This is a genomic window from Bacillus sp. RB3 (assembly GCF_030164735.1).
Taxonomy (GTDB): domain Bacteria; phylum Bacillota; class Bacilli; order Bacillales; family Bacillaceae_G; genus Bacillus_A; species Bacillus_A cereus.
The window spans coordinates 229,129-272,993 of record NZ_JASNGE010000004.1 but is presented as its reverse complement, the minus strand read 5'-3'; the positions used below and the strand labels follow the sequence as shown (position 1 = coordinate 272,993).

Sequence of the window (43,865 nt, the reverse complement as noted above, 5' to 3'; positions counted from 1 at the left end):
GTACAATACCGGGCTCATACCCTAGAGGCTGCCTAATGAAACGACCTGTCTAACTTTCGGGGGTCACTTCAATTTCTGTTAATGACTTTTTTGTTTGCCTTTAAGCGGTTTTATGGTACTATAATTATAGTATCAGGTACTAATAACAAGTATAAGTATTTCTGGGAGGATATATCATGGAACTATTACAAGGGAAAACATTTGTTGTTATGGGCGTTGCGAACCAAAGAAGTATTGCATGGGGAATAGCTCGCTCTTTGCATAATGCAGGTGCAAAATTAATATTCACATATGCAGGAGAACGTTTAGAAAGAAACGTTCGTGAATTAGCGGACACATTAGAAGGACAAGAATCACTTGTATTACCTTGTGATGTAACGAATGATGAGGAACTTACAGCTTGCTTTGAAACAATTAAACAAGAAGTAGGTACTATTCACGGTGTAGCACATTGTATTGCTTTTGCAAATCGCGATGACTTAAAAGGTGAATTTGTAGATACTTCTCGCGATGGATTTTTACTTGCACAAAATATTAGCGCATTCTCTTTAACAGCTGTAGCAAGAGAAGCGAAGAAAGTAATGACAGAAGGCGGAAATATTTTAACATTAACATACCTTGGCGGCGAGCGCGTTGTGAAAAATTATAACGTTATGGGTGTTGCGAAAGCTTCATTAGAAGCGAGCGTGAAATATTTAGCGAACGATTTAGGTCAACACGGTATTCGTGTTAACGCTATTTCTGCAGGACCAATTCGTACGTTATCTGCAAAAGGTGTAGGCGATTTCAACTCAATCTTAAGAGAAATTGAGGAGCGCGCACCACTTCGTCGTACAACAACGCAAGAAGAAGTTGGCGATACAGCAGTATTCCTATTCAGTGATTTAGCACGCGGTGTAACAGGAGAAAACATTCATGTTGATTCAGGGTATCATATCCTAGGATAAATATAATATTAATTTTTAAAGGACAATCTCTAAATGCTGAGATTGTCCTTTTTATTTGTTCTTAGAAAGAACGATTTTTAACGAAAGTTCTTACCACGTGATGAATATAACTATAATAGTACACGATTTATTTAGCTACGTATGGAAGTGGGAGGGACGAGTGTGAAGAATAAAAATAAAAGTTCAACAGTTGGAAAACCGTTGTTATATATCACGCAAGTAAGTTTAGAACTTGCTGCACCGAAAATAAAAAGGATTATCCTGACAAACTTTGAAAATGAAGATCAAAAAGAGAAAAGTAATAGGCAGGAAAATATTGTAAGAAGTGCTGTGGAAGAGGTAATAGAACAAGAACAACAAGAAGAGCAGCAAGTGGAAGAAAAAATAGAAGAAGAAAAAGAAGAACACATAGAACAAGAAGAGCAAGAACCAGAACCAGTAAGAACTGTCCCGTATAATAAATCATTTAAGGATATGAATAATGATGAAAAAATTCATTTTTTACTAAACCGCCCTCATTACATTCCGAAAGTAAGATGCAGAATAAAAACAGCTACAGTCTCATATGTTGGATCGATCATATCGTATCGTCATGGCATTGTATCTATTATGCCGCAAAATAGTATGAGAGATATTAGGTTGTCTATAGATGATATCCAATCGATTAGTATGGCCGGTTTTTAAATATGTAAAGGTGGTAGAAAGCTTCTACCACCCCAATAGTTTTTTAGTTTACTTTACGATAGAAACGTCGCGTAAGCATTGAATCGCACAGAAACAGCTTAAATCAACAGTAATGCAAGTAGTTGTAGATATTAATCTTGCATTTGGTACAGCTAAAAACGTACAAATTGGATCGTCACCAGGTGGTACCGGAGTACCGTCACCTAATACTACAGTTAATACACGTAGCACAGCACAGCTATCATCATCTACACTTTCCACACGGAAAATTGGAGATCGGCAGCTAGTAAGGCTTGAAGATGGTGCAAATGCTTCAAAAGGTTCTCCAGTTTTTGTGTATAAAATAAAAGGGCGTGTATTTGCTACTGATGCAGTATTGTGTGCACCTAAAAATGGGATTTCACAACCAGATCCACATGTTGTTGTAGAACAATCTTGTAATTCATTGATGAATTTTACAACGTCAACTACACAATGAGAAGAGCCATGGTGTTTATTTTCGTTACAACTCATTAATGTCACTCCTTATCTTCTTGTTTGTATTTACATTAATAAGATATTGGAGTCGAGGAGATTTGGTCACAATCTCAAGACCTTTTTTTTTAAATAGGCGAAAGAGGATAAGGGTAGGTGGAATTATGCTGTTTACAAGCTGGCTTTTATTTTTTATTTTTGCGTTAGCTGCTTTTAGGCTCACTCGTTTAATTGTTTATGATAAAATTACAGCCTTTTTGCGAAGACCATTTATTGATGAATTAGAGATTACGGAGCCGGATGGAAGTGTATCAACGTTTACAAAAGTGAAAGGTAATGGATTAAGAAAGTGGATTGGCGAATTATTAAGCTGTTATTGGTGTACAGGTGTATGGGTTAGTGCTTTTTTATTAGTCTTATATAATTGGATCCCTATCGTTGCGGAACCGTTACTTGCATTATTAGCTATTGCAGGAGCGGCAGCAATCATTGAAACAATTACAGGATATTTTATGGGAGAATAATATATTTTCATAATACGAGAAAAAGCGGAGTTTAAAAGAATGAGGGAACGGAAATAAAGAGTTGTTCATATAGTAAATAGACAGAATTGACAGTAGAGGAGATGTTTGCTGTGAGCAATAATCTAAGGCAGAATTCATATGACCTGCAGCAGTGGTATCATATACAGCAACAACACCAAGCACAACAACAGGCATATCAAGAACAATTACAACAACAAGGATTTGTGAAGAAAAAGGGATGCAATTGCGGGAAAAAGAAGAACACAATAAAACAATATGAAGAATGAAACACTCATGCTACTGTGAGTGTTTTTTATTATATATAAAAAGCGGTATTTCTGTATAAGAAATACCGCTTTTTACTAGCTAATTTGTGCAACTGTTAATGCTGCAGCACGAATGTCTACAGTTCCAATTAACTGAACTGGCACAATTTGAATTAAGTCACCAGGATTTAAGTTAATAAGAATAACACCGCTGGATACGTCTACTTCACCAGTACCAATAACGTTAGAACGAACTGCTGTACCTGATCCAGGAATAATGTTAGCTGGTGTATTTAATGATAAGAAGAAACGACCAGCTTCTGGTGCAGTAGGTACGTTATCAAGACTAATTGTTAATGTATAACTAATTTGATAAATACCAGCTCGTAGAATTCGAATGCCATCTCCGACACTTACTGTATCATTTATTACAGGAACAGTAATATTTGGGTTTGGACTTACGCTAGGTAATAATAGTGGTGTAAATAGTGAAGCAAACTGAGGTGCAGACGCGTTGAAAGCAAAACCAAAGGCAGGTAGTGTACTAGCTGGCTTCGCCTCACAATCGATTTTAGTAAATTCGCAATCAGAAGAGAACATGTTTTTCACTCCTTTATCTGTTTCTACTTTCAGTTAATGAAAAGGACAGGTTCTATGTTCTAGACAAGTTCCCAATTTTAAGAAATTTACATAAGAATACTCTTTAAGCATGGATTGGGTGGCAGAATATTCTGCCACCCAATCCATGCTTAACTCATTATTTAGTTTTAAATAGAAACATCACGTAAGCATTGAATAGCGCAGAAGCAACTTAAATCAACAGTAATGCAAGTGGAGGTTGATATTAGTCTTGCATTTGGTACAGCTAAAAACGTACAGATTGGGTCGTCACCAGGTGGTACAGCGGTACCATCACCTAAAACTACAGTTAATACACGCAATACAGCACAGTCATCATCATCTATACTTTCTACGCGGAAAATAGGAGATCGGCAGCTAGTAAGGCTTGAAGATGGTGCAAATGCTTCAAAAGGTTCTCCAGTTTTTGTGTATAAAATAAAAGGACGTGTATTCGCTACTGATGCATTGTTATGTGCACCTAAAAATGGAACTTCGCAACCAGATCCACATGTTGTCGTTGCACATTCTTGTAGTTCATGTATAAAACGAACGACATTCGATACACAGTTGAAATCACACTCATGTTGATGATCTTCATTACAATTGCAGCTCATTATGTTCACTCCTTCTCGTGAGTTCTGACATACACTATTACAATATGAGTGGGATATGGCTGATATTACGTTAATTCTCACGATAAAAACAAGGAATTTATATAGGAGGGATGTACATAACGTGATATAAAAAAAGACATCCTTATTTAGTGGATGTCTTTTCAGGTAAATCTTTTCGCACAGTATATAAAAAACGAGATATATCTAATTTCTTTCCTCTGAAAAATTGCGGAGAAGAAATGTAAAGTTCTTCTTTCGCACGTGTAATGGCAACATAAAGTAATCGGCGTTCTTCTTCTAACGCTTCAGAAGTTTCCGTAACACGATCATTTGCATCTTTTAAAGAAGAAGTATGAGGCAGGATTCCATCACTCGCTCCAAGTAAAAAGACACATGGAAATTCAAGGCCTTTTGCGTTATGAATTGACATAAGTGAAACGGCATCTTTTTGCGGCATTGTTTTTAATGCTTCCATTTCTTTTTGACCTTGAATCGCCTCGTCGATAAATTGTAAATAAGCTGGAATATCGGTGAAACGAGTTGCAGACTCCATTAATTCTTCCAACATTTCTTCTTGTATGTCTTTATGCATTGTAAAGGAAGAACGATCGTTACTTTGTAAGTACTCTAAATATTTTCCTTTACCATGAATGATTTCTTTTAATGCTTTTTTCGGTTCTAATTCTTTAATAAACTTAATAAAATCGATGCGCTCATTTACCTTTTTCACTTGAAAAGGTTTTAAGCTTGGATTTAATAGTAAGAAATGAAGAAGAGAAGGGAAGCGCCCCTCACCATATTTCCATTGTTCACGTTCAATAAATGAAATACAATCATCACGTCCGATATACATCGTCGGCAATATGTTTGAAAGTGATTCTAGTCGAAACGGCTCAATCACGAGTCTTAAATGATCTAATACAGGCTTAATTAAAGAATGTTCATAAAATGATTGGCTCGCTCCGTGTTTAATAAACGGGATTTTATGAATGGTAAGCTGATCAAGTAACGAACGACTTACAGAATGTGTGCGATACAGTAAACAAAAATCTTTAAAGTTACGTTCACCACTCTCTACTTTTTCTTGAATAAGCTGCAAAATTTGATTTGCTTCATCAAGAGTCGTAGCAGGTCTTGCATAAAAAGGTTGTACACCTTCCTCACGAACAGAGTATAGCTCTTTATCAAAACGTTCTTGATTTAATTTTATAACTTCATTTCCAAGCCCGACGATAAAGGGATTGGATCGATAATTCGTATTTAGTGCAATGATTGTTGTGTTATCAAATTCTTTGGGAAAAGATAAAATAATTTGGTGACTTGCTCCTCGCCAGCCGTATATCGCCTGGTCGTCATCACCTGCGATAAATAAATTATTTCTTGGCGTGGCTAACAATTTTACGATTTCATATTGTGCATACGATGTATCTTGAAACTCATCTACTTCAATGTAGTGAAAACGTTGTTGTAATTGAGTTAGTAAAGGAGCATTATTTTCTAACATATAATATGTTTCCAATAAGATGTCATCGAAATCAATATAATTGTATCTTTGTTTTACCTCTTCAAAACGTTCGTATACTTCTTTAAATTCTTGTTCGACTGGTGTTTTCGCTTTTACATCTTTCGGACGATTTAATTTGTTTTTCTCAAGTGAAATCATCGCGAGCATCGTTTCAGCATCATAATCGTCTTTTAAACGCAATTCTTTTAAGATTTTCTTTATCATAATTTGTTTATGTTTTTCATTTGCTAAAATTTGCTGATTATACCCTTGGCTACGAAGCAATTTTAAGAAAACAGAGTGGAATGTACCAGCAACTACGTAGCTACTTGCTGCATGATTCATGCCTGGTAACTTCGCAACACGACTTCGTATTTCTTCAGCTGCTTTTTGTGTAAATGTAAGTAATAAAATATTTCGTGGATGAACTTGTTTTACATTTACTAAATAACCAACGCGAGTTGTTAAAACAGATGTTTTCCCGCTTCCGGCACCAGCTAGTGTAAGAACAGGACCTTCTGTTGTGCGCACGGCTTCTAATTGTTTTTCGTTTAAAAAAACATTTTGTTGTTCAAGAGCGCGGAAATAAGCCGCATCTACATCTTCTTCCATAATTAAATGGGTAGATGTTTTCGGAATATGATATGTCGCACGCGGAATATCAGCGTGTGTTAACGATTTTTGTGAAAATTTTTCTTGTGTCATATGTTCACCTTCAAAACTATAGCATCAACATTTAACTTTAGCGGAAGAAAAAGAAAATAGCAATGTAAAAAAACAGGAGGGATCACCTCCTGCTTTCAAATTACAATTCTTTTATCATTACGACGTGCGGGATATTCGCTTCCATAAATACATCAGAACTTGTTACATATCCAAGTTTTTTATAGAAATCTTCGGCATGTGTTTGAGCGTGAAGTTTCAATTTCGGTAGCGAATTTTCTTTTGCATACGCTTCAAGAGAATCCATAACAATTTTTCCAATCCCTTTTTTGCGATGGGAATTTAGCACGCAAATGCGTTCCATTTTTCCTATACCATCAAGGGTGCGAAAACGTCCAGCACCAACTGGAACATCATTGTCATATATAACAACGTGTGTTGAAGTTTCTTCAAACTCATCGTACTCTTCTTCAGCAGAGACACGTTGTTCATTTACAAACACTTGTTTACGTACAGAGAATGCATCTCTTAGTTGTTCGTCCGTTTGTACAATCTGTGCGTGCAAATTAGTTGTTCCCCTTTCCAAGACGGAATGTTTCGTGTACAGTCCATGTTCCATTTTCTAATTGATATAGAAGATGGAAACGATCAATTGGTTGTTCGTAATAGAAATCTTTCATACGTAATCGGCCCAACACATCAGCATGCTCTGCATCTGATAAGCCTTGTCCGATTGTTAAATGAGGTACGAAAGCATATTCGCGTTCTTGCGTGAATAACCCGCTATGCATTTCTTCATTTAAGAAAGTAAGTTCAGGTGTTTTTTCTACTTTAAAGTAAAGGACGTTATTAACAGGTGCGAATGAACCAACTTTCCCAACATGAAGGGTGAAAGGGTTCGTTTTACTTGCGATTGTATGTAACTCGTTTACAATCGACTCTAATTGTTCATCTTGCGCCTCAAAGGGTGTTTTCAATGTAATATGTGGCGGAACTAATGCGTAGTGCGGGTCATAACGTTTACGCAATCCGTTCGCTTTATCTTGAATCATTTTAGATGGAAAAATTACAATGCCTAATTTCATGTTCCAATTCCTCCCTTTGTAAGTCTAGTTAGATTTTGAGATAAATAAATCTCTTTATCTATTATATCAAATTATTCTGAATACTGCTCTCTATTATTTCATTGATAGAATATGAGAGAAGGCTTTCGGTAAATCAGTCTGCCAATATTTCCAAGTATGATTGCCTTCAAATTCCTCATAATGCGTGATGAAGTTTCTATCTGTAAGAAGCGTATTTAACTCACGGTTCGGCCCTACGAAATCAGATACTTGTCCATCAGTACGCTTTACAGCCGTTTCTTCTGTACCGATGACGTGATACAGTTCTAACGCCTGTGGATCTTTGAATTCTTTTGCTAAGTTCATCACTGTCTCATCCACAAATGGTGATTGCATAACGACTTTACCGAATGTATGCGGATACATAAGTGCAGTCATAAAGGAAACTGTTCCGCCAAGAGAATCACCAATTAAAACACGACCTTTTCCCATTTGGTACGTTGGATAATTTTCATCAATATATGGTGCAAGTTCATGAGCAAGGAAACGAATATATGCAGCATTTTTTACTTCATTTGGGAAATATTTTTCTTTACGATCATGTACATTTTTATATGGAATACCGACAATAATTGTACGGTCAATTTCTTCGGTTTCACGAAGGCGCTCAATTACACGGTGCGCTTTACCAAGCTGAAAATAATCTCTACCATCTTGTGCAATTACAACTGTATGTTTGTGCAGTGGTGTGTAATTTACTGGTAAATAAACGAGAAGTGTAACATCTTCTTGAAGTGATGCGCTATAAAATGAAATTTCTTCAATTCTCCCTATTGTTTGACTCATGTAGATCCCCCTAAATAAAAATTTACTGTAACGATTGTAAGAGCGACGCTTGTAGTGAAAAGGAAAGAAATATTCACTAATTGGTGCCTTAATTTCTATTTTACCATAATGGTACGAAGAATCTAAAAAATTAGTATTTAAGTTGCGAAAGAAAACGGATATAATGAAGTGGGATTTTTGACAGGTGAGAGGGGAGACAGGATTTGAAACAAGAAAAATCAATCGCACTACCATTAGCAATTTCTATAATTGCCATTTCCTTTGCAGCAGTTTTTGTAAAGATGTCCTCAGCACCATCTTCAATATTAAGTATGTACCGCTTATGGATTATCGTACTTATTATGCTGCCTATCGTATGGAAAAAAAGAGAGGAATTTAATAGGATTCAAATGAAAGATTGGGGCTTTTTAATTGGATCTGGTTTCTTTTTAGCACTGCATTTTCTTTTATGGTTTGAATCTTTAAAGCATACAACAGTTGCTAGTTCAACAATTATTTTGGCACTTCAACCAATCGTATCTTTAGTTGGAGGTTTTTTTCTATTTAAAGAAAGAACAACATATTCAGCCATTGCAACGATGGGAATCGCTATTTTAGGAGTAATGTGCATTGGTTGGGGAGATTTAGGTTTAAGTAAGCAAGCAATTTATGGTGACATATTATCCTTTCTAAGTGTAATAGCGGTTGTCGGTTATTTATTTATCGGGCAAACGACAGTGAAGAAAGTATCGCACTGGATTTATAGCTTTACAGTCTTTGCGTTCGCAGGTCTTTTTATGGGGATTTATAATGTTATATTACAAGTACCCTTTACAGGTTATACGAAGTGGGATTGGACTGTTTTTCTTTTACTTGCGGTTGTGCCGACAGTGTCACATGTAATTAATAACTGGCTATTAAATTATGTAAATGCAACGACAATTTCAATGAGTATTTTAGGAGAACCTGTTGGAGCATCTATACTTGCGTTCTTCTTACTTGGAGAAAAATTAAATGCAATGCAAATGATCGGTAGCATGCTCGTATTGTTTGGTGTATCTGTTTTCTTAATGCAGCAACAAAAGCGAACAGCAAAAAATGTCGTAAACGAGCCAGTGTATACACAGGAATTATAGTGTTAGGGGAGAAAAGAGAAGTTATGATACTTCTCTTTTTGTTTTATAGAAATGTGGGCGTAGAAGGGGGAGGAAAATGGAAGAGATATTAAAGAAGTATATGAATAGATTTACAACACTAAGTGAAGAAGAGCAGCAAATGATCCTCAGGGAATTACAAATTGAAGAATATAAAAAAGGAACAGTGCTCCTAAGACAAGGAAATGTTCCGTTAAAATGTTATTTTGTATTAAAAGGATGCGTTAGGCAACATAGTATAGATGAAGCAGGGAAAGAAGTTACATCAAATTTTTATACAGAAGAACAGGCAATTTCGAATTTCAACCATCATAAACAAGATAAATCTTCATCATATACGTTAACGTGTTTAGAAGATTGTACTGTAGTTGTTGGTGATCTACATAGTAAAAAGGACATGTATAATAAGTATTCACAATTAGAAGAAATGACGCGTAAAATGATCGAGTACAATTTCGGTGAAGTACAAGATGAACTTGCTGTATTTATCTCATCGACACCAGAAGAGCGATATAAAACATTGTTACGAAAACGCCCGTATTTAATTCATCGCGTTCCACAATATCAGCTAGCAAGCTATCTTGGCATGACACCAGAATCATTAAGTAGAATTAAGAAACGGCTTAATTAGAGTGTTTACCACCTTTCAATAGTAGCCATATCGCAAGTCCTAATTCACCTGCAATCATAGGTAATTGGAATAGTGATTGTATGAGTGAAATCATTGTATCGTATTGTGTAAACATTGTATTCATGACGTGAATTAGCATATAACCGGTAGCAGCAATGAACAGCAGTATACTAATAAACTTTGGTATCTGTTTAGAGAGAAAAGCTACATAGCCTAAAACGAAAAGATGCAATCCAAAAATGATCAATCCTATAGACCAAATGTATTCGAATGCACTGAGAAACAACATTGTATATGTTTCTGGATTTGCAATTGTATTTTTTGAAAGCAATAATGCCAATATTAGATTGAATATAGCAATCCCAAGTATAGCTGTATACATAAGACGAAGCAAAGCGGCTAGTAATGAGAGGCTAGTATGAATTGGTTTTAGAAAGAAATAAAGAGCCCACGCAGCGACAATATCAGTGATAAAAATGATAATCCACCCAAAAACTTCTGCTTTGAAAAGTGAATTTGAAGTTTGGATATTATGGAATGTTGTACTCGCATCTCCTTGTATAACGAGGTTTCCATGAACAAAACCGTAAGAGAAAAATGCAATGAATGCCATAACAAGAAGAGATGTGCTAGCAAATAAGGCGTACTTTCGTTCAGTCATAATATGTCCTCCTTTTCTAATATTGTTTTCATTGTAATAGGGAAGAGGAGGAGATTCATTGACTTAAATCAAGACGGGGAAAGTTTAGTAGAATTTCCATCAAAAAAAATGTATGGTTATATCCAATTTTTTATTAACCTTGTAAAAAGTAAAAACTAAAATATTGAAATCAAGTAAAAGAGTGGCTACGAAGCCACTCTTTTACTTTGGATTTGTCATATAAGGTTGTACATGAATGACACATAGGTCACGAAATTTGCCTTCAGCAGTTGTGACAATTACGACTGCTTTACCTGCACTTTTTCCAGTAATCGTCACGGTGTCACCTTTTGGATATATGGTGATGATATCAGAATTCATATTTGACCAAATAAGCTCTTTATTCGTTGCTTGTATTGGTAAAATGGAAGCTGATAACACAATGTTTTGTCCCGTTTTTATTTTTAATTTATGTTTTTCCATATGAACACCGATGACTGAAATAACAGAAGGAGCAATTGAAATTTTAGGCGGGTTAGGTTGCATGTTTAAACAAGACGCAGAAGTATTTGTGATAGGTGAAAATTTTCGTGTTTGTTGTTGCTGGAAAGCTGCTAACATGTTGGAGTCCCCTTTCTGTATAAGTGCTGATACTCATACTATAAAGGAGTAGTGTTATGTTAAATTTAACGAAACATAAAGAATTTGTTAAATTTGATAAAAAGATTGTCGAACTGTAAAAAATCTCTGCTGTTATGATAACAGCAGAGATTTTTTTATAAATTATGACGATGTTGTTTTTCGAAATCCTCAAATTGCTCTTTAACTTCTTTTGAAGGTTGTGTTAGTAAACTAACAATTACGATTACTAGTAAACTAATAGTAAAACCAGGAATCATTTCATATAAGAATTCTTTTAAGAATTTGAATTGAGTCCAAATAATGACTGTAGCGGCACCAGAAATCATACCAGCAAGTGCGCCCCACTTCGTCATGCGTTTCCAATATAAGCTTAATAAAATAGCAGGTCCGAATGAAGAACCAAATCCAGCCCAAGCGTACCCAACAAGAGCTAAAATCGTATCATTTTGTTTAAACGCTAATGCGCACCCAACTAAGGCAATAACAAGTACAGCCATACGACCGACAAATACAAGTTCTTTATCAGAAGCAGAACGTTTAAAGAATGTACGATATAAATCTTCTGTTATAGCGCTAGAAGTAACGAGTAATTGAGATGAAATTGTACTCATAATCGCTGCTAAAATAGCTGCTAATAAAAATCCAGTAATAAGTGGATGGAATAAAATTTTTCCGAGTTCAAGGAAAATTGTTTCTGGGTTAGATAATGTTAACTCTTGTTGTGAGTAGTAAGCAATACCGATAAGGCCAGTAAACATAGCTCCGACAACAGAGAAAATCATCCAGCTCATACCAATTCTTCGTGCGCTTTTAATTTCTTTTACAGAGGAAATCGCCATAAAGCGTACGATAATATGAGGTTGTCCAACATAACCAAGGCCCCATGCAAATAAAGAAATAATCCCTAAAGTAGAGGCACCTTTAAAAATATCTAAACGTGTTGGATCTACAGAACGAATTGTATCAAATGCAGGTCCCAGTCCGTTCGAATTCATAATTGTTACGATAGGAACAAGAATAAGAGCAACTACCATAATGATTCCTTGCACGAAGTCTGTCCAACTCACTGCTAAGAAACCACCAAATAATGTGTAAGCGACAACAACACCAGCTACAATGAATAATCCAACGTGGTAGTTCATACCAAATGAATTTTCAAATAATACAGCGCCTGAAACTAATCCTGAAGCTACATAGAAAGTAAAGAAAATCATAATAACAAGTCCAGATACTAAACGTAGCATATGAGATTTGTCGTGGAAACGGTGTTCCAAAAATTCTGGAATAGTAATAGAGTTATTTGCAATTTCTGAGTAGGTACGTAAGCGAGGAGCAACATAAAGCCAGTTTGCGTATGCGCCTAGTGTTAGGCCGATCGCAATCCAACTACTACTTAATCCAACGCTAAACATTGCACCTGGTAATCCCATTAAAAGCCAACCACTCATATCGGATGCTCCAGCACTTAATGCCGTTACTGCGGGGCCTAGTGTACGCCCGCCAAGCATATAATCTGTTAAGTTGGACGTTCGTTTATAGGCGAAATAGCCGATTACTAACATCCCGAGCATGTAAATAGAGATTGAAGTTAAAGTTAACATCTGCGTACTCATGAAGTTCCCCTTCCTTTTGTCATGTCTTTTGATGCGTTATGCATATTTATCCCGCATAAACGGGCAGTAAAACTCCCACCTTAAAATTGGCTGGGCAAGGAAGTTAGGTGGGAGAGCAACTGCCCGTAAATGCCCGATTGATTTAACTAATAATCAGTGGGATGAACAAACCCCTACTGATTAAAGTTTCACTTTATAATCTATCATGATTATTCTGAAAAATCCATATAGAAATACGAATTTTCAGAAATGTAAGCGTTTTTTGATGTCATTTTACTTTTTTAATATATAATATTCATACAAAAAACCTTATTTTTAATAGAGTATTTATTATATTTACATAAAAAGAGGTTGTTTTGTCAATATAATATTGAAAGGAAAGAAAAATAAAATTTTTGAAAAAGTATTGACTTGTGAAAAAAGTCAGGTCTATAATGAGTGCAACTTAAAAAAATGCAAGCGTTGATGAAGAAGAGTACACATGATGAACATGTCAGAGAGCTGATGGTTGGTGCGAATCAGTATGGAATTGATGTGGAATGGGCTTCGGAGCTTCCAAACCGAAACGAAAGAAGTAGGCTTTGGCGACATGATCTCATCGATACAAGAGACACGTATTGTTTTTGATACGGTAAAGTGCGTTACATTTGTAACGAATTAAGGTGGCACCACGGGAGTACCCGTCCTTTCTATAGGATGAGTACTCCCTTTTTGTGTATAAAAAATTAAATAAATGAAATCGTTTAAGTAAGAAGAGTACGTATATTGGAGACGTTACAGAGAGCCGGGAATAGGTGGGAGCCCGGTACGGTGCCATATACGGAATGGGCTTACGAGAGGTATGCTGAACAATTATTTTCAGTAGGCAACCCGGGTTCCGCCGTTACAAGGATAAGGTATAAATTTTGTACCTGAACAAAGCGGGATGCTTTTGCATCCAACACGAGGTGGTACCGCGGTATATTTATCGTCCTCTACATATTTTCGATATGTAGAGGGCTTTTTTATTTTTCAGGGCGAGGTGAAGGACATGATGACGAAAGAAGAATTTATAAAACAAAAAAGAGAGAGAAAGACATTTTTAGTAATCACTGAAGAAGAAGGAGATAGCATTACGCCAATTTCTTTATATAGACGTATGAAAGGGAAGAAGAAATTCTTATTAGAAAGTTCACAGCTTCATCAAGATAAAGGACGTTATTCTTACTTGGGATGTAATCCTTATGGAGAAGTGAAAAGCGTTGGTACGGAAGTGGAACGAACGATTTTCGGTCAAACAGAAAAGGTGCAAGGTAATGTACTACAAGTGTTAGAAGAAGTAATTGCACCATCACAAGTAGACAGTCCATTTCCATTTTGCGGAGGAGCAGTTGGTTATATTGGATATGATGTCATTCGGCAGTATGAAAACATTGGAGCGGATTTACACGACCCATTAAATATTCCAGAAGTACACCTTTTACTATATCGTGAGTTTATCGTTTACGATCATTTACGCCAAAAGTTGTCGTTTGTATATGTATGCAGGGAAGATGATTCAGCAGATTACGAAGAAGTATATGAAAGGTTGCAAATATACAAAGAGGAAGTGCTACAGGGAGAAGAAGCTGAAGTAACTGAAATAAGATCAACATTATCATTCACTTCTTCTATAACGGAAAAAGAATTTTGCGCGATGGTAGAAACGGCGAAAGAACACATTCGAGCAGGGGACATATTTCAAGTTGTATTATCTCAGCGTTTGCAAAGTGAATGTATTGGAGATCCATTTGCATTATATCGAAAACTTCGAATTGCCAATCCATCACCATATATGTTCTATATCGATTTTCAAGATTATGTTGTACTCGGTTCTTCACCAGAAAGTTTACTATCAGTAAGGGAGGATAAAGTGATGACGAATCCAATTGCTGGTACGAGACCAAGAGGGAAAACGAAGAGGAAAGATGAGGAAATCGCAAAAGAACTGTTAGGCAATGAGAAAGAGCGAGCAGAGCATATGATGCTTGTAGATCTTGGGCGAAACGATATTGGTAGAGTGAGCGAAATCGGCTCGGTTACGATAGATAAATATATGAAAGTAGAAAAATACTCTCACGTTATGCACATTGTATCTGAAGTTTACGGAACATTGCGAAAACAAATGGGCGGATTTGATGCGTTAGCGTATTGCTTACCAGCAGGGACGGTTTCTGGAGCTCCGAAAATTAGAGCGATGGAAATTATAAATGAACTAGAGAATGAAAAAAGAAATGTATACGCTGGTGCAGTTGGATACGTTAGTTTTTCAGGAAATCTTGATATGGCGCTCGCCATTCGAACGATGGTTGTAAAGGATGAAAAAGCATACGTTCAGGCAGGAGCAGGAGTCGTTTACGATTCAGATCCAGTAGCTGAATATGAAGAAACATTAAATAAAGCGAGAGCGCTTTTGGAGGTAATGAAATGATTGTACTTATTGATAATTACGATTCGTTCACATATAACTTGTATCAACTGTTAGGCGAACATGAAGAAGAAATTGTAGTTGTAAGAAATGATGAAATAACGATAGAACAGTTAGAAGAGATGAATCCAAGAGGAATTGTACTTTCACCAGGACCAGGAAAACCAGAGGATGCTGGCATTTGTATCGACGTCATCCGTCATTTTTATAAGAACGTTCCCATATTAGGGATTTGTCTTGGCCACCAAGCGATCATATCTGCATTTGGAGGAGACATTGTTAGAGCAGAGCGTATTAAACACGGAAAAACATCGCGTGTGAAACATAACGGAACGTCAATCTTTTCATATGTTACACAGCCCCTAACGGCGATGCGCTATCATTCCCTTGTTGCAGAGCAAACGAGCTTGCCAAAGTGCTTTGACATATTAGCGACAGCGATGGACGACGGAGAAATAATGGCAGTCCGTCACAATTATTATCCGCTCTTCGGATTACAGTTTCATCCGGAATCAATCGCAACAGAAGAAGGCGGAAAGTTAATCCGTGCCTTTTTAACAGAAGTAAAAGAGGAGGAAAAAGTATGAACAACTATCTTCGTAAATTAGTGGAGGGTCAACATTTAACAGAAGAGGAAATGTATAAAGCAGGACTACTTTTATTAAGTGAAAACATATTAGAAAGTGAAATTGCAGCTTTCTTAGTCTTACTGAAAGCGAAAGGTGAAACTGCAGAAGAAATATACGGTCTCGTTCGAGCTCTCCGCGAAAAGGCATTGCCGTTTTCGAACCATATACAAGGAGCAATGGACAATTGCGGGACGGGTGGTGATGGTGCTCAAACGTTTAATATTAGCACAACATCAGCATTCGTACTGGCAGGAGCAGGTGTAAAGGTTGCAAAACATGGTAATCGTGCTGTTTCTAGTAAAACAGGAAGTGCAGACTTATTAGAAGAACTAGGTGTAAATATTAGTAGTACGCCAAACGAAATTGATTATTTACTAGAGCATGTAGGTATTGCATTTTTATTTGCACCAGCGATGCATCCAGCACTAAGGCGCATTATGAAAATAAGAAAAGAGTTAAACGTGCCGACGATCTTTAACTTAATTGGCCCTTTAACAAATCCAGTGAATTTAGAAACACAATTTGTCGGTATTTATAAACGAGATATGTTATTACCAGTTGCACAAGTATTACAAAAGTTAGGCCGGAAACAAGCGCTTGTCGTAAATGGAAGTGGTTTTTTAGATGAAGCGTCATTACAAGGGGAAAATCACGTAGTCCTTTTAAAAGATAATGAAATAGTAGAAAAGAGTATTAATCCAGAAAAGTATGGTTTTTCAAGAGTGAAAAATGAAGAAATTAGAGGGGGGAATTCAAAAGAAAATGCAAAGATTACGCTTGAAGTATTGAGCGGAGAAAAGAGTGTTTATCGTGATACAGTTTTATTAAATGCAGGTCTAGCTCTTTTCGCAAATGGAAAAACGGAAACGATTGAAGAAGGAATTAAACTCGCGGCACATAGCATTGACTCTGGAAAAGCATTAGCCAAATTAAACTTATTAATTGTAGCAAGCAACGAAAAATTAGAAAGGGTGAACTAAAGTGGGGACGATTTTAGATAAAATTGTAGAACAGAAGAAAAAGGAAGTTGCGGAGTTATATGAAATATATACACCAGTAAAAACAAAAAGAAAGACACATTCACTTGTAGAAGCGTTACAGCAGTTTACTGTCATTGCAGAAGTAAAGCGAGCATCACCATCAAAAGGAGATATCAATTTACACGTTGACGTACGAAAACAAGTGGGAACATATGAGAAATGTGGTGCAGGAGCAGTATCTGTTTTAACAGATGGTCAATTTTTTAAAGGATCGTTTCACGATTTACAAACAGCAAGAGAAGAAAGTAACATTCCGCTTTTATGTAAAGATTTCATAATCGATAAGATTCAAATCGATAGAGCGTATGAAGCGGGAGCAGATATTATTTTACTAATCGTAGCAGCGTTAACGAAAGAGAAGTTAAAAGAGTTGTATAGCTACGTGTTAGAAAAAGGATTGGAAGCGATTGTTGAAGTTCATGATGAACAGGAATTAGAAACTGCGATTGTATTAAATCCGCACGTTATTGGCATTAATAATCGTAATTTAAAAACGTTCGAAGTAGATTTAAGCCAAACTGAAAAGCTTGGAAAAAGATTGAATGAGGAGAAATTACTTTGGATTAGTGAAAGTGGCATTCATTCAAAAGAAGATATTATTCGTGTTAAAAGAGCTGGAGCCAAAGGTGTATTAGTTGGAGAGGCGCTTATGACATCATCTTCTATTAGTAGTTTTTTTGAAGATTGTAAGGTGAATATATGAAAGTAAAAATTTGCGGCATCACTGATGTGGAAACAGCGAAAAGTGCGTGTGAATATGGCGCAGATGCACTCGGATTTGTTTTTGCGGAAAGTAAACGGAAAATCACTCCAAAGAGAGCGAAAGAAATCATTCAGGAGCTTCCAGCCAACGTGTTAAAAATCGGTGTTTTCGTAAATGAATCAGTAGAAGTGATCCAGAAAATTGCAGATGAGTGTGGGTTAACACATGTACAACTACATGGAGATGAAGATAATTATCAAATTAGAAGATTGAATATTCCGTCTATAAAATCACTAGGAGTAACTTCAGAAAGTGATATGAAAAATGCTCAAACATATGAAACGGATTATATATTGTTTGATAGCCCGAAAGAAAAGTTTCACGGAGGAAATGGGAAGAAATTTTCATGGGAACTACTTGTGCATATGCCAGAAGAGTTGCGAGAGAAAACGATATTAGCTGGTGGATTAAACGCTCTTAATATAGAAGAAGCGATTCGAACTGTTCGGCCTTATATGGTCGATGTGAGCAGCGGAGTAGAGACAGAAGGAAAGAAAGATGTAGAGAAAATAAAACAATTTATTATAAAAGCGAAGGAGTGTTCCAAATGAACTACGCATATCCAGATGAAAAAGGACATTACGGTATATACGGAGGACGATACGTTCCAGAAACGTTAATGCAATCTGTACTAGAACTAGAAGAAGCATATAAAGAAGCGATGCAAGATGAGGCATTTCAAAAGGAATTAAATCATTATTTAAAAACGTACGTCGGAAGAGAAACACCGCTTTATTTCGCTGAAAATCTGACGAAGTATTGCGGAGGTGCAAAGATTTATTTAAAACGTGAAGATTTGAATCATACAGGAGCTCATAAAATTAACAATACAATCGGTCAGGCACTACTTGCAGTGCGAATGGGCAAGAAAAAAGTTGTCGCTGAAACAGGAGCTGGACAACACGGAGTTGCAACAGCTACTGTATGTGCTCTTCTCGGATTAGAATGCGTCATTTTTATGGGAGAAGAAGATGTAAGACGTCAAAAATTAAATGTGTTCCGAATGGAATTACTCGGAGCGAAAGTAGAAAGTGTAGCGGCAGGTAGTGGTACATTAAAAGATGCGGTAAACGAGGCGCTTCGTTACTGGGTTTCACATGTGCATGATACGCACTACATTATGGGATCTGTTCTCGGACCACATCCATTCCCGCAAATTGTACGTGATTTCCAAAGTGTAATTGGAAATGAAACGAAAAAACAATATGAGGCGTTAGAAGGAAAGTTACCAGAAGCAGTCGTTGCTTGTATTGGAGGTGGTAGTAATGCAATGGGGATGTTTTATCCGTTCGTACACGATGAAGAAGTTGCTCTTTACGGCGTAGAAGCAGCTGGAAAAGGCGTTCATACAGAAAAGCATGCAGCAACTTTAACGAAAGGAAGCGTCGGTGTTTTACATGGATCAATGATGTATCTTCTGCAAAACGAAGAAGGACAAATTCAAGAAGCACACTCTATTTCAGCAGGACTTGATTATCCAGGTGTTGGTCCAGAACATAGCTTGCTAAAAGATATTGGCCGCGTTTCTTATCATTCGATAACAGACGAAGAAGCATTAGAAGCATTTCAATTATTAACGAAAAAAGAAGGCATTATCCCGGCGCTAGAAAGTTCACATGCTGTCGCATATGCATTAAAATTAGCTCCGAAAATGAAGGAAGATGAAGGACTTGTTATTTGTTTATCTGGCCGTGGTGATAAAGATGTAGAGAGTATAAAACGTTATATGGAAGAGGTGTAAAAAATGGGAGTAGAAAAAATTAAAGCAGCGTTTGAAAATGGCAAGAAAGCATTTATTCCGTACGTAATGGGCGGAGATGGCGGCTTTGAAAAATTAAAAGAAAGAATTCGTTTTTTAGATGAAGCAGGAGCGAGCATCGTTGAAATCGGCATTCCTTTTTCGGATCCAGTCGCAGACGGTCCAACGATTCAAAGAGCAGGGAAACGAGCGCTAGATAGCGGTGTAACAGTAAAAGGTATTTTTCAAGCATTAATAGAGGTAAGGAAAGAAGTGCAAATTCCGTTTGTACTCATGACATATTTAAATCCAGTACTTGCATTCGGAAAAGAACGATTCATCGAAAACTGTATAGAAGCAGGGGTAGACGGCATCATCGTTCCAGACCTACCATATGAAGAACAAGACATTATTGCACCGCTCCTTCGAGAGGCAAACGTTGCGCTAATTCCACTCGTTGCCATCACGAGCCCAATTGAGCGAATCGAAAAAATTACGAGTGAATCAAAAGGATTTGTTTACGCAGTTACAGTAGCGGGCGTAACAGGAGTACGTCAAAACTTTAAAGGTGAGATTCATAGTTACTTAGAAAAAGTAAAATCACATACGCATTTACCGGTAGTGGCAGGGTTCGGTATTTCAACAAAAGAACATGTAGAAGAAATGGTTACAATATGCGACGGAGTTGTCGTTGGAAGTAAGATCATTGAGCTTTTAGAAAATGAAAAGCAAGAAGAAATATGTGAATTAATATATGCAACAAAACAAAAAGAAGAGGCGTAGTCTCTTCTTTTTGTTTTGCGTAATAAATGTTAAAATATACAGAAAATACATATAATTTAGAGGGTGAGAAGGCATGCTAAGACGTAAACTACTATATCTATTCTTAACTGTACCGCTATACGCTTGGCTCATTAGCATGACGAAAATAGAGTTAATGGCTCTATTTTTAGGGTATGTATTCATCTTTTCCAACTTAAATCGCATTCAAGAACAGTCTATTTTAGAAATATGTCTATTTTCGATTAGTATAGAATTATTTAGTATCGTTTCGATTGTATTATTAAACGAATTATTTCTACGGATTCATTCATTTACATTAATGAAATTTTGGAATATTATATTGCAAGCAATATGTACTTACATTGTGTTTGTTGTGTTGAAAGAAATAGTCGGAAAGCAGACAGTTTTTCAGGATAATAGAAAATGGGAGTGAATGAAAAGGAGCCGTTTGGTTCCTTTTTTGAATCTGTTGTAAAAATAATTGAAAATTATAGTATCTGTTATATAATAGTTAAAAATTGTATTTTAAACGAAATGAGATGATAACATGGCCATATTGTTGGCACTTATCCCAATTATGATGATTTTCATTTGTTTATTTTTATTTAAACAAACGTCATTAAGGTCCTCGTTAATTTCTTATGCTGTGTCTGTTGGAATCGTTTTACTCTCGCCAATGTTTCAATTAGGGATAAGTGAAACTGTGCACGCAACGATTAAAGGATGGTTAATTTGTTTTATTGTCGGGTACGTTTTATTTTTCGGTATTTTTTTATTTCACCTCATGAACAAAATGGGGTACATCGACCAAGTAGCACGTTTTCTAGAAGCAGTTACTCAGGATCGTTTATTACAAATGCTGCTTATGTGTTTTGGCATTTGCCCGCTTATTGAATCAGTAAGTGGATTCGGTATTGGCTTTATGGTTGCAGCACCTATTTTTCTTTCATTAGGTTATAAACCGTTCCAAGCTGTACTGCTCTCGTTTATCGGCTTACTAGCTAGTTCATGGGGGGCAATGGCAACTGGTACGATTATCGGTTCGCAGCTTATCAATATGCCTCTTACAACACTTGGTACCAATACAGCGCTATTAAGTATCCCGATGTTTGCTTATTTCGTCATTCTTTCTTTACATGTTGTTGGTGGCAGGCAGGCTGTTATTGAAAAGTGGAAAGAAGGATTCGGTTTCTTTCTATTATTTTCTCTCGGAATCTATCTTTCTAACGCATACGTTAGTGTTGAGCTAGCAGGTATATTAAGTTCCATCGTTACCATTACATTTGGCTTTCTTATCATTAAAGTAAAAGGAAAAAGTGAGCAAAATCTTATAACAGAACATGCTGCGGCAACGGAAAGAGAAGTATCTATTCTAAAAATTATTAGCCCTTATATATTTCTAACAGTTTGTATTTTACTTTCTCGCCTCGTTCCTGCATTACATGACTTGTTCAGATCATATGCAGTCCTTGATTTAAAATCATACTCTTACAAATTAGAAATGCTGTATTCACCAGGATTTTGGCTCGGTATGACTTGCTTATTTACTATTATTTTCTTCCGGATACCATCTCATATTATTAAACAATCACTCTCGCAAACGATAAAACAATGGATTCCATTTGCGATTACGACGACAATGTTTATCGCCATTTCAGAACTAATGGGTGCATCTGGCATGCATTTATTACTTGCAAAAACCGCTGGTGAAACGTTTGGAAATTTTTTCGTTTTCGTTGCTCCGTTTATTGGCGCTATTGGTGGATTTTTAACAGGTAGTAACGCAGGATCAAATGCAATGTTTATAAAACTACAAATGCAAACCGCACAAAACGTAGCACTCCCGTGGCAATATGTCACAACACTTCAAAACACTGCATCATCAGTAGCGACAATCGCTTGTCCATCACGGATTACACTAGGTGCTTACTTATGCAATATTCCTTACCGTGAAAATGAACTATTAAAGAAGACGACGTTAATGATCTTTGGTGCGGTTTTGCTTGTAGTGGTAGAAGTTATTGTTTGGTATATGTTGAGAAATTAAAAATCCTCCTAACATAGGAGGATTTTTTTTATGAGTGGATAATGATTTAAATATGAATAGCTTCTACTAAATGAATAGGAGATGAAATGTATGCCCCTAAAAAACTACGGTGTGTTAAAAGGTACAGTTATACAATCAAAGATTGGAAAAGGGAAAACACCTCATTATCAAGTTCATTTACAGGGCGAGACAGGAGTAAATTATCGTATTGCAATTAACGTAAAATCGCAAAGCTATCCGTCAGAAGTTTTATATTTTGCGAGTAACAATATTAAGTCAGAGGCGATTCATATTTTACCGACATTACCATTCGGTTTTACAGAAATAAAAAACAATGAACCGAAAGTAGCTTTAGATTATGTAAGAGGAAATCTATTTGACTCAAATCAAATGATTCCTTTGCCTCCCGAAAAAGCAGGAGCAGATAATGATTTAAATGAAAAAATAGAACGTTATATAAAACGAGCAATAGAAGAAAAAGCAATTATTTACGCGTTTGGTGAAAGATGGGGACCAGAAGAAAATACACCAGATTCCTATTTTCATTTCAAACCAGGAAACGGTATACATGATATTCATATGAATCAAGGGAATGTAGAAAAATGGCAAGGTGATGATGGCATATGGCAAGACGGAGGAATACTCATTCACTTTGAAAAGGAAGAAGAATGGATTGGTATCTTTCTTGCATTCCAATCACAGTCATGGTGTACCGATGAAGAAGGGCATGCTCGTGTGCCTGTTGAGCATTGTGATTATAAGGGGAATAATTAATAAGAAGAGGGCGTTCAAAAAGAACGCCCTCTTCTTATTTTATAAAACGAAAAACTAACGAGTGTAGAAAGACAAGAGAACAGCAGTGCCACACTAGAAAACGCAATGAGATACATATTATATTTCATAACCTGTCCAATTAGCTGATTACTGTCGTATTGAAACAGTCCTGCTATTATGTTGAATAAAAATAACACGATAAACATGACGATAACACCGTCTATTGATCCTTTAATATCTGGTTTACTTAAAGCGATATGTGCGGAAATGCAAATGGCGATAAATAAAAATAACCAAAAGGAAGGATTCAATAAATTGCCGATTGTAAATAAGCTTTTCAATAATACAAACGTCGACAAGAGCATGTTTTGAATCATTTCTACATTAATAGAAGTAGAAGCAATCGTTTTTTCGAGAGTTGTATTAAATAAAAAATATGATTCTGGTACGAAATAGCGCATTAAAAGGATTAATGCAGTAATACCAGAAATAATAGGCCCAATGCCGATGAAGAAATTCCCAATCCGTTGATACACACTTTTTTGATTGTATTGATGTTGTACGTAACCTAAAGCCCCTTGACTTGTATCTGTCGGGAAGAACTGCGTTGCTACAATCTTATGACGGAACAGCACGCACATAATGGCATGTCCAAGTTCGTGAATAGGAACACCGATCCAAGCCGTTAATAGGAATCCTTTTCGTCCAAAAGCTCTCGACCAATACATCCGTGTGAGAGATTCTAAATAGCCTAATAGAAATCCAATTACAATGATAACGCCAATTAAAGATAATAATTGGATTACGCTTGTAAGGAGTATTTGAAAAATTGAGTTTACCAATTCCATTGCCAGTCATCCAATCTGTTAAAAATATTATTTATTCTGTTTCATAATAGCATTTTTTTTCAAGATTACTAGCACATATATTTTCTTTCGGAAGAAGGATTTCAGAATCTTTTTCTTGTAGTCATGTTTTATGTACAAATTCATATATTGAATTTGTAACACCCTATACGGTATATCCTTAAGGAGGGATAAGAGAATGAAATGTCCGTCATGTCATACAGAAAATGCAGCGGAGGCAAAATTTTGCGGGAATTGTGGACATTCGTTAACGGAAGAAGTAGTGGCAAGTAGTGGCCAAGAAGAAGGGCCGGAACAAGCACGTGCGGCACAAGCAAAGGAAGCTCGGCAAAATGAAACGGTAGAGCAAGCGAAGCGGTTTGCGAGCGGCTATTTTCAATTTTTTAAACATGCATTACAAGCACCGACAGCGATTATGCAAAGCGGCGCTATTGAAGTACGAAATGGAATTGTAAGTCTTGTTCTTATTTGTTTTTTAGGAGCATGTATTTTTTATAGAATGATGAGTGCAGCATCAGCAGTTACGAGAACATTTGCACCAGATATATCTACTCCCACGTTTTTTGTAGAATCTATAACGGTCTTTTTCTTTTTATTAATTTTAACTTTATTTGTCGGATTTATTATTTTTGTAAGTGGTAAGATGATGAAATCATCTTTTTCGTTTCTTGAAGTATTCGGTATATGGGGAACGATAGCGACGCCGGCTATTGTCATATTAGTCCTTTCTTTTCTTTTTAGTTTCTTATTAATCTTTTTCTTACCGATATTATTATCCGTAGCTGCAACTTATATAGGGATTAGTATAACTGTAGCCGTATTAAAGCTAGACAATGGCGGATTAGATCTCGTTTACACACTTATTATTGCAAATGTTTTAATTGGAATTGCAACATTCATTGTACTTTGGTCTTACATTAGCACGATAATTCAAGCCTTAACACAGGGAATAACTGGCTTCTAATGAAAAGGTGGTTGACTGGATGAATGTATGTACAAAGTGCGGAGTTCAGTTTGAAGATGGTGTGCAGTTTTGTCAAAACTGCGGGACGAAGAGGGGACGTTCTGTAGTAAAGAAGAACATGAGCGGTGGTGTAAAAGTTGGCATTACACTGTTAGCGCTATTTGTTATAGCGATTATTGGATTGTATTTGTACGGATTGTCGTATTATACGCAGGTGGCACAAGTAGACCGGATGATTACGATTTTACAAGAGAGGGACGGAGAGAAATTAGCTGAGATCGTTACGGCAGATGATCCATCGGTTATGATAACGAGAGAGAGCGTAACGCCTCTATTTTCATATATAAAAGAAAATCCATCTTACGTGAATGAATTAAAAGAATATTTGAGACAAGGTGAAAAACAACGGGACGGAATAGAAAGAGCTGATTTTTCATTAACGAAAGACGGAAAGTATTTCTTTATATTTGATCGATATAAATTGAAAGCGAAGACGTACTATGCAACTTTGCTTTCAAATGAAAAAGACGTATCGTTAAAAATGAACGGAAAAGAAATTGATAAGACAGATGAAAAAAAGTTTGAGAAGCAATATGGGCCATTTCTTCCGGGAAATCAAGTGTTTCAATCAGAATATAAAAATGACTACGTAAAACTATCGCGTGAGGAAAAGGTTGTACTTATGAAACAAAGCCAAAATAACGTAACGGTAGATTTAACGTTGCAAGGTCAATATATTACAGTTCAAACGAACGCGCCTGGTGCAACATTGTACGTAAATCAAAAACCAGTTACAGCGCTCGCAGGAGAAGAAATTACATGGGGGCCTGTAGCGACTGATGGAAGCGCGAAAATTTATTTAGAACGAAATGGAGAAAATGGACGGGAAACGACAAAAGTAGAGACGGTAACGGCACTTTCGTCTTATAATCTTCCATTTCAAAAGAAAAGTACAGAAAAACCAGTTGTTTATAATGTTACTCCAACGCCCGCGACTGAGTATGTATATAATGGTTTCATCTTTCCTGATAGTGATATTCGAAAATTAACGAGCACAGATTTAACATATTTATCGAAAGAACAGTTGAAAATTGCTAGAAATGAAATATATGCAAGGCATGGACATATTTTTCAAACGAAAGATATGCAAGCGTATTTTGCAAAACAGTCTTGGTATAGAGAAAATCCTTATTTTACAGGAAAGTTAACAGATATCGAAACTTATAATATTGAACTAATTAAATCAAGAGAATAGAGCGCGGGAAAAAGGTACAGTGTATATTACTGTACCTTTTCTATCGTTATTTGGCTGGACGAGGTTCCCTAGAGAAAAAGATATGAAAGAGAAATGTGACTTTACTTGCCCCTCCTGATGTACTGGCTTGCACATGAGATAAAGAACTAGACGTTAAAGCAGCTTCGGAATGAGGAGGGACGATTATTTTAAGCGTATCATCTGATTCTGATGATGCAGTAACTGTTATTGTATCGTCAGAAAAATTTATAATTTTAACAGTACCGACTGGAAAGATGGCCTTGCGAGTGTGTGATGTAGAAGCGAAGCGGGTAGCTTTCCAAATAGTTTGTGAGAAAGTGTCATTGTCAGATAACCAAGCACGAGCACTGTATAAAGTTACACTAACGGTAAACTCCTGTTCAAGCGGGAGGGCGGGTTTCGGTTCTATCGGTTCCTCTGGAAGCTGGACGAGAAGGCCGGCGCACATGTATGTTTCACCTACTTTCAATAGCTACTGTTATAGCATATTAAACATGTTGTATATAAGACACGACGGTTACCTATTCAAGCATAGGTTTGTGCACCAAATTTGAAGATGAAATTCTCTTTCTTTACAATGGAAGTAGGTGTTATTTCTATAAAATATGGAAAACGTAAAGAGTATGTAAAAAAGAAGGAGTGGTAAAGTGAACTATGTCATTATTGGCGGAGATGCAGCTGGTATGAGTGCAGCTATGCAAATTGTTAGAAACGATGAAAATGCAAATGTTGTAACTTTAGAAAAAGGTGAAATTTATTCATACGCTCAGTGTGGATTACCGTATGTCATTAGTGGTGCTATCGCTTCAACTGAAAAGTTAATCGCGCGCAGCGTAAAGACGTTTCGTGAGAAATATGGAATTGATGCGAAAGTGCGTCATGAAGTAACGAAAGTAGATACGGAAAAGAAAATGGTGTACGCAGAGCATACGAAGACGAAGGATGTCTTTGAATTTCCATATGATCGATTATTAATTGCGACTGGAGTGCGTCCTGTTATGCCAGAATGGGAAGGACGGGAATTACAAGGCGTTCATCTTTTAAAAACAATTCCTGATGCTGAGCGCATATTAAAAACGTTAGAAACGAATAAAGTTGAAGATGTAACGATTATTGGCGGTGGTGCAATCGGACTAGAGATGGCAGAAACATTCGTCGAACTTGGTAAGAAAGTAAGAATGATTGAGCGAAATGATCATATCGGTACGATTTATGATGCAGATATGGCTGAATATATACATAAAGAAGCAGATAAACACAATATTGAAATTTTAACGAATGAAAATGTAAAAGCATTTAAAGGAAATGAACGAGTAGAAGCAATCGAAACGGATAAAGGTACGTATAAAGCAGATCTTGTTTTAGTGTCGGTTGGAGTGAAGCCGAATACTGATTTTCTTGAAGGGACAAATATACGTAAGAATCATAAAGGAGCAATCGAAGTAAATGCATATATGCAAACGAATGTGCAAGACGTATATGCAGCCGGTGATTGCGCAACACATTACCACGTTATAAAGGAAATTCATGATCATATCCCGCTCGGAACGACAGCCAATAAGCAAGGGCGACTTGCTGGACTGAATATGCTTGATAAACGAAGAGCTTTTAAAGGTACGTTAGGCACAGGCATTATTAAATTTATGGATTTGACACTCGCAAGAACAGGCTTAAATGAAAAAGAAGCGAAAGGGCTACACATTCCGTATAAAACGGTCAAAGTAGATTCTACAAATATGGCGGGCTATTATCCAAATGCAAAACCACTTTACTTGAAATTACTATATCGCTCCGATACGAAACAATTATTGGGCGGGCAAGTAATTGGAGAAGAAGGCGTAGATAAACGTATTGATGTGATTGCGATGGCGCTTTTCAATAAAATGAGCATTCATGATTTAGAAGACGTCGACTTAAGTTATGCACCACCATATAACAGCGTGTGGGACCCAATTCAACAAGCGGCAAGGAGAGCAGAATAGCACTTTTTAAAGTGCTATTTTTTTGTTAAAGGGGAATTATCATTTTTGTCGAATGAAGAGGATCAGGAAATAGTTACATATGAGGAAGGGGAGTTTTTTTATGATTGTAGCACTTCAAAAAGTTCAAGAATCAGAAAAAGAAATATTACGTAATTTGTACGCATTATATCTTCATGATCTTTCTAAGTTCACTATGAATATAACTATCGGAGCCAATGGTTTTTTTGGATACAAAGATTTGCATATGTTTTGGAAAAATGACGGAATCACGCCGTATTTTATAAAAGTTGATCATAGTATTGTAGGATTCTTATTACTACTGGAACGTCCGTTTTTGAAGAAGGAAAATGATTTTGGTATTAATGATATTTTCATATTGAATCAATATAAAGGAAAAGGAATAGGTAAACAAGCTGTTGAGAATTTACTAGAAGAGAAAAGAGGACAATATTTCGTTATCGAACTTCTAAAAAATGTACCAGCAGTGTCGTTTTGGAAGAAAGTATATAAAAAACTGAACATAGAATTTGATGAGAGAGAGCAGTTAATTGATGATGAAGAATGTCTCGTTCAAACGTTTAAAATTTAATGAAATTGGTTTTCCTTTTATATTACTTTGAAATTTAACTTTATCCCGCTATTTGCGGACAGTAAGACCCCACTGATTAAAGTTTCACTTTATTTTGAATATACCGTTTCCCCTTGAAAACATATTACGTATCGCTTATATTTTCATATAGTATTTATTTTTTAAACGAAGCAATGAACGAACCAGGGGGCGCAGTATGGCAATTAACATGAAAACAATCGAAGAATGGATTGCTGAATCAAATGCAAGACATGAAGAAGACTTTGGACACGTTGTGGAAGAAATGAAAGAAGTATGTGTCGGACTTGATAACGCGACATTAATTTATACGAAAAATGTATTTTGTTTCGGTAAAAAAGTAGAAGTCTTTTTCTTCTTCCAAGACCATGTCGTGATTGGACAAGAAAAAGACGAATATGTTGAGATTGAAAAATTAAAGTATGATGCCATTACAAATAGTAACTTAAAAACAAATGACAAAAATACTACGTTAGAATTAAAGTTTGCTAACGGACAATCTATCAATTTAGATAGTTTAAATGATAACTACGGTACGAAAAATTGGTTATTTGCTAGACAAATTAAGAGTATTTTTAAGTTAATCTAGTGAAAAAGCAGACCCTTTGAGGTCTGCTTTTTATTTAATTCCTATTACGCAAAGACAACCTCTTTCTTCGTAACATTGTACACTTGTAAATCCTGTTTTATAAAAGAGATTTATTAGTTCTTCGGTCGTGTTAAAATTCTTCATATGATATTGAATTTTGAAAGTTTCAGCCACTAATAAAAAGGAGCCGTCCGGTTTTAAGACGCGAAATACTTCTTTTATATCTTGTTCAACATCAGGCCAAAAATAATGAGTTTGAAAGGCGGTAATGAGATCGAAGAAGTTCGTATGATGTGGAATAGAAGAAACGCTTGCTTGTTGAACAATTACTTTTTGTTTTTGAACATCTTTTGCATTCGTCTGTATAGAATTTTTCACAGCTTGATCGGAGTAATCAATTCCATATATTTCCCCAAGTGGAGTTCGTTTTGAAAGAGTGTGTATGGTTTTGCCTCCACCACAGCCGATGTCTAATACGACTGCATCTGTCTTTATATGTACTTTCTGCAATGCCCAATTTATTAATCTCGTATGTGCAGCGTTCATAATACAAAGCATGGAGGAACCAATTGTTCCGCTAGGATTTTTTGCTTGCTGAATTAACCGTTGTAAAATGCTCAAGTTAAATTCTCCTTTTATGTAAGAATATATACTCATTTCGCTTTTTATAAATTAAATCCTTTAAAAAAAGCACGCCGATAGACGGCGTACTTCTAACAATGCAAAGCCCCTTTTAACCAATTCCGCGCCCGATATGCCCCAACTGGAACTTGAATAAGAGATGTTTCATTCCCAGCATCTATTCCGTACAATTGATCACATGCATTTGTATCAAAACTAAGTAAAGGATGCCCGCCCATCCCCATAGCAGTTGCAGCAAAAACGAGTTTATGAACGAGTATACCTGCTTCCATTTGGTGAATACGGTATCCTCTATAGCCTAATGCACGTGTATAGTAATCTTTCTGTCCGACTACATGTAAGCAAAGTGGTACTTGAAAAAGGTTTACGTTATCCATCGTCATACTAGACTGAAGTGGGTAGCGAAGGTCTCCATATCGAATTGGTTGTATGGAATGTGTTTTACTGTTATAAGCGTAAGCTCCGTTTTCAATATTTTTCACGCTATAAAAACATCCGTATAAGGAGACGCGTGTATTTTCATTTGTATACTTACCGTCAAGGTCGTTGTAATAGGGGAAGGAAAGGCTCGCTTCTTGTAGTAAAGTAGCGAGCTCAGCTGCATCCCATTTCGTTAAAATAAAATCCGCATCAGGAGAATATCGTTTTTTACAAAGTTGTAGGAAATCATACGATAACCGTTCTACTTTTGGTAGCTGTACAGCGTACGGATTATGTTGATAGTGCTCTTCATGATGTAGTGTTTGGAAGTGTGCTGTTGATTCGATCATAGAAGCTTCATTTATTTTTGTTATCATCGGATATTCACCTACATGTTTTGAGCGAATGAAATGTTCATGTGCGAGCGGCGGAATTTGTTGCAACAACTCATGAGAAGTAACTGTTTTATTTTCACGGTAATCATTGTGAAACCAATTAGTTTCTGGCTCTGTACTTAAAGGAATAACGGCATACACACTTTCTTCACCTTCTGACAATCCGAGTAAATGGTTCAGTGCACGGTCTAGAAATTGAAAGTATACGCCGTTTGTATAACCGAATTGCTTTGCACATTCTAGCAATTGTCCAATGAGGACCCCGCTATCTAATCCTTGAAGACGATATGAAAAATTATTGTATTTAAAGAAATTTTTCCAAAACATAGTGGATACGAATGCAGCACCGAAACAATCATCTATATTACAGCGATTACCGAGTGTGTCTGCCAAATAAGAATCGAAATTTCCTTCGCGAAGTAAAATAAGTCGGTGATGCGCGGCGTCATAATGGTAAATGCCGTCTGGGTAATCGTCAATCTTTAAATAGATATACAATTCATTCGGATATAAAGCACCACCTGAAGGAATAGATCTTCGTAATACATTTCTCTCGCTATTTAGCTGACATAATTGTGTTACACCAAATGAATACCAAAGGTAGTGACCAATCTCATCTAAAGTAGGTGTAGTAGAAGAGTTCGGTAAAGATAATGGGATTTCTAAGGAGAGCGGGATGGTAGGTAAATTTCGATATAATTTATAAGGAAGCGGTGCGTCTTTCCAGTCCACCTCATGATTCGGCATAATTTCATCGATAGAGAAATGGAGATGATGTAAAAAAGTATCTAGCTGCATGAAATCCCTCCTTTACTATGGAAACGGATGTGGATGTGGATTTAATCTTTCATTCGTTAAAGGTTCGTCTGTATATCCAAGTGTCATCGGTACGGTATATACCCGGTCCAGTCCTGTAACTCGAGTAAGATGGTGACCAAACGTCATCGGTAGCATGCCTGGAATAATAACTTTTACACAATGTAATCCATTCTTTTCTATGAGGGGAACGGTTTGATCTACAACGATTATTTCAAGATTAGATTGATGCAAACGATTTAAAAGTTGGTGGAGATCGGATGTTAAATCCATATCAAATGATTGTGATACATTCATTTCTTGGAACGTTTGCACCGGTGCATCTTCCCGTAAAAGGAAGTGAAGACGTTCTTCTGTTTCTTTCAATCCATACAGCATACTATGGTCTTCCATTTTATTAACGAAATAAGGATCTTGTAAGCATTTTTCGTAGTATTCTCTTTTGTGCTCGAGCTCATCGTCTGTTATAAGTAACATGCCTGCTATTTCTTGAATGGCGCTTTTTAAGGCTCGAATAGGATCTAAATGAGCGCCTCCTGCACAAACAACGTTCATTCCATTTTCACGCGTATTTTTTGCAATTACCCATAAGCTAGGAATGCCGTGTTCCATCGTCGCGTTAAAAGCGTGTAATTCATATCCGGTAATCGTACGTAACCGCTGAATCATTAATTGTAATTCTGTATCATTTGCTGAATTAAGATCCAGGCGGGGAAGAGGTAATTCGGCATACCAAGTGAGTAAGAAGGCATCACGCTCTACAATTTCTAAAATGCCGTGAAAAATCGCTTCTTCTAAACTACCGCCAATTGCACATCCATTTGATGTTTCATACACGAAAGCATCTCGATGACCGAGGCTATAATAAGCAATTGATTCAGGAACTAAAAGCGGTCTGTTTTGTGATAAAGAATATCCCCATACCCAGTTTTGCTCATAATCAGGATCAAACGGCTTGAATGGAAAGTTATCACGATTGTAATGTTCATTTGTATGGACACCGAGTGTGAGGGGATTTAGTGCATGTTCCTCTAAATCATGAAAACTACCATGCACATTTGTCTTTTTCCCTCGAGGCGACATACCGCAATATCGTTCTAAACCTTCTAAAATAGCAGTTGCTTCACTCACTGCAAATGAATGAGTTCGTCCCGCAACACCTTCATTTCCGAACATTAATGGCATGTTTATAATGACGTCAGCGAATGGTAATACAGAATGCTGCATTTTTCCGTTCAACATACCGACCCGATAATCTAAATAGTCTCTCGTTAAAAATGTGTTTAGCTCATGAATGGAACGGCAGCGATACGTTTCGGTGCTTACTTTTAAACTCGGTTGTAAAGAAACTTCCGCCGCATCCGCAGTATCATCAGGTAAATTACTACATACAGGACAGAGAGGATCTGGAAGAAAAGAATGCCGCGTACATTGTAATGTTTGTAAGTTTAGTAAAATAAGTTCATTTTCTAAAGAAGAATGGTTATGAGTTAATATTTTTCCTGTTTCTGCGCAAATAAGATGGCACATTTGCAACATTCCATTTTGGGTGGCACGTACGTCACGTCTCGTTACATTATCTGCTTTAAAGGCATATTTCCGCTGTAGTTCCCACATTTCTTTTTGATCAAAGCCAGCGATAAAACGGCGTCCATCAGAACAATGGGAACATCCAGGCGTAAGAGGATGAATGTAAGGACCGATAATACCTTCGCCAAATGAAGTAAAACCACGAAGCCATGGAATATGATTTGAGCGAAAAATAAGTTCGGCATCATGATGAATAGTAGAAGGAGATCCGTCATGTAATACGAGAGCGAGATGAATATTTTCAGGAAGTTCTTCTGTAAGGGTCTGCTGACGAATGATGGAATATTGTTTGCATAATTGATCATGTACATAGTCTGCAAGAAGGCCATCTCCTATAAGCAATATATTTTGAATCATAAACCGTCCTCCTTTGCAATTAATACCCCATACACACCGTCTAGGTTTTCTTTCAAAAATGGTTCGATTGCTAAATCGAACACGAAGGGATAAAAATTATGTTCTTCTAAATGCTGTAAGGCAAGCTGTAAAGATTGCACACTTGGAATTTCTTCTTCCGCTTGTATTTCCACTCTAAAAGAATCCGTGTCATATAAAATAATAGAGGATTCAGGCAAGATATTAGCTCTGTAAGGAATTTCTTCATTTTGAACGTGAAAGAGTGATAGTTGTAGTGCGTTTCGTAACGCTAACGTCATATTAATATTAGATGCACCGTACCATCTATCATTTATACCAACCCAAACGACTGGAAAACTGAGAATCTCTTCACTCATTGCGATTTTAGGTGTTTCATGGATTGTAGAGAGAGCATCGTAATAAAATCTACAATGTTTATCTTGAATATCAATTAAATCAACAGTTGTAAGTTCCTCTAGAATATGTGACTGCCGCTCATACAGTTTATTGTTTAAATGTTGTTGTAGTGCCCGGTAAAATCCTTCTGTCATCGTTTCTCCAGCACCGATACCGATATTGTTATGTTCAGGAATAAGGCGGTGAATGATTTCTGCTACATATGTTTCAATTCCTGTTAAACCAGCTTCTCGGCGTGCTTCATTATGAGTCAATCCACTACGAGTCATAAGAGGCAGAAGGGGAGCTGGGCCATCTGATAGTGGAGTAGCTACTTGAATATAGCATTGTGATAATGGTAATTGATATGAATCTTGTTCATCCCATACATGGAATATACCGGCTTCTTTAGAAGTTAATGAATCGAAAAAGCGGAATACATCAGTTGAAGTATGTTGGCTGGACCGATGCTCAAGTTTTTCAGAAATATTTTCTATCGTATCAATTGTAAAACTTTCATCAGTTGCAAGAGGGTGTTTTATAAAAGGATGCCACGTTCCTTCAAGTGTTTCATAGTTTAATAAAAAGAATTGTGATTCTTTTTCACGATATGAATCATCCGCGACATGTTTAAACAATTCAAAAACGATTACATTTGCTAACATGGCAGATGTAATTGGTGAGAAGGAATCCGATGAATTTTCATTTTGTAAAGTCGTTTCATGTAGCCGATGCCATGCGGATTCCCAGCATTCATCACGATTTTCTGTTACGACAGGTCCAGCTATACCGAGTGTTGATAAACAAATAGCTGGTATGAAATTCTTTTTCGTTTCTCTACAAATAGTGTGAACTGTTTTTAAACCGTCAATGTCTCCGTTTTGAGAAACATATAAAATCCAATCAAAAGGTTCGAATACTTCACGCAAAGGACGGTCAATTGTAGTATCGATTTCTTGAAGGAGTACACTGTTATCAACTTCATATGCACGTTCTATTAGCTCATGTATTCTGTCATAGTTTGTTTCATCCCGATCTGTAACGAGGTAATGAAATGTAGGTAAACCAGATTCTAATAAAGAAGAAACTAAGGAAGTGAGCATATCCCCAGAACCAAGTACAAGGACATTTGCTCCGCGGTATGTTTCAAACTTTAAAGCACCTGAATGAGAATCAGCTTCTAAAAATTCAATTTGCGAAGCATATCTGTCGAGTAATGTACTGTTTAATTCATGAGGTGCATCTTGATTTGCATCGCGAACGAAACCATTTTCATATAAAATCTCTCCAATTTCAAATACACGGTTTTGATAGGGGAGAGGGAGGCCATCGGTTATTTCGGCTAAAGAATAATTCCCGTTAAACATTGGCATTAATTTTTCAATCCAATCATAAATTCCATCACCGTCCATACGAAATGAACTGGCGTTATTTCGAAAATAGACACCCCCGTTTGAATCGGGGAGGAAGAAAGTATCCTTATTTACTTTAAGTTTTGCATGAATTGGAAGGTTATTCATTTTAATCCTCCTTACGTTTAGGCATACATTATTACCTTATGTCATGAAATTTGTCCCGTATGAACACAATAAAAAAAGGCTGTAGAATGATTCATTCTACAGCCTTTAATAGATTTTTAATCTATCAACCTTCTAATAATAATGACTTTGGATCTTCAAGCATATCTTTAACAGCAACAAGGAAGCTAACTGCTTCTTTACCATCAACAATACGGTGATCGTAAGATAAAGCAATGTACATCATTGGGCGGTTTTCCATACGCTCGTTATCAATTGCAACTGGGCGTACTTGGATTTTATGCATTCCTAAAATACCAACTTGTGGGCTATTTAGGATCGGTGTTGACATTAGAGAACCGAACACACCACCGTTTGTAATTGTAAATGTACCACCTTGTAGTTCTTTTAATGAAAGTTTGTTGTCACGTGCTTTTTTACCTAATTCACGAATTTCACTTTCAATTTCAGCGAAATTTAATTGGTTGGCATCGCGTACAACTGGAACAACTAATCCATCTGGAGCTGCTACTGCAATACCGATATCATAGAATTTTTTAATGATAAGCTCGTCACCTTGAATTTCAGCATTTAATAATGGGAATTGTTTTAATGCTGCAACAACTGCTTTTGTGAAGAATGACATGAAGCCAAGACGTACATCATGTTTTTTCTCGAAAGCATCTTTGCGTTCTTTACGTAATTCCATGATCGCACTCATATCAACTTCGTTAAATGTTGTTAACATTGCAGATGTTTGTTGAACTTCTACAAGACGTTTTGCAATTGTTTGACGGCGGCGGGACATTTTCACGCGCTCAACTGGTTTTTCGAATTCCGTTTTTGCAACTGGAGCAGGAGCTGGACTCTTTGGAGCAGCTGGTGCTTCTTTTGGTGCTGCAGCATGAGCTTGTACATCATGTGGTCTCACGCGTCCAAGTGGGTCTGTGCTACGTACGTCGTTTAAGTCGATTCCTAATTCACGAGCCATTTTTCTAGCAGCTGGTGATGCGATAGGACGGTTTGTATTTGGTAACCCTTGTAGTGTTGCAGTTTGCTCAGCATTTGGTGCCGCAGCTTTCGGTGCTTCAGTCGTTTCTTGTTTTGGTTGCTCAGCCACTGGTGCAGGTGTACTTACTGCAACTGGTGCTCCATTAGCATCTAAAATTGCGATAGTTGCACCAACTTCAACTGTATCCCCAGGTTCGCCTAGTAACTTCGATACAATACCTGAATCTTCTGCAATGATTTCTACATTGACTTTATCAGTTTCAAGCTCAACAACGCTGCCACCTTTCTCAACTTTGTCGCCTACGTTGATAAGCCATTGTGAAATAGTTCCTTCAGTAATAGATTCTGCAAGCTCAGGTACTTTAATTTCGATCATTTTAAATGTCCTCCCCTTATTTGCCTAACGGTGTGTTTTTTCTTCTTTTGTCTTCGGTAATCTCCATTTGTTAGCCTGGCCTTGGGCAGAATATCTGCCCAAGGAACAAGCTAGAAACCTTCATTGTTACTTTTTAGTTGCTGTAAACTTCAATTTCTTGTTTATCTTGACGGAAGTTATACTTCACATCTAAAGCATGTGCAACAATTAGTTCTTGCTCAGCTTTGTGAGCGAATGGATCGCCGCCAGATGGACTAGAGCGATCAGGACGTCCAATGTAGCCTGTTTTCACTTTATCTCCAGCAAGTTCGAACAGAATTGGAGCCATGTAATGCCATGCGCCCATATTACGAGGTTCTTCTTGAACCCAAATGATTTCTTCTAAATTTTTAAAGCGTTTAATAATAGATTGAACTTTTTCAGCAGGGAATGGGTACAATTGCTCAATACGAACGACATGAACTTCGTCTAAGTTGTACTCATGTTTACCAGACTCGATTTCTGCTGCTAAGTCAATCGCCATTTTACCTGTGCTTAAAACAAGACGTTTTACTTTATTTGGTTTCATGCCAAGGTTTTCTTGTTCTAAAGCAGGTTGGAAACGTCCTTCGCTTAACTGACTAGCAGTTGAAAGCGTAAGTGGGTGACGTAATAAACTCTTCGGCGTCATCAATACTAATGGTCGAACAGCTTCTGTTCCTAAGATAGATGCTTGACGACGCAGGATATGGAAGTATTGAGCCGCGCTCGTTAAGTTTGCAACTGTCCAGTTATTCTCAGCAGCTAACTGTAAGAAACGCTCTGGACGTGCACTAGAGTGCTCTGGTCCTTGACCTTCATAACCGTGTGGTAATAGAAGAACTAAGCCAGATTTTTGACCCCATTTTGCTCTTCCAGCTGAAACATATTGATCAAATAATGCTTGCGCAGTATTTGAGAAGTCACCATATTGCGCTTCCCACATAACAAGAGTTTCTGGAGCGAATACGTTATAACCATATTCGTAACCAACAACAGCAGCCTCTGATAACGGACTGTTATGAACAGAGAATGAAGCATTAATGTTTGGTAAGCGATGTAATGGTGAATATGTTTCATTTGTATCAGTATCGTGTAATACGATATGACGGTGTGCGAATGTACCACGCTGTGAATCTTGACCAGTTAAACGAATTGGCGTACCTTCTTGTAAAATAGAAGCGAATGCTAATGATTCAGCAAGTGCCCATTCAATTTTGCCGTTCTCTTCAAGAGCATCTTTACGGCGCTCAAGAATTTTCTTCACTTTCGGATATACGTTAAAGCCTTCTGGCCAAGATAGTAGACCTTCATTAATTGCACGAAGTGAGTCAATCTCAACGCCAGTATCAATTGACTGAATACCTTTTGCAACAACATCTGGTACTTTAACGTGAATTGTTGCATCACTCGTATCAGCTGGGGGTACTTGTGCATAGTCGGATTTTAATTGCTCTTGTATAAACTGTGTAATTGTTTCAACCTCATCTGCATTTAGAACACCAGCAGCTTGTAATTGATCTGCATAAATTGCTCTTACAGTTGGATGGTTTTTAATTTTTTTGTACACTTGTGGTTGCGTAACTGCCGGGTCATCCATTTCGTTATGACCGTAGCGGCGGTAACCAATTAAATCGATTAAGAAGTCTTTTTTGAACAACATGCGATATTGAATCGCAAGGTTAGCAGCTGCAAGACAAGCTTCCGGATCATCAGCATTCACGTGAACAATCGGAATATCGAAACCTTTTGCAAGGTCACTTGAATATTTCGTAGAACGAGAATCATAGCTATCAGTCGTAAAACCAACTGCATTGTTTGCGATAACATGAATCGTTCCGCCTGTTTGATACGCGTTCAATCTGCTTAAGTTGAGTGTCTCAGATACAATACCTTGACCAGGGAATGCAGCATCACCATGAACTAAAATTACGAATGATTTTGAAGTATCTTGATCTGGAAGACCAGATTTTTTACGATTCTCTTGAGCCGCACGTGCGAAACCTTCTACTACAGGATTCACGAACTCAAGATGACTCGGGTTATTTGCTAATGTAACGCGAGTACTAACTTCTTCGTTACTAACGACTTGTTCTCTACCTAAATGGTATTTCACGTCGCCAGTCCAGCCAGAATTAGCCACTGCGCCTTCTATTTTTGCATGTTTGAACTCAGCAAACATGTGGCTATATGGTTTTTCTAATACGTGAGCAAGTACGCTTAGGCGACCGCGGTGAGCCATACCAATCATGACATCCTCTACGCCGTTCTTAGCACCTTCTAGAACAATTTCATCTAAAACAGGTACAAGCATATCAACGCCCTCGATAGAGAAACGTTTTTGCCCAACGAATGTTTTATGCAAGAATTGCTCGAAACCTTCAACAGCTGTTAAACGTTTTAAAAGAGCAGTTCGTTTTTTATTTGATAGTGGTTGACGCAGTGAATTTGATTCCACCATTTGATGCAACCACGCGCGTTCTTCACTATCTTGTATATGAGAAAATTCATAAGCTAAAGATTTTGTATAAACGTCTTTTAATCTATGAATTACATCAAGTGCAGTGTGAATACCTTCTGGTGCATCTTGCCATACCGTTTTCGCTGGAATCGCTTTCAAGTCAGCATCGCTCAGTTCGTTCATTGCTTTCTCAAGAAGAGATTGTCCATTTGCAGCATCTTCCATCGGGTTGATGTGAGCCAACGTGTGCCCGAAAGAACGAATCTGCTCAACAAGTTGAACGACTTTAAGAATTTTTTCAATGTTACCTGTGTTTTGAGGAGAAAAATGTGTTGCTGAGTTGTCCCCTGTTACGACATCATCTTGAAACGAAGGAGCTCCAAAAATTTCAAAAAGCTCTTGTAATTCCGGATCAACAGAACCTGCTCCAGTTACGTAAAGATCATACTGCTCAATAACATAACCAAGGTTCGGACCGTGGAACTTGGCCCAAGGGTTTGTCGTTGTATTCTTCCTCGTCATTTGTTTAAACCTCCCAATGCATATAATCCTTTTCCATACAAAGGTGCATTTTGCTCTTTTTCAATAAGTAATGAATCAATAATCAATGTAAATGTTTTTCTTTACTCTTATGTTATTACAATAATTTACATAATACCAAACACTATTACTTATCTGTTTTGTAAAAAAACATTCACAATAACTTATCACCCAAGTTAATCTTTCATGTTATAAAGTAATTTTACAGAAAAATGGGGTGGATATATTTGGTATGCCTATACTAATAGCTATAATTGTTGTATTTAAATATAGGTATAATAGTTAGAATGTTTCGATAAAAACAGTTTGAATTATGTATATTGAAATAATAAGCGCTTTCATAGATATTATACAACAATATAACGGAATATAGTATAAAAAATAAAAAATTATGAATTTATCGTAAACTTTATTTAGATAGTGTTAAATATTGAAAGGAAAGTGAAGGATTTCTACAAAAAAAGTTGCTAAACATAAAAAATGCTCCATAAACAGTTAGTTTCTATAAATATGACGAAAAACACCGTAAAACAAATAACGCATTTCGTGAAATAAAGAAATAAATGAAATATTTTAAAAGGATAAAACAAATATGGAGATATTAAATTTTAAAAAAAGAAGTGAGGAGATATAGTAACATTTATTTACAGTGTTCCGTGTTTCGCTTCAAAATAGACGTGCTGAAATTTAAAAAAGTTTCTTCTATATTATTGAATATACTTATGGCACTTACAATGAGTACCGTCTTTATCTCATTTGTTGTTTTAGCAAAAAGATATTAAGATGGAGGAGAGAAAGGAAGATTAACATATGCAAATGATGTATGCTTTTGGCATTGGGCTTGTATTATTTTTAGCCGTATTCTTATTTATTCGTAAAGACGTTCAAGGTGGGACGTTAACGAAGCGAGGATTTTATAAATTAATCGGCTGTTTAGTTGTTATGCTTATAGCAATTATTGTAATGATCGTATTAATTAATCAGTCACTATAGAATGTAAAAACGAAACCTTACTTCGGTAAGGTTTTTCTTTATTGTTAAACCTAAAAATTACCACTAAATCCATTTACTATAAATAACTTGTATTATATAATCCAATGAAATGATAGATAAGGAGTGTAGTATATGAATAAAAAAACTATCTTCTATTTATTAACTTGTATACTATTTGTAGCTAGTACTACTTATATAATATGTAACAAAAGAGAACAAGTGCCACCTATATTAGTATGGAACGAACAAGAATACTATGTTACGAATGAACCTGCCAAAGTAGAAGAAGTTGGGCAAAAACTTGGCGAAGTAACAAAGAAAATTAAAACAAGTAAAAAACCTACTAAAAATAGAGAATCTAATACATTACAAGAGAAAACAGAAGTATTCACAATGATTGAGGAAGAAAAAAAGTGATTACCCGCCTTTAATCATAAAGGAAGCTTATAGTGATGAATATAGGGTAGTGAGGCCGATGTTGAAGCAAGTATTATTATGAAACGGAGATTCATATGCAGACAGTAACTTCGTATCCGTGGTCGTTAAGAAAAATATTTGTCTTTTTCCTCCTATCCGTGCCGCTTACATTTTGATGAATAGAGGAGCAATACAAAAGAGAGATTACATTTTATATTTATTATTTGCTGCTATTAATATATCGCTTTGGTTATCGCTTATGATCTTTGATCGGAGTATGTGGATGGTAGCAGGGCATTATGTGTTTGGAGCAGTTGTTGTTGTTGTTGTTGTTGTTGTTGTTTCGAATATGAATAAGAGATAAGCCAGCAACCTCAAAGTTGCTGGTTTTTATTTTGCTATTTATAATAAAGAAACAAATTTTTAATAGAGAGTAGTGGGCGTTATGAGATGGAAAGAGGGAACGTTTGAAAAAATAGACACGAATGACTCACCTGTTGAGCAACTTATAAACACGTTTAAGGAACAAAACTTAATTGGTGGAGCAATAATAAGCTGTTTTAAAGTGCATAACGAAAATTTTTTTAAAGAAATACCACATTCGAAAGATGGACATGAGCACTTCTTTAGAAGAATCTTCAACTCTTTAGACATAATCAATAACTTAGAAGAGTTAAAAATACATACATCAGACAAATATAAGTTTTGTTTTAAAGAGCAGCTCGCAGTCATGCTTGATGGTAGCATTGCTGCGCAAATTTTGTGGGGCGGAGCATATGAAGGGTTTAAGGAACGACCAGTTATCGCAAAACAATTAGCAGTCAATGTATGTCAATATATGTTCCAAGATCGATACGAAGATATTAAAGTGTTCGAAAGCTATCGCCCTTGGACAGATTGGTTTTACGATGTTGCGTGGGATGTTACTTGGATGGTGTTAGATAGTAGGGAACAGAAAATGTGGTTCATTTGTGCTACGGATACAGATTGATAGAAGCCGGGCCTTGTAGGAATGCTGCAAGGCCCTTTATCTTTTGGGGATTAATGGAAAACGAATCATATAAATGATATACTAAAAAATGTTTGTAATGTCAGTTTCATACTATTATATAATGCTGACTTACTAGACAAGATAAGAGGAGAATGAGCGTGCAAAAGATAAAGAGATTATTGCTATTAATGATGGTAGTAGGATTAACAGCAGTTGTTTTAGCAGGGTGTGCAAATCCGAAAGATACTACAGAAGAATTTTTAACAGCGATACAAAAAGGTGATGTAGAAAAGGCTCGTACATTTGTTGAGAGTGACAAGGAATTTAATAAACTAAATGAAAAAACAGATGATGCTGAGGCAAAAGCAATGCTAAGTGCAATTACGAAAAACTTTAAATTTGAAAAGCTAGAAGAAGTATCGAAAAAGGATGACAAAGCAGAAGTGAAAGTGAAAATTACATCTGCAGATCTATCCGTTGCTGTAACAAAAGCAGTGGGAGAAGTTATGCCAATGGCGTTCGCTAGTGCCTTTAGTGAAGACAAAGAACAATCTGAAAAAGCAATCGAAAAAACAATGACATCAACTATCGTCAAAAACTTAGCAGATAAAGATGCAGCAATGGCAACTCGCGAAGTTACATTGAACTTAAAGAAAGACAAAGATGGCGACTATAAAATCGTTGCTGACGATAACTTGAAAGAAGTATTGTTTGCCAATGCGAAGTCTTTGGAGAAGATGTTTGGTGGGAAGTAATTGAATTAGATAAAAAGAGACACCATATCACGTAGAAGGTTGATATGGTGTCTCTTTTTTATGAACCTGGAGAGGTTTGAACTCAAGAAATTAATTCTATAAATTTTATATTATGATTTTTTGGTTTATGACATACAGCTAGTTGTAACAGAGGAGGTACTGTATTCTATGTTTTCTTATGCGGATCCTATAACGTAGAAAGGTAAAATTTCTGGACCAGATTTTAATTAGTGTTCCTTCAGCTTTAATGAGGAGGTGTACGAAGATGTTGTGACTATACCTGCTGGGTATTATTAATTGTGAAGTCAAATAAGAAAACAATTTATTAGAGGAAGATTAGTTAGTTTAAGTATCAGATTTAGGTGTTTAACAGGGGGTACTAATTAATTTCAGTTCTTTCATGAAAAATTATAGAAAAAGTATGGATAAACAAATTCTTGTTTTAAGTGAATTTTGTGAATGTGGGGGCTGCTTTAAATAAAGATGGTCAAACACTATGTAAATAATTAGGAATGTTAAAATATGCAAAATTGCATATTAAATATTTTAAATCTTATGCTAACCTTATAATGCGAAATATAACATTTGTTGGTAATTATTCATTTTTGAAAGATAAAAAATGAATAATTACAGTGAATTGTATACCACTGTCCTATAGTATAAACGATAATAACGAAAGCTATTTGAAGTCCTTTGAAGGAAATAAGTTATTTAAAAAAATTCCATATAGAAAATTTGTTAAAATTTCAGATGTAACAAATGTCATTTTATTTTTAATGTCTGATAAAAGCGATGCCATT

Annotated in this window: 43 protein-coding genes, 3 pseudogenes and 2 other annotated features (1 of these 48 running past the window's edge); of the genes and pseudogenes, 28 read left to right on the top strand and 18 right to left on the bottom strand. The window is 36.4% G+C overall.

Annotated features, from left to right (window positions below):
* Nucleotides 1-176 precede the first annotated feature (176 nt).
* The gene (fabI, locus tag QO049_RS08935; protein WP_000421886.1) at nucleotides 177-947 is read left to right on the top strand and encodes an enoyl-ACP reductase FabI; all 771 of its coding nucleotides are present in this window, start codon (nucleotides 177-179) and stop codon (nucleotides 945-947) included.
* Between the two features lie 141 nt (nucleotides 948-1,088).
* Nucleotides 1,089-1,631 carry a spore coat CotO family protein gene (locus QO049_RS08930; RefSeq protein WP_002196304.1) on the top strand — a complete coding sequence of 181 codons (543 nt, stop codon included), beginning with the start codon at nucleotides 1,089-1,091 and terminating at the stop codon, nucleotides 1,629-1,631.
* 48 nt (nucleotides 1,632-1,679) lie between these two features.
* On the opposite strand, the gene exsY is transcribed toward QO049_RS08930, so the two are convergent.
* Nucleotides 1,680-2,144, bottom strand: coding sequence for an exosporium assembly protein ExsY (gene exsY, locus QO049_RS08925; RefSeq protein ID WP_001277743.1), 465 nt, complete (start codon nucleotides 2,142-2,144; stop codon nucleotides 1,680-1,682).
* 125 nt (nucleotides 2,145-2,269) lie between these two features.
* On the opposite strand from exsY, the gene QO049_RS08920 reads away from it, so the two are divergent.
* Together QO049_RS08920 and QO049_RS08915 are read left to right on the top strand one after the other, a co-directional pair.
* Nucleotides 2,270-2,629 (top strand): DUF1360 domain-containing protein, encoded by a 360-nt coding sequence (locus QO049_RS08920; protein WP_000899664.1) that lies wholly within the window; start codon nucleotides 2,270-2,272, stop codon nucleotides 2,627-2,629.
* A 101-nt stretch (nucleotides 2,630-2,730) separates the two neighbouring features.
* Nucleotides 2,731-2,916: a hypothetical protein gene (locus QO049_RS08915; RefSeq protein WP_021727509.1), complete on the top strand. Its 186-nt coding sequence runs from the start codon at nucleotides 2,731-2,733 to the stop codon at nucleotides 2,914-2,916.
* Between the two features lie 75 nt (nucleotides 2,917-2,991).
* Here the strand turns inward: QO049_RS08915 and exsF are convergent, their stop codons facing one another.
* The 6 genes from exsF to QO049_RS08885 all read right to left on the bottom strand — a co-directional run bounded on the left by exsF (nucleotide 2,992) and on the right by QO049_RS08885 (nucleotide 8,207).
* Nucleotides 2,992-3,495: an exosporium protein ExsF gene (gene exsF / locus QO049_RS08910; protein ID WP_000492943.1), complete on the bottom strand. Its 504-nt coding sequence runs from the start codon at nucleotides 3,493-3,495 to the stop codon at nucleotides 2,992-2,994.
* Between the two features lie 167 nt (nucleotides 3,496-3,662).
* Nucleotides 3,663-4,130, bottom strand: coding sequence for a spore coat protein CotY (gene cotY, locus QO049_RS08905; RefSeq protein WP_001277719.1), 468 nt, complete (start codon nucleotides 4,128-4,130; stop codon nucleotides 3,663-3,665).
* A 142-nt stretch (nucleotides 4,131-4,272) separates the two neighbouring features.
* Nucleotides 4,273-6,339 carry an ATP-dependent helicase gene (locus QO049_RS08900; RefSeq protein WP_000191204.1) on the bottom strand — a complete coding sequence of 689 codons (2,067 nt, stop codon included), beginning with the start codon at nucleotides 6,337-6,339 and terminating at the stop codon, nucleotides 4,273-4,275.
* Nucleotides 6,340-6,439: 100 nt separating this feature from the next.
* Nucleotides 6,440-6,862: a GNAT family N-acetyltransferase gene (locus QO049_RS08895; protein WP_000543307.1), complete on the bottom strand. Its 423-nt coding sequence runs from the start codon at nucleotides 6,860-6,862 to the stop codon at nucleotides 6,440-6,442.
* Between the two features lies 1 nt (nucleotide 6,863).
* Nucleotides 6,864-7,382 (bottom strand): YjcG family protein, encoded by a 519-nt coding sequence (locus QO049_RS08890; RefSeq protein ID WP_000765863.1) that lies wholly within the window; start codon nucleotides 7,380-7,382, stop codon nucleotides 6,864-6,866.
* 93 nt (nucleotides 7,383-7,475) lie between these two features.
* Entirely contained in the window at nucleotides 7,476-8,207 is a 732-nt protein-coding gene (locus QO049_RS08885; RefSeq protein ID WP_000084013.1) for an alpha/beta hydrolase, read from the bottom strand.
* Nucleotides 8,208-8,410: 203 nt separating this feature from the next.
* Here QO049_RS08885 and QO049_RS08880 point away from each other — a divergent pair, with 203 nt between their 5' ends.
* Nucleotides 8,411-9,322 (top strand): DMT family transporter, encoded by a 912-nt coding sequence (locus QO049_RS08880; RefSeq protein ID WP_000806941.1) that lies wholly within the window; start codon nucleotides 8,411-8,413, stop codon nucleotides 9,320-9,322.
* 76 nt (nucleotides 9,323-9,398) lie between these two features.
* Nucleotides 9,399-9,971, top strand: a complete 573-nt coding sequence (locus QO049_RS08875; protein ID WP_246962333.1) for a Crp/Fnr family transcriptional regulator — start codon at nucleotides 9,399-9,401, stop codon at nucleotides 9,969-9,971.
* Here the strand turns inward: QO049_RS08875 and QO049_RS08870 are convergent.
* The 3 genes from QO049_RS08870 to putP all read right to left on the bottom strand — a co-directional run bounded on the left by QO049_RS08870 (nucleotide 9,964) and on the right by putP (nucleotide 12,866).
* Nucleotides 9,964-10,632, bottom strand: coding sequence for a DUF4386 domain-containing protein (locus QO049_RS08870; RefSeq protein WP_246962335.1), 669 nt, complete (start codon nucleotides 10,630-10,632; stop codon nucleotides 9,964-9,966). The two genes, QO049_RS08875 and QO049_RS08870, sit on opposite strands and share 8 nt — an antisense overlap.
* A 201-nt stretch (nucleotides 10,633-10,833) precedes the next feature.
* Nucleotides 10,834-11,232, bottom strand: coding sequence for an Ig-like domain-containing protein (locus QO049_RS08865; RefSeq protein ID WP_000878734.1), 399 nt, complete (start codon nucleotides 11,230-11,232; stop codon nucleotides 10,834-10,836).
* A 155-nt stretch (nucleotides 11,233-11,387) separates the two neighbouring features.
* Nucleotides 11,388-12,866, bottom strand: coding sequence for a sodium/proline symporter PutP (gene putP, locus QO049_RS08860; RefSeq protein ID WP_000107205.1), 1,479 nt, complete (start codon nucleotides 12,864-12,866; stop codon nucleotides 11,388-11,390).
* Between the two features lie 453 nt (nucleotides 12,867-13,319).
* Nucleotides 13,320-13,557, top strand: a binding site (T-box leader).
* 42 nt (nucleotides 13,558-13,599) lie between these two features.
* Nucleotides 13,600-13,844, top strand: a binding site (T-box leader).
* Nucleotides 13,845-13,896: 52 nt separating this feature from the next.
* On the opposite strand from putP, the gene trpE reads away from it, so the two are divergent.
* The 10 genes from trpE to QO049_RS08810 all read left to right on the top strand — a co-directional run bounded on the left by trpE (nucleotide 13,897) and on the right by QO049_RS08810 (nucleotide 23,086).
* Complete coding sequence (gene trpE / locus QO049_RS08855; protein WP_246962337.1) at nucleotides 13,897-15,315, top strand: anthranilate synthase component I; 1,419 nt, start codon at nucleotides 13,897-13,899, stop codon at nucleotides 15,313-15,315.
* Nucleotides 15,312-15,899: an aminodeoxychorismate/anthranilate synthase component II gene (locus tag QO049_RS08850; protein WP_246962339.1), complete on the top strand. Its 588-nt coding sequence runs from the start codon at nucleotides 15,312-15,314 to the stop codon at nucleotides 15,897-15,899. The genes trpE and QO049_RS08850 overlap by 4 nt, the downstream gene beginning before the upstream one ends.
* A complete protein-coding gene (gene trpD / locus QO049_RS08845; protein WP_001067361.1) occupies nucleotides 15,896-16,921 on the top strand; it encodes an anthranilate phosphoribosyltransferase in 1,026 nt (341 codons plus the stop codon). Before QO049_RS08850 ends, trpD begins: the two co-directional genes overlap by 4 nt.
* A gap of 1 nt (nucleotide 16,922) precedes the next feature.
* Nucleotides 16,923-17,684, top strand: a complete 762-nt coding sequence (gene trpC / locus QO049_RS08840; RefSeq protein WP_000536699.1) for an indole-3-glycerol phosphate synthase TrpC — start codon at nucleotides 16,923-16,925, stop codon at nucleotides 17,682-17,684.
* Nucleotides 17,681-18,295, top strand: a complete 615-nt coding sequence (locus QO049_RS08835) for a phosphoribosylanthranilate isomerase (RefSeq protein WP_000865146.1) — start codon at nucleotides 17,681-17,683, stop codon at nucleotides 18,293-18,295. The genes trpC and QO049_RS08835 overlap by 4 nt, the downstream gene beginning before the upstream one ends.
* Nucleotides 18,292-19,485 (top strand): tryptophan synthase subunit beta, encoded by a 1,194-nt coding sequence (trpB, locus tag QO049_RS08830; RefSeq protein WP_001105015.1) that lies wholly within the window; start codon nucleotides 18,292-18,294, stop codon nucleotides 19,483-19,485. The genes QO049_RS08835 and trpB overlap by 4 nt, the downstream gene beginning before the upstream one ends.
* Before the next feature lie 3 nt (nucleotides 19,486-19,488).
* Nucleotides 19,489-20,265, top strand: a complete 777-nt coding sequence (gene trpA / locus QO049_RS08825) for a tryptophan synthase subunit alpha (RefSeq protein ID WP_098877286.1) — start codon at nucleotides 19,489-19,491, stop codon at nucleotides 20,263-20,265.
* 73 nt (nucleotides 20,266-20,338) lie between these two features.
* On the top strand, nucleotides 20,339-20,698 hold the full coding sequence (locus QO049_RS08820; RefSeq protein WP_000946131.1) for a DUF4029 domain-containing protein: 360 nt from the start codon (nucleotides 20,339-20,341) through the stop codon (nucleotides 20,696-20,698).
* Nucleotides 20,699-20,812: 114 nt separating this feature from the next.
* Nucleotides 20,813-22,312, top strand: coding sequence for an L-lactate permease (locus QO049_RS08815; RefSeq protein WP_246962341.1), 1,500 nt, complete (start codon nucleotides 20,813-20,815; stop codon nucleotides 22,310-22,312).
* A gap of 90 nt (nucleotides 22,313-22,402) precedes the next feature.
* Nucleotides 22,403-23,086, top strand: a complete 684-nt coding sequence (locus QO049_RS08810) for a DUF2278 family protein (RefSeq protein ID WP_001128613.1) — start codon at nucleotides 22,403-22,405, stop codon at nucleotides 23,084-23,086.
* Nucleotides 23,087-23,100: 14 nt separating this feature from the next.
* Here QO049_RS08810 and QO049_RS08805 read toward each other — a convergent pair whose 3' ends face one another.
* A complete protein-coding gene (locus tag QO049_RS08805) occupies nucleotides 23,101-23,934 on the bottom strand; it encodes a hypothetical protein (RefSeq protein ID WP_000424530.1) in 834 nt (277 codons plus the stop codon).
* 196 nt (nucleotides 23,935-24,130) lie between these two features.
* On the opposite strand from QO049_RS08805, the gene QO049_RS08800 reads away from it, so the two are divergent.
* Together QO049_RS08800 and QO049_RS08795 are read left to right on the top strand one after the other, a co-directional pair.
* Nucleotides 24,131-24,916, top strand: a complete 786-nt coding sequence (locus QO049_RS08800) for a zinc ribbon domain-containing protein (protein WP_000650090.1) — start codon at nucleotides 24,131-24,133, stop codon at nucleotides 24,914-24,916.
* A 19-nt stretch (nucleotides 24,917-24,935) separates the two neighbouring features.
* Complete coding sequence (locus QO049_RS08795; protein WP_246962343.1) at nucleotides 24,936-26,171, top strand: TcaA 3rd/4th domain-containing protein; 1,236 nt, start codon at nucleotides 24,936-24,938, stop codon at nucleotides 26,169-26,171.
* A gap of 46 nt (nucleotides 26,172-26,217) precedes the next feature.
* Here the strand turns inward: QO049_RS08795 and QO049_RS08790 are convergent, their stop codons facing one another.
* Entirely contained in the window at nucleotides 26,218-26,640 is a 423-nt protein-coding gene (locus QO049_RS08790) for a hypothetical protein (protein WP_246962345.1), read from the bottom strand.
* Between the two features lie 199 nt (nucleotides 26,641-26,839).
* Here QO049_RS08790 and QO049_RS08785 point away from each other — a divergent pair, with 199 nt between their 5' ends.
* The 3 genes from QO049_RS08785 to QO049_RS08775 all read left to right on the top strand — a co-directional run bounded on the left by QO049_RS08785 (nucleotide 26,840) and on the right by QO049_RS08775 (nucleotide 29,370).
* The gene (locus tag QO049_RS08785; RefSeq protein ID WP_246962359.1) at nucleotides 26,840-28,174 is read left to right on the top strand and encodes a CoA-disulfide reductase; all 1,335 of its coding nucleotides are present in this window, start codon (nucleotides 26,840-26,842) and stop codon (nucleotides 28,172-28,174) included.
* A gap of 100 nt (nucleotides 28,175-28,274) precedes the next feature.
* Nucleotides 28,275-28,763 (top strand): GNAT family N-acetyltransferase, encoded by a 489-nt coding sequence (locus QO049_RS08780; protein ID WP_000634326.1) that lies wholly within the window; start codon nucleotides 28,275-28,277, stop codon nucleotides 28,761-28,763.
* Between the two features lie 196 nt (nucleotides 28,764-28,959).
* Entirely contained in the window at nucleotides 28,960-29,370 is a 411-nt protein-coding gene (locus QO049_RS08775; protein ID WP_000996782.1) for a DUF3908 family protein, read from the top strand.
* Between the two features lie 30 nt (nucleotides 29,371-29,400).
* Here the strand turns inward: QO049_RS08775 and QO049_RS08770 are convergent, their stop codons facing one another.
* From QO049_RS08770 to odhA, 6 genes are all read right to left on the bottom strand, one after another.
* A complete protein-coding gene (locus QO049_RS08770; RefSeq protein ID WP_000025747.1) occupies nucleotides 29,401-29,991 on the bottom strand; it encodes a class I SAM-dependent methyltransferase in 591 nt (196 codons plus the stop codon).
* A gap of 92 nt (nucleotides 29,992-30,083) precedes the next feature.
* Nucleotides 30,084-31,625: a SagB family peptide dehydrogenase gene (locus QO049_RS08765; protein ID WP_098329730.1), complete on the bottom strand. Its 1,542-nt coding sequence runs from the start codon at nucleotides 31,623-31,625 to the stop codon at nucleotides 30,084-30,086.
* Between the two features lie 15 nt (nucleotides 31,626-31,640).
* The gene (locus tag QO049_RS08760; RefSeq protein WP_000615607.1) at nucleotides 31,641-33,590 is read right to left on the bottom strand and encodes a TOMM precursor leader peptide-binding protein; all 1,950 of its coding nucleotides are present in this window, start codon (nucleotides 33,588-33,590) and stop codon (nucleotides 31,641-31,643) included.
* Nucleotides 33,587-35,506, bottom strand: a complete 1,920-nt coding sequence (locus QO049_RS08755; RefSeq protein WP_061654704.1) for a putative thiazole-containing bacteriocin maturation protein — start codon at nucleotides 35,504-35,506, stop codon at nucleotides 33,587-33,589. The genes QO049_RS08760 and QO049_RS08755 overlap by 4 nt, the downstream gene beginning before the upstream one ends.
* A gap of 124 nt (nucleotides 35,507-35,630) precedes the next feature.
* Complete coding sequence (gene odhB / locus QO049_RS08750; RefSeq protein ID WP_000569926.1) at nucleotides 35,631-36,890, bottom strand: 2-oxoglutarate dehydrogenase complex dihydrolipoyllysine-residue succinyltransferase; 1,260 nt, start codon at nucleotides 36,888-36,890, stop codon at nucleotides 35,631-35,633.
* A 133-nt stretch (nucleotides 36,891-37,023) separates the two neighbouring features.
* A complete protein-coding gene (gene odhA, locus QO049_RS08745) occupies nucleotides 37,024-39,891 on the bottom strand; it encodes a 2-oxoglutarate dehydrogenase E1 component (protein WP_284489256.1) in 2,868 nt (955 codons plus the stop codon).
* A gap of 725 nt (nucleotides 39,892-40,616) precedes the next feature.
* Here odhA and QO049_RS30930 point away from each other — a divergent pair.
* The 7 genes and pseudogenes from QO049_RS30930 to QO049_RS08715 form a co-directional block, all read left to right on the top strand.
* Nucleotides 40,617-40,691: pseudogene (locus QO049_RS30930) on the top strand (permease); the annotation flags it as partial.
* Between the two features lie 28 nt (nucleotides 40,692-40,719).
* Nucleotides 40,720-40,902 (top strand): DUF3976 domain-containing protein, encoded by a 183-nt coding sequence (locus tag QO049_RS08740; protein WP_001178294.1) that lies wholly within the window; start codon nucleotides 40,720-40,722, stop codon nucleotides 40,900-40,902.
* Nucleotides 40,903-41,034: 132 nt separating this feature from the next.
* Nucleotides 41,035-41,401 (top strand): annotated as a pseudogene (locus QO049_RS08735) (hypothetical protein).
* A gap of 13 nt (nucleotides 41,402-41,414) precedes the next feature.
* Nucleotides 41,415-41,683: pseudogene (locus tag QO049_RS08730) on the top strand (hypothetical protein).
* An 81-nt stretch (nucleotides 41,684-41,764) separates the two neighbouring features.
* The gene (locus tag QO049_RS08725) at nucleotides 41,765-42,310 is read left to right on the top strand and encodes a hypothetical protein (RefSeq protein ID WP_001267329.1); all 546 of its coding nucleotides are present in this window, start codon (nucleotides 41,765-41,767) and stop codon (nucleotides 42,308-42,310) included.
* 158 nt (nucleotides 42,311-42,468) lie between these two features.
* Nucleotides 42,469-43,065, top strand: coding sequence for a DUF4878 domain-containing protein (locus tag QO049_RS08720; RefSeq protein WP_001169503.1), 597 nt, complete (start codon nucleotides 42,469-42,471; stop codon nucleotides 43,063-43,065).
* Between the two features lie 632 nt (nucleotides 43,066-43,697).
* Nucleotides 43,698-43,865, top strand: partial view of an SDR family oxidoreductase gene (locus QO049_RS08715; RefSeq protein WP_224765010.1) — the 5' portion only. Its footprint extends 45 nt past the window's final position; 168 of the gene's 213 nt are visible here — the first part of the coding sequence; it begins with the start codon at nucleotides 43,698-43,700; its stop codon lies beyond the right edge, outside the window.

Bases quoted from the DNA above. Each gene is read 5' to 3' on its own strand.
- fabI (WP_000421886.1), top strand. From the start codon at position 177: ATGGAACTATTACAAGGGAAAACATTTGTTGTTATGGGCGTTGCGAAC.
- QO049_RS08930 (WP_002196304.1), top strand. From the start codon at position 1,089: ATGGAAGTGGGAGGGACGAGTGTGAAGAATAAAAATAAAAGTTCAACA.
- exsY (WP_001277743.1), bottom strand. From the start codon at position 2,144: ATGAGTTGTAACGAAAATAAACACCATGGCTCTTCTCATTGTGTAGTT.
- QO049_RS08920 (WP_000899664.1), top strand. From the start codon at position 2,270: ATGCTGTTTACAAGCTGGCTTTTATTTTTTATTTTTGCGTTAGCTGCT.
- QO049_RS08915 (WP_021727509.1), top strand. From the start codon at position 2,731: ATGTTTGCTGTGAGCAATAATCTAAGGCAGAATTCATATGACCTGCAG.
- exsF (WP_000492943.1), bottom strand. From the start codon at position 3,495: ATGTTCTCTTCTGATTGCGAATTTACTAAAATCGATTGTGAGGCGAAG.
- cotY (WP_001277719.1), bottom strand. From the start codon at position 4,130: ATGAGCTGCAATTGTAATGAAGATCATCAACATGAGTGTGATTTCAAC.
- QO049_RS08900 (WP_000191204.1), bottom strand. From the start codon at position 6,339: ATGACACAAGAAAAATTTTCACAAAAATCGTTAACACACGCTGATATT.
- QO049_RS08890 (WP_000765863.1), bottom strand. From the start codon at position 7,382: ATGAAATTAGGCATTGTAATTTTTCCATCTAAAATGATTCAAGATAAA.
- QO049_RS08885 (WP_000084013.1), bottom strand. From the start codon at position 8,207: ATGAGTCAAACAATAGGGAGAATTGAAGAAATTTCATTTTATAGCGCA.
- QO049_RS08875 (WP_246962333.1), top strand. From the start codon at position 9,399: ATGGAAGAGATATTAAAGAAGTATATGAATAGATTTACAACACTAAGT.
- QO049_RS08870 (WP_246962335.1), bottom strand. From the start codon at position 10,632: ATGACTGAACGAAAGTACGCCTTATTTGCTAGCACATCTCTTCTTGTT.
- QO049_RS08865 (WP_000878734.1), bottom strand. From the start codon at position 11,232: ATGTTAGCAGCTTTCCAGCAACAACAAACACGAAAATTTTCACCTATC.
- putP (WP_000107205.1), bottom strand. From the start codon at position 12,866: ATGAGTACGCAGATGTTAACTTTAACTTCAATCTCTATTTACATGCTC.
- trpE (WP_246962337.1), top strand. From the start codon at position 13,897: ATGATGACGAAAGAAGAATTTATAAAACAAAAAAGAGAGAGAAAGACA.
- QO049_RS08850 (WP_246962339.1), top strand. From the start codon at position 15,312: ATGATTGTACTTATTGATAATTACGATTCGTTCACATATAACTTGTAT.
- trpD (WP_001067361.1), top strand. From the start codon at position 15,896: ATGAACAACTATCTTCGTAAATTAGTGGAGGGTCAACATTTAACAGAA.
- QO049_RS08835 (WP_000865146.1), top strand. From the start codon at position 17,681: ATGAAAGTAAAAATTTGCGGCATCACTGATGTGGAAACAGCGAAAAGT.
- trpB (WP_001105015.1), top strand. From the start codon at position 18,292: ATGAACTACGCATATCCAGATGAAAAAGGACATTACGGTATATACGGA.
- trpA (WP_098877286.1), top strand. From the start codon at position 19,489: ATGGGAGTAGAAAAAATTAAAGCAGCGTTTGAAAATGGCAAGAAAGCA.
- QO049_RS08820 (WP_000946131.1), top strand. From the start codon at position 20,339: ATGCTAAGACGTAAACTACTATATCTATTCTTAACTGTACCGCTATAC.
- QO049_RS08815 (WP_246962341.1), top strand. From the start codon at position 20,813: ATGGCCATATTGTTGGCACTTATCCCAATTATGATGATTTTCATTTGT.
- QO049_RS08810 (WP_001128613.1), top strand. From the start codon at position 22,403: ATGCCCCTAAAAAACTACGGTGTGTTAAAAGGTACAGTTATACAATCA.
- QO049_RS08805 (WP_000424530.1), bottom strand. From the start codon at position 23,934: ATGGAATTGGTAAACTCAATTTTTCAAATACTCCTTACAAGCGTAATC.
- QO049_RS08800 (WP_000650090.1), top strand. From the start codon at position 24,131: ATGAAATGTCCGTCATGTCATACAGAAAATGCAGCGGAGGCAAAATTT.
- QO049_RS08795 (WP_246962343.1), top strand. From the start codon at position 24,936: ATGAATGTATGTACAAAGTGCGGAGTTCAGTTTGAAGATGGTGTGCAG.
- QO049_RS08790 (WP_246962345.1), bottom strand. From the start codon at position 26,640: ATGTGCGCCGGCCTTCTCGTCCAGCTTCCAGAGGAACCGATAGAACCG.
- QO049_RS08780 (WP_000634326.1), top strand. From the start codon at position 28,275: ATGATTGTAGCACTTCAAAAAGTTCAAGAATCAGAAAAAGAAATATTA.
- QO049_RS08775 (WP_000996782.1), top strand. From the start codon at position 28,960: ATGGCAATTAACATGAAAACAATCGAAGAATGGATTGCTGAATCAAAT.
- QO049_RS08765 (WP_098329730.1), bottom strand. From the start codon at position 31,625: ATGCAGCTAGATACTTTTTTACATCATCTCCATTTCTCTATCGATGAA.
- QO049_RS08760 (WP_000615607.1), bottom strand. From the start codon at position 33,590: ATGATTCAAAATATATTGCTTATAGGAGATGGCCTTCTTGCAGACTAT.
- QO049_RS08755 (WP_061654704.1), bottom strand. From the start codon at position 35,506: ATGAATAACCTTCCAATTCATGCAAAACTTAAAGTAAATAAGGATACT.
- odhB (WP_000569926.1), bottom strand. From the start codon at position 36,890: ATGATCGAAATTAAAGTACCTGAGCTTGCAGAATCTATTACTGAAGGA.
- odhA (WP_284489256.1), bottom strand. From the start codon at position 39,891: ATGACGAGGAAGAATACAACGACAAACCCTTGGGCCAAGTTCCACGGT.
- QO049_RS08740 (WP_001178294.1), top strand. From the start codon at position 40,720: ATGCAAATGATGTATGCTTTTGGCATTGGGCTTGTATTATTTTTAGCC.
- QO049_RS08725 (WP_001267329.1), top strand. From the start codon at position 41,765: ATGAGATGGAAAGAGGGAACGTTTGAAAAAATAGACACGAATGACTCA.